54 protein-coding genes and 1 pseudogene (2 of these 55 cut by a window edge) are annotated in these 56264 nt (G+C 71.9%); 29 read left to right on the forward strand and 26 right to left on the reverse strand.

Annotated features, from left to right (window positions below; genetic code table 11):
• On the forward strand, positions 1-1404 hold the 3' portion of the coding sequence (locus tag ACFY2A_RS06700) for a GNAT family N-acetyltransferase (protein ID WP_363917278.1). Its footprint begins 1155 nt before the window's first position; the window shows 1404 of its 2559 coding nt (coding positions 1156-2559); the start codon falls outside the window, past its left edge; the stop codon is at positions 1402-1404.
• A gap of 13 nt (positions 1405-1417) precedes the next feature.
• Here ACFY2A_RS06700 and ACFY2A_RS06705 read toward each other — a convergent pair whose 3' ends face one another.
• The 4 genes from ACFY2A_RS06705 to sigB form a co-directional block, all read right to left on the reverse strand.
• Entirely contained in the window at positions 1418-1825 is a 408-nt protein-coding gene (locus tag ACFY2A_RS06705) for a VOC family protein (protein ID WP_363917280.1), read from the reverse strand.
• A complete protein-coding gene (locus tag ACFY2A_RS06710; protein WP_387169341.1) occupies positions 1822-2313 on the reverse strand; it encodes an SRPBCC family protein in 492 nt (163 codons plus the stop codon). The genes ACFY2A_RS06705 and ACFY2A_RS06710 overlap by 4 nt, the downstream gene beginning before the upstream one ends.
• Entirely contained in the window at positions 2310-2681 is a 372-nt protein-coding gene (locus tag ACFY2A_RS06715) for a metalloregulator ArsR/SmtB family transcription factor (protein WP_363917284.1), read from the reverse strand. The genes ACFY2A_RS06710 and ACFY2A_RS06715 overlap by 4 nt, the downstream gene beginning before the upstream one ends.
• 120 nt (positions 2682-2801) lie before the next feature.
• Positions 2802-3812, reverse strand: a complete 1011-nt coding sequence (gene sigB / locus ACFY2A_RS06720) for an RNA polymerase sigma factor SigB (protein WP_387169344.1) — start codon at positions 3810-3812, stop codon at positions 2802-2804.
• Between the two features lie 254 nt (positions 3813-4066).
• Between sigB and ACFY2A_RS06725 the strand changes: the two genes are divergently transcribed.
• On the forward strand, positions 4067-4855 hold the full coding sequence (locus ACFY2A_RS06725; protein WP_363917288.1) for a sporulation protein: 789 nt from the start codon (positions 4067-4069) through the stop codon (positions 4853-4855).
• A gap of 21 nt (positions 4856-4876) precedes the next feature.
• On the opposite strand, the gene ACFY2A_RS06730 is transcribed toward ACFY2A_RS06725, so the two are convergent.
• Both ACFY2A_RS06730 and ACFY2A_RS06735 read right to left on the reverse strand, forming a co-directional pair.
• Positions 4877-5860 (reverse strand): transcriptional regulator TrmB, encoded by a 984-nt coding sequence (locus ACFY2A_RS06730; RefSeq protein ID WP_387169347.1) that lies wholly within the window; start codon positions 5858-5860, stop codon positions 4877-4879.
• 137 nt (positions 5861-5997) lie between these two features.
• A complete protein-coding gene (locus ACFY2A_RS06735) occupies positions 5998-9693 on the reverse strand; it encodes a S8 family serine peptidase (protein ID WP_387169350.1) in 3696 nt (1231 codons plus the stop codon).
• Between the two features lie 126 nt (positions 9694-9819).
• On the opposite strand from ACFY2A_RS06735, the pseudogene ACFY2A_RS06740 reads away from it, so the two are divergent.
• Positions 9820-10116 (forward strand): annotated as a pseudogene (locus ACFY2A_RS06740) (sporulation protein); the annotation flags it as partial.
• 23 nt (positions 10117-10139) lie between these two features.
• On the opposite strand, the gene ACFY2A_RS06745 reads toward ACFY2A_RS06740, so the two are convergent.
• The 5 genes from ACFY2A_RS06745 to ACFY2A_RS06765 all read right to left on the reverse strand — a co-directional run bounded on the left by ACFY2A_RS06745 (position 10140) and on the right by ACFY2A_RS06765 (position 13445).
• Complete coding sequence (locus ACFY2A_RS06745) at positions 10140-10580, reverse strand: SRPBCC domain-containing protein (protein WP_387169353.1); 441 nt, start codon at positions 10578-10580, stop codon at positions 10140-10142.
• An 87-nt stretch (positions 10581-10667) separates the two neighbouring features.
• Positions 10668-11006 (reverse strand): ArsR/SmtB family transcription factor, encoded by a 339-nt coding sequence (locus tag ACFY2A_RS06750; RefSeq protein WP_387169356.1) that lies wholly within the window; start codon positions 11004-11006, stop codon positions 10668-10670.
• Positions 11003-11461, reverse strand: coding sequence for an SRPBCC family protein (locus ACFY2A_RS06755; RefSeq protein ID WP_387169359.1), 459 nt, complete (start codon positions 11459-11461; stop codon positions 11003-11005). The genes ACFY2A_RS06750 and ACFY2A_RS06755 overlap by 4 nt, the downstream gene beginning before the upstream one ends.
• A 77-nt stretch (positions 11462-11538) precedes the next feature.
• Positions 11539-11961 carry a D-aminoacyl-tRNA deacylase gene (dtd, locus tag ACFY2A_RS06760; protein WP_387169362.1) on the reverse strand — a complete coding sequence of 141 codons (423 nt, stop codon included), beginning with the start codon at positions 11959-11961 and terminating at the stop codon, positions 11539-11541.
• A complete protein-coding gene (locus tag ACFY2A_RS06765; RefSeq protein WP_387169366.1) occupies positions 11961-13445 on the reverse strand; it encodes a methyltransferase in 1485 nt (494 codons plus the stop codon). Before ACFY2A_RS06765 ends, dtd begins: the two co-directional genes overlap by 1 nt.
• A 176-nt stretch (positions 13446-13621) precedes the next feature.
• On the opposite strand from ACFY2A_RS06765, the gene ACFY2A_RS06770 reads away from it, so the two are divergent.
• Positions 13622-14842: a S8 family peptidase gene (locus ACFY2A_RS06770; protein ID WP_387169369.1), complete on the forward strand. Its 1221-nt coding sequence runs from the start codon at positions 13622-13624 to the stop codon at positions 14840-14842.
• A 100-nt stretch (positions 14843-14942) separates the two neighbouring features.
• Here the strand turns inward: ACFY2A_RS06770 and ACFY2A_RS06775 are convergent, their stop codons facing one another.
• From ACFY2A_RS06775 to ACFY2A_RS06785, 3 genes are all read right to left on the reverse strand, one after another.
• Complete coding sequence (locus ACFY2A_RS06775) at positions 14943-16016, reverse strand: ABC transporter ATP-binding protein (protein WP_387169372.1); 1074 nt, start codon at positions 16014-16016, stop codon at positions 14943-14945.
• Positions 16017-16092: 76 nt separating this feature from the next.
• Entirely contained in the window at positions 16093-17628 is a 1536-nt protein-coding gene (locus ACFY2A_RS06780) for an ABC transporter permease (protein ID WP_387169505.1), read from the reverse strand.
• Between the two features lie 65 nt (positions 17629-17693).
• The gene (locus ACFY2A_RS06785; RefSeq protein WP_387169375.1) at positions 17694-18749 is read right to left on the reverse strand and encodes an iron ABC transporter substrate-binding protein; all 1056 of its coding nucleotides are present in this window, start codon (positions 18747-18749) and stop codon (positions 17694-17696) included.
• A 118-nt stretch (positions 18750-18867) separates the two neighbouring features.
• Between ACFY2A_RS06785 and ACFY2A_RS06790 the strand changes: the two genes are divergently transcribed.
• Positions 18868-19449 carry an HhH-GPD-type base excision DNA repair protein gene (locus ACFY2A_RS06790; protein WP_387169378.1) on the forward strand — a complete coding sequence of 194 codons (582 nt, stop codon included), beginning with the start codon at positions 18868-18870 and terminating at the stop codon, positions 19447-19449.
• 35 nt (positions 19450-19484) lie between these two features.
• A complete protein-coding gene (locus ACFY2A_RS06795) occupies positions 19485-20711 on the forward strand; it encodes a low temperature requirement protein A (RefSeq protein WP_387169380.1) in 1227 nt (408 codons plus the stop codon).
• 56 nt (positions 20712-20767) lie between these two features.
• Here the strand turns inward: ACFY2A_RS06795 and ACFY2A_RS06800 are convergent, their stop codons facing one another.
• Together ACFY2A_RS06800 and ACFY2A_RS06805 are read right to left on the reverse strand one after the other, a co-directional pair.
• Positions 20768-21079, reverse strand: a complete 312-nt coding sequence (locus ACFY2A_RS06800) for a hypothetical protein (RefSeq protein WP_363917697.1) — start codon at positions 21077-21079, stop codon at positions 20768-20770.
• Positions 21080-21081: 2 nt separating this feature from the next.
• On the reverse strand, positions 21082-21381 hold the full coding sequence (locus ACFY2A_RS06805; protein ID WP_232511440.1) for a hypothetical protein: 300 nt from the start codon (positions 21379-21381) through the stop codon (positions 21082-21084).
• A 111-nt stretch (positions 21382-21492) separates the two neighbouring features.
• Between ACFY2A_RS06805 and ACFY2A_RS06810 the strand changes: the two genes are divergently transcribed.
• The gene (locus tag ACFY2A_RS06810) at positions 21493-21855 is read left to right on the forward strand and encodes a DUF3099 domain-containing protein (protein ID WP_363917314.1); all 363 of its coding nucleotides are present in this window, start codon (positions 21493-21495) and stop codon (positions 21853-21855) included.
• 16 nt (positions 21856-21871) lie between these two features.
• On the opposite strand, the gene ACFY2A_RS06815 is transcribed toward ACFY2A_RS06810, so the two are convergent.
• Together ACFY2A_RS06815 and ACFY2A_RS06820 are read right to left on the reverse strand one after the other, a co-directional pair.
• Positions 21872-22807: a carbohydrate kinase family protein gene (locus ACFY2A_RS06815; RefSeq protein WP_387169383.1), complete on the reverse strand. Its 936-nt coding sequence runs from the start codon at positions 22805-22807 to the stop codon at positions 21872-21874.
• On the reverse strand, positions 22804-23739 hold the full coding sequence (locus ACFY2A_RS06820) for a pseudouridine-5'-phosphate glycosidase (protein WP_387169386.1): 936 nt from the start codon (positions 23737-23739) through the stop codon (positions 22804-22806). The genes ACFY2A_RS06815 and ACFY2A_RS06820 overlap by 4 nt, the downstream gene beginning before the upstream one ends.
• 88 nt (positions 23740-23827) lie before the next feature.
• Between ACFY2A_RS06820 and ACFY2A_RS06825 the strand changes: the two genes are divergently transcribed.
• From ACFY2A_RS06825 to ACFY2A_RS06835, 3 genes are all read left to right on the forward strand, one after another.
• Positions 23828-24046: a DUF3039 domain-containing protein gene (locus ACFY2A_RS06825; RefSeq protein WP_099847002.1), complete on the forward strand. Its 219-nt coding sequence runs from the start codon at positions 23828-23830 to the stop codon at positions 24044-24046.
• A gap of 39 nt (positions 24047-24085) precedes the next feature.
• Positions 24086-24739, forward strand: a complete 654-nt coding sequence (locus ACFY2A_RS06830; protein ID WP_387169389.1) for a trimeric intracellular cation channel family protein — start codon at positions 24086-24088, stop codon at positions 24737-24739.
• 192 nt (positions 24740-24931) lie between these two features.
• Positions 24932-26662 carry a DEAD/DEAH box helicase gene (locus tag ACFY2A_RS06835; protein ID WP_387169392.1) on the forward strand — a complete coding sequence of 577 codons (1731 nt, stop codon included), beginning with the start codon at positions 24932-24934 and terminating at the stop codon, positions 26660-26662.
• Between the two features lie 202 nt (positions 26663-26864).
• Here ACFY2A_RS06835 and ACFY2A_RS06840 read toward each other — a convergent pair whose 3' ends face one another.
• The gene (locus ACFY2A_RS06840) at positions 26865-27098 is read right to left on the reverse strand and encodes a hypothetical protein (RefSeq protein WP_099846999.1); all 234 of its coding nucleotides are present in this window, start codon (positions 27096-27098) and stop codon (positions 26865-26867) included.
• 244 nt (positions 27099-27342) lie between these two features.
• Complete coding sequence (locus ACFY2A_RS06845; RefSeq protein ID WP_387169395.1) at positions 27343-28944, reverse strand: RNA polymerase sigma factor; 1602 nt, start codon at positions 28942-28944, stop codon at positions 27343-27345.
• 287 nt (positions 28945-29231) lie between these two features.
• Between ACFY2A_RS06845 and ACFY2A_RS06850 the strand changes: the two genes are divergently transcribed.
• Entirely contained in the window at positions 29232-30053 is an 822-nt protein-coding gene (locus tag ACFY2A_RS06850) for an inositol monophosphatase family protein (RefSeq protein WP_387169398.1), read from the forward strand.
• Between the two features lie 178 nt (positions 30054-30231).
• Here the strand turns inward: ACFY2A_RS06850 and ACFY2A_RS06855 are convergent, their stop codons facing one another.
• The gene (locus ACFY2A_RS06855) at positions 30232-30747 is read right to left on the reverse strand and encodes a LytR C-terminal domain-containing protein (protein ID WP_363917699.1); all 516 of its coding nucleotides are present in this window, start codon (positions 30745-30747) and stop codon (positions 30232-30234) included.
• 429 nt (positions 30748-31176) lie between these two features.
• Here ACFY2A_RS06855 and ACFY2A_RS06860 point away from each other — a divergent pair, with 429 nt between their 5' ends.
• Positions 31177-31473 (forward strand): DUF4193 domain-containing protein, encoded by a 297-nt coding sequence (locus tag ACFY2A_RS06860; protein ID WP_007075406.1) that lies wholly within the window; start codon positions 31177-31179, stop codon positions 31471-31473.
• Between the two features lie 143 nt (positions 31474-31616).
• Complete coding sequence (locus ACFY2A_RS06865; protein WP_387169400.1) at positions 31617-32411, forward strand: hypothetical protein; 795 nt, start codon at positions 31617-31619, stop codon at positions 32409-32411.
• Between the two features lie 73 nt (positions 32412-32484).
• On the opposite strand, the gene ACFY2A_RS06870 is transcribed toward ACFY2A_RS06865, so the two are convergent.
• Positions 32485-32985: a DUF3093 domain-containing protein gene (locus ACFY2A_RS06870; protein WP_387169507.1), complete on the reverse strand. Its 501-nt coding sequence runs from the start codon at positions 32983-32985 to the stop codon at positions 32485-32487.
• Positions 32986-33062: 77 nt separating this feature from the next.
• Between ACFY2A_RS06870 and dut the strand changes: the two genes are divergently transcribed.
• The 4 genes from dut to ACFY2A_RS06890 all read left to right on the forward strand — a co-directional run bounded on the left by dut (position 33063) and on the right by ACFY2A_RS06890 (position 35575).
• Complete coding sequence (gene dut, locus ACFY2A_RS06875) at positions 33063-33593, forward strand: dUTP diphosphatase (RefSeq protein WP_363917332.1); 531 nt, start codon at positions 33063-33065, stop codon at positions 33591-33593.
• Positions 33590-34267 carry a DUF3710 domain-containing protein gene (locus ACFY2A_RS06880; RefSeq protein ID WP_387169403.1) on the forward strand — a complete coding sequence of 226 codons (678 nt, stop codon included), beginning with the start codon at positions 33590-33592 and terminating at the stop codon, positions 34265-34267. Before dut ends, ACFY2A_RS06880 begins: the two co-directional genes overlap by 4 nt.
• Positions 34268-34440: 173 nt before the next feature.
• Entirely contained in the window at positions 34441-34821 is a 381-nt protein-coding gene (locus tag ACFY2A_RS06885) for an OB-fold nucleic acid binding domain-containing protein (RefSeq protein ID WP_363917336.1), read from the forward strand.
• A gap of 31 nt (positions 34822-34852) precedes the next feature.
• A complete protein-coding gene (locus tag ACFY2A_RS06890) occupies positions 34853-35575 on the forward strand; it encodes a DUF3159 domain-containing protein (protein WP_387169406.1) in 723 nt (240 codons plus the stop codon).
• A 24-nt stretch (positions 35576-35599) separates the two neighbouring features.
• On the opposite strand, the gene ACFY2A_RS06895 is transcribed toward ACFY2A_RS06890, so the two are convergent.
• Both ACFY2A_RS06895 and ACFY2A_RS06900 read right to left on the reverse strand, forming a co-directional pair.
• Positions 35600-36289 carry a TrkA family potassium uptake protein gene (locus ACFY2A_RS06895; RefSeq protein ID WP_363917340.1) on the reverse strand — a complete coding sequence of 230 codons (690 nt, stop codon included), beginning with the start codon at positions 36287-36289 and terminating at the stop codon, positions 35600-35602.
• 2 nt (positions 36290-36291) lie between these two features.
• Positions 36292-36954, reverse strand: coding sequence for a TrkA family potassium uptake protein (locus tag ACFY2A_RS06900; protein ID WP_363917342.1), 663 nt, complete (start codon positions 36952-36954; stop codon positions 36292-36294).
• 152 nt (positions 36955-37106) lie between these two features.
• On the opposite strand from ACFY2A_RS06900, the gene ACFY2A_RS06905 reads away from it, so the two are divergent.
• The 3 genes from ACFY2A_RS06905 to dxs all read left to right on the forward strand — a co-directional run bounded on the left by ACFY2A_RS06905 (position 37107) and on the right by dxs (position 42435).
• The gene (locus ACFY2A_RS06905) at positions 37107-39170 is read left to right on the forward strand and encodes an APC family permease (RefSeq protein ID WP_387169409.1); all 2064 of its coding nucleotides are present in this window, start codon (positions 37107-37109) and stop codon (positions 39168-39170) included.
• Positions 39167-40417, forward strand: coding sequence for a class I SAM-dependent RNA methyltransferase (locus tag ACFY2A_RS06910; RefSeq protein WP_387169412.1), 1251 nt, complete (start codon positions 39167-39169; stop codon positions 40415-40417). Before ACFY2A_RS06905 ends, ACFY2A_RS06910 begins: the two co-directional genes overlap by 4 nt.
• A gap of 71 nt (positions 40418-40488) precedes the next feature.
• Complete coding sequence (dxs, locus tag ACFY2A_RS06915; RefSeq protein ID WP_387169415.1) at positions 40489-42435, forward strand: 1-deoxy-D-xylulose-5-phosphate synthase; 1947 nt, start codon at positions 40489-40491, stop codon at positions 42433-42435.
• Positions 42436-42628: 193 nt separating this feature from the next.
• Here dxs and ACFY2A_RS06920 read toward each other — a convergent pair whose 3' ends face one another.
• Positions 42629-43831 (reverse strand): hypothetical protein, encoded by a 1203-nt coding sequence (locus tag ACFY2A_RS06920; RefSeq protein WP_387169418.1) that lies wholly within the window; start codon positions 43829-43831, stop codon positions 42629-42631.
• A gap of 580 nt (positions 43832-44411) precedes the next feature.
• Here ACFY2A_RS06920 and ACFY2A_RS06925 point away from each other — a divergent pair.
• From ACFY2A_RS06925 to ACFY2A_RS06960, 8 genes are all read left to right on the forward strand, one after another.
• Entirely contained in the window at positions 44412-46211 is a 1800-nt protein-coding gene (locus ACFY2A_RS06925; RefSeq protein ID WP_387169421.1) for a hypothetical protein, read from the forward strand.
• Positions 46211-48031 (forward strand): hypothetical protein, encoded by a 1821-nt coding sequence (locus ACFY2A_RS06930; protein ID WP_387169423.1) that lies wholly within the window; start codon positions 46211-46213, stop codon positions 48029-48031. The genes ACFY2A_RS06925 and ACFY2A_RS06930 overlap by 1 nt, the downstream gene beginning before the upstream one ends.
• Positions 48032-48075: 44 nt before the next feature.
• A complete protein-coding gene (locus ACFY2A_RS06935) occupies positions 48076-48741 on the forward strand; it encodes a GntR family transcriptional regulator (RefSeq protein WP_387169426.1) in 666 nt (221 codons plus the stop codon).
• 75 nt (positions 48742-48816) lie between these two features.
• On the forward strand, positions 48817-50622 hold the full coding sequence (atzF, locus tag ACFY2A_RS06940) for an allophanate hydrolase (protein ID WP_387169429.1): 1806 nt from the start codon (positions 48817-48819) through the stop codon (positions 50620-50622).
• A gap of 18 nt (positions 50623-50640) precedes the next feature.
• On the forward strand, positions 50641-51330 hold the full coding sequence (locus tag ACFY2A_RS06945; protein WP_363917358.1) for an isochorismatase family cysteine hydrolase: 690 nt from the start codon (positions 50641-50643) through the stop codon (positions 51328-51330).
• A gap of 8 nt (positions 51331-51338) precedes the next feature.
• The gene (locus ACFY2A_RS06950; RefSeq protein WP_387169432.1) at positions 51339-52031 is read left to right on the forward strand and encodes a cysteine hydrolase family protein; all 693 of its coding nucleotides are present in this window, start codon (positions 51339-51341) and stop codon (positions 52029-52031) included.
• Positions 52032-52043: 12 nt separating this feature from the next.
• Positions 52044-53717 carry a regulator gene (locus tag ACFY2A_RS06955; RefSeq protein ID WP_387169435.1) on the forward strand — a complete coding sequence of 558 codons (1674 nt, stop codon included), beginning with the start codon at positions 52044-52046 and terminating at the stop codon, positions 53715-53717.
• 105 nt (positions 53718-53822) lie between these two features.
• A complete protein-coding gene (locus ACFY2A_RS06960) occupies positions 53823-54212 on the forward strand; it encodes an AtzH-like domain-containing protein (protein WP_387169438.1) in 390 nt (129 codons plus the stop codon).
• A gap of 7 nt (positions 54213-54219) precedes the next feature.
• Here the strand turns inward: ACFY2A_RS06960 and ACFY2A_RS06965 are convergent, their stop codons facing one another.
• Positions 54220-56064: a hypothetical protein gene (locus ACFY2A_RS06965; protein ID WP_387169509.1), complete on the reverse strand. Its 1845-nt coding sequence runs from the start codon at positions 56062-56064 to the stop codon at positions 54220-54222.
• Between the two features lie 76 nt (positions 56065-56140).
• On the opposite strand from ACFY2A_RS06965, the gene ACFY2A_RS06970 reads away from it, so the two are divergent.
• Positions 56141-56264, forward strand: partial view of a PQQ-binding-like beta-propeller repeat protein gene (locus tag ACFY2A_RS06970; protein WP_387169441.1) — the beginning only. 1172 nt of this gene lie beyond the right edge of the window; 124 of the gene's 1296 nt are visible here — the first part of the coding sequence; it begins with the start codon at positions 56141-56143; its stop codon lies off the right edge, out of view.

Raw genomic sequence — 56264 nt, forward strand, 5'->3', positions numbered from 1 at the left:
CTGTTGCAGTACTGGCAGGACGATCCCGGCACCGACGTGATCATGTTGTACCTGGAGACCTTCGGCAACCCGCGCAAGTTCGCCCGGCTGGCCCGGCGCATCGGCCGGGACAAGCCGGTGGTGGCGTTGGCCTCACCGGCCCGCCCGCCGGGAATGGGTGACGTCGCCGGCCCGGACTCCACGGCGGTCAGCGCACTGTTCGCCCAGTCCGGGGTGATCCGGGTGGACACCGTCGGCGAGCTGCTCGACGTCGGGGTGCTGCTGGCCAATCAGCCGCTGCCCGCCGGTGACCGGGTCGGCGTGGTCGGTAACTCCTCCGCGTTGACCGGGCTCGCGGCCACCGCCTGCGCAGCCCAGGGGCTCTCCGTCGCCGACGGCTACCCGCGTGACGTCGGGCCGAGGGCCAGCGCGGCGGAGTTCGCCGAGGCGCTGGCCGGGGCCGCCGCCGACGACTCGGTCGACGCGCTGGTGGCGCTCTTCGCCCCGCCGCTGCCCGGCCAGTTCACCGGCACCGAGGCCGACCTCACCGCCGCCCTGCCCGCGGCTCTCTCCGGTGGCAAGCCGGCGGTGGCCACCTTCCTCGTCGGTCGTGCCCCGGCCGGGATGCCCTCGTACCCGAGCGTGGAGGAGGCGGTTCGGGCGCTGGGCCGGGTCACCGCGTACGCGCGATGGCTGCGCCGGCCGACCGGAACCCTGCCGGAGCTGTCCGGCGTCGACCCGGGGGCGGCGCAGGCGGCGCTGCGGGCGGACGACACCGACGTGGCGGCGTTGCTGGCCGCGTACGGTATCGACGTGGTCGAGTCGGTGCCGGCCGCCTCGGTCGACGAGGCCGTCGAGGCCGCCGCTCGGCTCGGGTTTCCGGTGGCGCTCAAGGCCGCGTCCCCGGGGCTGCGGCACCGCCTCGACCTCGGTGCGGTCCGCCTCGATCTGCCGGACGCCGCTGCCGTGCGTCGCGCCTGTTCGGAGCTGGCTGTCGCCTTCGGTGCGGACGTCCTGGTGCAGCCGATGGTGCCGCCCGGGGTGGCCTGTGTGGTGGAGTTGGTCGAGGACCCGGCGTTCGGGCCGGTGGTCGGGTTCGGGCTCGGTGGGGTCGCCACGGAACTGCTCGGCGATCGGGCGTGGCGAGCAGTGCCGCTGACCGACCGGGACGCCGCCGAGCTGGTCGACGCGCCGCGGGCGGCGCCGTTGCTCCGTGGCCATCGGGGGGCCGCGCCGGTCGATCGCGCCGCTCTGGCCGACCTGCTGTTGCGGGTCGGTCGCCTCGCCGACGACCAGCCGCGGGTCCGGGCGCTGACGCTGAACCCGGTGCTCGCCCGACCCGATGGTTTGTCGGTGCTGCACGCGAACGTCCGGATCGGCTCCGCCGCCGTGCCGCGCCCCGACACCGGCCCCCGCCGGTTGTGAGTGGGCTGGCCGGTCAGGCTCGACTGGAGATCTGCTGCACCGCCCAGGCGTTGCCGTCGGGGTCGGCGAAGAAGACGAAGCCGACATTGTCCAGCGGGTCCGGCACCGGGCGCGGGTTCTCGCCGAGCACCTGGATCTCGCTGACCTCGACGCCGCGTTCGAGCAGCTCGGCGCGCGCCTTGGCCAGGTCCGGTACGACGAGTTGCAGGCCCTTCAGCGACCCCGGTGGCATCTGCGGCACGGCGCCCTTGCCGATGACGATCGAGCAGCCCGACCCGGGTGGGGTCAACTGCACGATGCGTACGTCGTCGCCGATCACGGTGTCGTGGTCGACGGCGAAGCCGAGCTGGTCGGCGTAGAACGCCTTGGCCCGGTCCACGTCGGAGACCGGTACGACCACCACTTCCAGCGTCCAGTTCATTGCTGTCCTCCTGTTCTCGTCGCCAGCAGTTCGGCGAGTCGGGTGAAGCTTTCGGTGACTCCACGGACCATCGGGTATCGCAGGGCGATGTCGCGTCCTTCGGGGGTGGCGTAGCGCAGCGTCGTGGTGACGGTGGTCCGCCCGGCGAGCTCGGTGAACGTGTGACTGACCAGCGTGTCGCCCGGGTACGACTGGTCGTCGAAGCGTTCGGTGCAGACGAGTTCGTGCGGCGCGCTGATCGTCCGGTAGACCCCTCGCTGGACCATCCGCTGCCCGTCGGGGCCCTGCGACTCGAATTGCCAGCGCCCGCCCACCCGCAGGTCGACCTCGCAGCCGACCAGTTGCCAGCCGCGTGCGCCGTACCACCGGACGAGCAGGTCAGGGCGGGTGAAGGCGGCGAACACGAGCCGCGCCGGTGCGTCGAAGACCCGGCTCAGCACGATCTCCCGATCGCCCGGTGTGTCGACCACCAGATGGTCGTCGATCACGGTGCCGCACCGCCGTCCGGCGTGCCGGCGTCACGTTGCCCGTCCTCGGCCGAACGCAGCTCGTCGAGCAGGGCGTCGAGCCGCTGGTAGCGCTCGGCCCAGTGGTCGCGGTAGGCGGCGAGCCAGGCGGTGGCCTCCCGCAGCGGCGCGGCTTCGAGGCGGCAGGGGCGGCGCTGGGCGTCTCGTCCCCGGCTGACCAGTCCGGCCCGTTCCAACACGCGCAGGTGTTTGGAGACGGCCGGCTGACTCATCGCGAAGGGCGCGGCGAGTTCGGTGACGGTGGCCTCGCCGGCCGCCAGCCGGGCGAGGATGGCGCGCCGGGTGGGATCGGCGAGAGCGGCGAAGGTGGCGTCCAGGTCGGTGAGCACGGTGTATAACCTTCCGGTTTGATAACCAAAAGGTTTCTACCGGGTGGGACGCCCGCACGTCAAGCGGCACACACGCAACGGCCCCGGCGAACCGCCGGGGCCGTTGGTCGAACGCTCAACTCAGCAGGCGTACGCCTCCAAGCGCTGCGCCCGCTCCGGGGCACGCAGCTTGAGCAGGGTCACCTTCTCGATCTGTCGGATCCGTTCCCGGGAGAGGCCGAACTCCCGGCCCACCTCGTCCAGGGTGCGTTGCCGACCGTCGTCGAGGCCGAACCGCAATCGGATCACGGCCTGCTCGCGCTGCGAGAGGGTGGCCAGCACGATGCTCACCTCGTTGCGTAGTTCGCCGTGGGTGGCGGCGTCGCCGGGCCCGGCGGCCGGGTCGACGGCGGCGACGAAGTCACCGAGGGCGCTCTCGCCGTCCTCGCCGACAGCCTGGTCCAGACTCACCGGCTCCCGGTCGTACGAGATCAGCTCGATCACCTGGAACTCCGGCACGTCGAGCGCGCGGGCCACCTCGGCGACCGTGGGCTCCCGACCCAACGACACCGCCAACTCACGCCGGGCGCGGACCATCCGGTTCACCTGCTCGACCATGTGGACGGGGATGCGGATGGTGCGGGCCTGGTCGGCCATGGCGCGGGTGATGGCCTGTCGGATCCACCAGGTGGCGTAGGTGGAGAACTTGTAGCCCTTGGTGTAGTCGAACTTCTCGACGGCGCGGATGAGGCCGAGGTTGCCTTCCTGGATGAGGTCGAGGAAGGCCATGCCCCGGCCGGTGTACCGCTTGGCGATGCTCACCACCAGCCGCAGGTTCGCCTCCAGCAGGTGGTTCTTGGCGGCCCGGCCCTGGCGCGCGACCAGTTCCAGATCGGCGCGCAGCTCGTCGGAGACCGGTATGCAGGTGCTGAGCTTCTCCTCGGCGAACAGGCCGGCCTCGATCCGCTTCGCCAGGTCCACCTCCTGTACGGCGGTGAGTAGCTTCGTCCGACCGATTCCGTTGAGGTATGCCCGGACCAGGTCGGTGGAGACGCCGCGCTCGTCGGTGGCGTCCAGGTCGGTCAGGGTGTCGACGCCGTGCTCCGCCTCGGTGCCGGCGTGCGTCCGGTGCTCCGTCATCTGCTGGGCCATCTCAGTCTCTCCCCGTGTCCACGTCCGTGCCGTGTCCGCCGGCCAGCTGCGCCGGTGACAAACAGCTTGGCCGTCGGGGCGTAAAACGGGAGTGAGGCGATCGGGGAACCGACAGTCGCTGAGTCGGCACTCGGCGACGTGCCGGCCCGGCGGTTCGGCCGGCTCGGCTTGTCGACGCCGGTTACCGTGCCAGCGGTCGGCCGTCGGGCCGGCGTACCCGCCCGGATGCGGGCGATCGAGCGACGGAGGCAATCGTGGTGTTCAAACGGCTCATGCAGGCGATGGGAGTCGGTGGTCCGTCGGTGGAGACGGTGCTGTCGAATCCGAACTGCCGGCCGGGCGGCCACCTGGAGGGCAGCATCGCGGTCACCGGCGGCGACCACGGCGTCGACGTGTCCTACGTGGCCCTGGGGCTGCTCACCCGGGTGGAGGTGGAGAGCGGCGACAACGAGTACGCCACCAACCAGGAGTTCCAGCGGCAGCAGGTCACCGGCCCGTTCCGGCTGGAGGCGGGGCAGCGCTACGACGTCCCGTTCCGGTTCGAGGTGCCGTGGGAGACCCCGCTCACCGAGCTGTACGGGCAGCACCTGCACGGGATGACCATGGGTCTGCGTACCGAACTGGAGGTGGCCCGCGCCGTCGACAAGGGCGACCTGGACGCGGTGGCGGTGCACCCGGTGCCGGCCCAGGAGCGCCTGCTGGATGCGCTGCTGCGGCTCGGTTTCCGGTTCGCGCGAGCGGACGTGGAGCGCGGGCACATCTACGGTGTCCACCAGACGTTGCCGTTCTACCAGGAGATCGAGTTCTACCCGCCCCCGCAGTACGCGGGCGCGATGAAGCAGCTGGAGGTCACCTTCGTCACCGACCCCCGGCAGGTGCAGGTGGTGTTGGAGCTGGACAAGCGGGGTGGGTTGTTCACCGAGGGCCGCGACGTCTTCGGTCGCTTCGCCGTCGAGCACGCCTCGGCGGCCAACACCGACTTTGCCGCCCAGCTCGACGGCTGGCTGCGTCAGTCCCTCCAGCGTCGGGGCATGTTCTTCTGACCGGACCGCCGCCCGGTCGGGTCAGGCCCAGCCGTTCCGGGCGGCGTACCAGCCGAGCTGCATCCGGGTCTCCACCCCGGCGAGGTCCATCAGGTGGCGCAGTCGCCGTTGCAGGGTCCGCAGCGACAGGTCGAGCCGGGTGGCCACGACGTGGTCGGTGAGCCCGGCCAGCAGCAACGCCAGGATCTGGCGGTCCAGGTCGGTCGGGCCGTCGGCGCCGTCGAGGCCGGCGGCGTCCCCCAGCACGCCGGCGGCGGACAGGGTCAGCGGGTGGGCGTGCCGCCACACGATTTCGAACAGCGCGTCCATCGCCGCCAGCAGCCCGGTGCGGTGCAGCAGCACCGCGCCGGGCTCGCCGCCGGGGGTGGTGGTCAACGGCACCAGGGCGAGCTCCGAGTCGGCCAGGATGAGCTTGATCGGCAACGACTCGGCCACCCGTACCTGCACGCCGGTGCGCAGTGACTCGAGGGTCTCCGCGACCACCCCTGGTTCGGCGAGGGTCGGCCGGTCCACGACGACCCGGAACTGCACTCCCTGGCCCACCGCCACCGACTCGACCGCGTTGGTGCCCGGCGGCACGGCGATGAAGGGCATGGTGACGAAGCTCCGGACCTCCGTGCGCGCGGCGTGCTGCACCTGCGCGAACCGGTGCCGCACAGCGTCGACGCCGGTGACCACCTCGATCAGCTCGTCGATCGTGCGCCCCGCCACCGCGCCGCGGTACTCCTCGGCGAGGGTGACGAGCGCCAGCTCCGCGCTGCGCAGCGCGTTGCGTTGCTCGCTGATCAGCGCCCCCAGGGCGACCGCCGGCGGTGCCACCGAGAACTCGGTGTCCGGCCCGGACGTCGCCAGGCCGCAGGCGACGAGTCGCTCCAGTGCCGCGGCCACCACCGCCGCGGGCAGCCGAAGGGCGCCGGCGAGGGCGGCGACGTCGGCCCGCGCCCGCCGCACCAACAGGCCGTAGACCGCTTCGTCCTCGGGGCTCAACCCCAGCACGCCCAGCATCGGTGGCTTCCTCCCTGCGCCCATCGCGGCACGGGAAGTATGTGACATGCCCATGAGTCCTGACCAGGTCTTCGACGGAGCGGACACGCCGGTGGGGCCCCCGGACATTGCCGGCCCCGGGGCCCCCAACGGCGCGATCATCGCAGGCCGTACGCCCGGATGAGTTCCTGCCGGATGCCGAAGCCGGAGTCGGTACGAGCCTCGGCCCGTACCGACACGAAGCCGCCCGGCTTCTTCGGCAGCTTCAGCGCGCCGTCCCACCAGCCGCCGGAGTCACGGCTCAGCGCCACCTTCTGCCAGCTGGCGCCGTCGTCGTACGAGACCTCCAGCTGCACCGAGGTGACCGTGCCGGTACCGCTGCCGCCCGACTGCGGTCCCGCCTTGACGCCGATCCGCTGGCTGGTCCCGGCCTTGACGTCACCCCGCAGGTCGGTCTCCAGCGCATAGTCGAGCTGTAGCAGCGCGAACGGGACGAAGGCGTCCGTCTCGTTCGAGCTCGAGACGAAGTCCCACTCGGTGTGCGTACGAGTGGACAGCCGCCACTGGTCGGCTGGCCGCGACGCATCCAGCACCAGGCGGTACGGCAGCGTGCCGGCGGGCACCTCCGTCCACTGCAGGTCGGAGTTGAACCGGTTCTCGTCCAGCAGGGTGTCGCCCTGGTACAGCTTGAGGTTCGTCGGCACCGAGCCCCACTCCAGGTTGCCCCCGTGCTCGAGCACGTCGTCGGACGGGCTCCAGGCCTGCACGTTGACCGTCATGTAGTCGCGGTAGCGGCTGTTCTTCACCCCGAAGGCTCGGCTGAAGGCCGGCCGGACGGCAGGGGCGAACCAGTCCAGCCGGGTGGTGGTGCCCTTGGCGTACGTGTTCAGGTACGCGGTGTCGGTCCAGGTGCCCTGGCTGTGCACCTCGTGCCAGACCACGTCCGGGGTGACCCATTCGATGCGGGTGCCCGGGTGCTGCTCGGACTCCGGGAAGCCGAACGACGGGCTGAACGTCATGTCGTACCGGTAGCCGGAGCCCGGCGTGTCCTTGACGGCGTGGTAGCGGGCGTCGATCCGGGCCAGGTCGTCCCGGGTCGGGTGGTACGTGAGCGCCCGGTCGGGCACCTGGTCGGGCCAGACCTTGGTCAGGTCGTAGAGGTAGCCGGCGAACGGCACCCGGGTGGCGGTCAGCTTCGGCGCCTTGGTTCGGACCGCCTCGATCAGCTGCTCGCCGGCGTCGCGGTGCAGGGTGCCGACGGGGATCGGGGACTCGCCGACGTACTCGTTGAGGATTCCGGGGCCGTCGTTGACGACCAGGAGCAGCTTCGCTCCGGCGGCCGCCGCGGCGGCGGTGCGATCCGGTGCGGGGACCGCGTCGCTGCGGGTCACGATGGCGACCTTGCCCTCGACGTCGAGGCCGGCGTACTCGTCCGGGCTGCCGGTGCCGACGTAGACCGGCCGCAACGTCTCGGTGCCGGCGGTGAGCGCGGCGCCCGGCTGCACGGCGGCGTTGATCGGCGGCAGGCCGGGGACGGCCACGCTCAGCATGGGCTCGCCCTTGCGCCACCGGGCCGCCATGGTGAACGACCCCTGCTCGACCCGCTCGGTCGGCAGGACGTAGAGGTCGTCGTACCTGATCGGCAGCTGGTAGATCGAACGGTAGCTGTCGCCGCCGGCGTACTCGACGGTGTAATCGATCTTGCGTTGCCGGTCCTCGGTGCGTTGCGGTGCGGTGGTGTCGAGCAGGCGGGCCCGGCTGGCGTCCAGCACCACCTCGGACGGGCGGTCCAGCACCGTCTCCGGGTCGACCAGCACGGCGTGGCCCAGGGCGTCGGCCCGCTCACCCGGCACGTCCAGCGCCGTCTCCACGGTGTACGTGCCCGGCGGCAGCCGCAGGGTCTGCTCGCCGTCGACGGCGAACGACCAGGTGAACCACTCGCCGGCCCGCTTCACGGCGATGGTCGAGCTGACCGGCTCGCCGTCCCGGCCGCGCAGCTTCACGGTCAGGTCGTACCGCTCCTCCTCCTTGAGCAGGGCGAGCGCGGTGCGGGTGACCGGGGCACCGGTGGCCGCGTCGGTGCCGACGAGGTAGCCGGTGACCTGGCCGTGGGGGGCCGACCGGGGGTCGCCGGACACCGCGATCTCGGCGCTGCCGCCGGCCGGCACCGTCACCGAGGAGGCGCTGGGCGAGAACGGGCCGGTGCCGGTGACGGCGAGGTTCAGGGTGACCGCGGCGGTGCCGGAGTTGGTGAACGTCACCGGCTTGGCAACCGGGGCGTCCGTGGTCTCGTGTGGCCAGTCGAAGTTGCCGAAGAACACCGATCCGGTGGCCCGGACGGTGCCGCGCACCGCCGCCGCCACGTCGAGCCGCCCGGTGCCCACCTCGTACGGGCCGTAGCCGTCGGGGAGGGCCTCGGCGCTGCTCATCAGCGCCTCCTTGAGCTGCGGGCCGGCCCATTCCGGGTGGCGCTGGGCGAGGACCGCCGCCGCACCCGCGACGTGCGGGGCGGCCATCGAGGTGCCGTCCATGCTCTGGTACATGCCCTCGCCGGCGGACTGCTGCGAGCGGGCCGCGGAGATACCGACCCCCGGCGCGGCGATGTCCGGCTTCAGTGCCCCGGTGCGCGCCAGCGGCCCGGTGCTCGAGAACCAGGCGAGCTGGTCCTGCTTGTCCACCGCGCCGACGGTGAGGGCGCTCGCGGCGGTCCCCGGCGCGCCGATGCTCTGCGGTCCGGAGTTGCCGGCGGCGACCACGAAGAGGGTGCCGTGCTGCGCGGAGAGGGTGTCCACCGCCAGGGCCATCGGGTCGGTGCCGTCGGTGCGCGACGCGTCGCCGAGGCTCATGTTGACGACGTCGGCACCGGACTCGGCCGCCCACTGCATGCCGGCGATGATCCAGGAGTCCTGGCCGTACCCGTCGTTGCCCAGGACCTTGCCGACGATCAGGTCCGCACCCGGCGCGACGCCCTTGTGGTCGCCGCCGGAGGCGGCGCCGGTGCCGGCGATGGTCGAGGCGACGTGGGTGCCGTGGCCGTGCACGTCCGACGTGTCCTCGCCCGGTACGAAGCTGACCTTCTCGTCGATCTGGCTGGCCAGGTCGGGGTGGGTCGCGTCGACCCCGGTGTCCAGCACCGCGACCGTCACGCCGGTGCCGTCGTAGCCGGCGGCCCACGCCTCGGGCGCGCCGACCTGCGGCACGCTCTCGGTCAGGTTGACCTTCACCCGGCCGTCCAGCCAGAGCTTGGTCACGCCGGCGCCGAGAGCCGTGCCGGACGGGGCGGCGGGCGCGACGGCCGACCAGAGCGCCCGGGCCTGCTTCTTGTCGGCGGCGAGCGCCCGGCCGCTGATGCCGGGCAGGTCCCGGACGAGCTTCGTGCCGCGCGGCGCGGCCGGCCGGGCGGCGCGGGCGGCGGCCTTCGGGTACGTGGCGATCAGCGGCAGTTCGGCCGCCCGGGCGTCGTCGTAGCCCATCTCGATGAGGTCGGTGACGTTGAACAGGCGCCGGTCGAGCCGCTCGGCGGTCAGCAGCGGCGCCGCCTCGTCGGGTAGGACGTACAGGTCGCCGCCGCTCTGCTGGATGCGGACACCGCCGGTGGCGTCGTCCGGGCGGTCGACCTCGGCGGCGGATTTGCCATCGGCGAAGGTCGTCACGGTGACCACGTCACCGGTGACCAGGGTAACGGTGTGGGTGTCCCGTGCCGTGGCGGTGGCGGGGGGTGGGGTCGGTCCGGCCGCCGCGGCGGGCGGACGGATCGCGGCGGCGCCGGCGGCCACCAGGCCGGCGGCCGCTGCGGCGGCGATCAGTCGCCGTCGCGTCCGGCCCGAGGTGAAGGGCGTTGTGGGTGAAGGCATGGCACGGTTCTACCGCCGCCGTCGGGCCCGGTGAACAAAGTTGGATGGCGGGGTCACGCCACGGCGCGATCCCGCCATCCGGTCGATGGAAGGCGGCGACCACCCCGCTGGTCTGGGGTGCCACGTTCGCGCGGGCACATGTACGGCGTGCACCAGACGCTGCCGTTCTACCAGGAGATCGAGTTCTACCCGCCGCCGCAGTACGCCGGCGCGATGAAGCAGTTGGAAGTCACCTTCGTCACCGACCCCCGGCAGGTGCAGGTGGTGTTGGAGCTGGACAAGCGGGGTGGGTTGTTCACCGAGGGCCGCGACGTCTTCGGTCGCTTCGCCGTCGAGCACGCCTCGGCGGCCAACACCGACTTTGCCGCCCAGCTCGACGGCTGGCTGCGTCAGTCGCTGCAACGCCGCGGCCTCTTCGGCTGAACTCCGCGATCCCGCGCAGTAACTCAGTGCCAGTTGCTGATCTGCACGTCGTGCGGCGCGGGCTCGCCCTTACCAGTTTCGACCAGCCGCTTGAGACTCATCAGGTAGATCGCCCACTTGGTGCTGCAGTGGTACATGAACTCCACCGGCTCCCGCCAACCCTCGTGGCGGAACAACACGATCGTGAAGTCGTCCTCCCGCTTCAGCTCGAAGCGGACCCTGGTGCCGATCCACTCCTCGGGGCCGTCGACGACCTCCCAGAGCACCAGCTCGGCCGGCCGGCTCTCCAGGACCTTCATGTCGAAGCCACCGGGTATGAACCGGAACCGGAGCACTCCGCCGACATCTCCGTCGCCGTCCGTGTCCTCCGTCCACCAGTTCGCGAGCCCGTCGACGGTGGTCAGGGCCGCGTAGACGTCCTCGGGAGCCGACGTGACGCCGACCCGGTGCAGGATGTCCAGCATCGTGATACCTCGTTTCTGGGTGAACGCCCGAATGCGGGCAGGGTGAGTCACGCCGCCACGGACATGGCGACGAACGTTCGGGTGGGTTCAGCTCTGCTGGCCGCGCTGGATCGCCTCGGCGATCCGCTTGATCCGCCGCAACCGCGCGTCCCAGGTGGCACCGACCGACGACAGCTGCGCGACCGCGCGGGCGAGCTGTGCCTCGTCGACCTCGTAGCGGCGTTCGCGGCCGGACGGCGTGCCGTGGACCAGTCCGACCCGGCCGAGTACGCCGAGGTGTTTGGCGACCGCCTGCCGGGTGACCGGCAACTGCTCGCTCAGCGTGGTCGCCGTACCGCCGCCGTCGGCCAGCAGCAGGTCGAGCATCCGCCGCCGGGTCGGGTCCCCGACGGCGGACCAGAGGTCATCGTCGACGACGAGGCTCATCGAGTCGACACCAGTCGTGCCACGTACTGGACGAGGCGGGGCAGGAAGTGGTCCCAGCCGGTGACGTGGTCGCGGTAGTGCTCTTCGAGTACGGCGGCCTCCCAGCCCCGCTCCCGGAACCCGGTCTCGGTGAGCCGCAGCAGCGTCCCCGTGCCCGACGGGATCAGTTCGAAGGTCACCAGGAGTGAGTTGGTCGACGTCGCGACGGCGAGATCGTCGTACACCCACCGGAACGAGAAGCGCCGGGGCGGATCGGCCGTAACCACGGTCAATGGCAGGACCTCGGTGTTCGGCGGGTCGCCGAAGGAGATCGTCCCGGTGGCACCGGCGACCGGCTCGAGATCCGCGTCGTCCGGCCACCACTGCCGGATGTGTTCGGGTGCCGTGACGACCTCGTAGACCACTTCGGGTGTGGCGTCGACGTGGATCTCGCGTTCGATACTGCCGTACTCCATGCGCTCCTCCAGATTCGCAACCAGTGGTTGCGTCTGACTCTAGGACTCGCCGTCGAGATGTGCAACCACTAGTTGCGCTATAGGTCGAGGAGGATGGTGCGTGGACCGACGTTGACGCTCTCCACAAGCATGTGCGCGCGGAAGCGGCCGGTCTCGACCGTCGCGCCGCGCTGGCGCAGCGCCCGGACCGCCTCATCGACGAGCGGTTCCGCCACCTCGGCCGGGGCGGCCGCGGTCCAGGTCGGCCGGCGGCCCTTGCGGGCGTCGCCGTAGAGGGTGAACTGGCTGACCACGAGGATCCTCGCGCCGACCTCCGCCGCCGACCGCTCGTCGTCCAGGATGCGCAGCTCGTGCACCTTACGGGCCATCGTCCGGGCGGTCTCCGGGGTGTCGGTGTGGGTCACCCCGAGCAGCACCAGCAGCCCGTCGTCGATCGCGCCGACCACCTCGCCGTCGACGGTCACGCTGGCCCGACCGACCGTCTGCACCACCGCCCGCATCAGGCGACCACCGGCGCGATGAAGCCGCGCTCCACCAGGTGCGCCACGATCGGCCCGGCCGCCTCGGCCAGCTCCTCGGCGGCAACGTCGTGGGCGACGGCGAGCAGCGCGAGCTGGTCCCGCAGCGGCAACCGCCCGTCGGCCCCGCCCACCAGGGCCAGCACCAGCGGATCGATCTCCTCGGTCCAGCGCAGCCCGTCGGGCAGGGCGAGGACCTGCCGGTCCACCCCCCAACCGTCGGAGCCCATCGTCGCCTCCTGGCGCAGTTGGAGCCCGTCTGCGGCGCGGTAGCGCGCGGCCAGCAGACCGTCGGTGTCGCGTACGCGCAGCCAGTCCTGCCGGTCGAACCAGTCGACGATCCGATCACCCATCGGTGGCTGCACCCGCTGGCGCAGATCCTCCACCCGCAGCACCGGGTCGTCGTGGTCGCTGCGGCGCAGCGAGACGATGCCGAAGCCGATCGCTTCCACCTTGTGCGCGTCGAACCAGTCGAGCCAGTCGGCCATCCGCTGCGGGTCGGTGGCCTCCCCGACATCGGTCAGCCACAGGTTGACGTATGCCATCGGGTCGGCGACCTCGCGCTGGATGACCCAGGCGTCCAGGCCGGTGCCGGCGAACCAGCCGGCGACCCGTTCCCCCCAGTCCTCGCCGACCACGTGCACCCAGTTGGCGAGGTACTGCATGGTGCCGCCCTCGGTGAGCAGGCCCGGGGCGGCGGCGGCCAGTTCGGCGCCGATCGCATCGCCGACCCGACCGGAGTCGCGGTAGACGTGAGTGGTGGTGCCGGGCCCGACCACGAAGGGCGGGTTGCTCACCACGAGGTCGAACCGTCGGCCGGCGACCGGGGCCACCAGGTCGCCGTGCAACAGCTCCCAGTCCTGGCCGTTGAGGGCGGCGGTGGTGGCGGCGAAGCGCAGCGCCCGCCGGGACACGTCGGTGGCGGTGACCCGCCGGGCGTGGGTGCCCAGGTGCAGCGCCTGCACGCCCGAGCCGGTGCCCAGGTCCAGCGCGCTGTCCACCGGCCGGCGCGCCGCCGCGCCGATCATCGTCTGCGTCGCCCCGCCGATGCCGAGCACGTGTTCGGCGTGCAGCGGGCGACCGGGGCGGGCGCTGGCCGGCACGTCCGCGAGGACCCACCATTCGTCGCCGTACGGCTCCAGGTCTATTCCCATCCGCAGCCCGTCGCCGTGCCGTTCGACGAGTCCCGCGTCGAGGGCGTCGGTGAGCGGCAGCGGAGCCAGCGCGGCGGCGACCGCGGCTTCCGGCTCGGTCTGCTCGCAGATGAACACCCGGATCAGGGTGGCGAGGGGGTCCCGGTCGGCGGTGGCGCGCAGCGCGGCCCGGAAGTCGTTGCGGGCGACCCCGCCGGTCGCCTGTGGGCCGAGCCGCGCGGCGATGCCGTTGGCGGTGAAGGCGGCCCGGGTCAACGCGGTCCGCAGCGCTTCGACGCCGGCGGGGGAGAGCAGCATGTCGTTTCCGTCCACACCGTCATCCTGCCTGGTGGCGTCGGGTCTGGAGACCACCGCCCGTGACATGGCGAATCAATCGATGAACATCCCTGTCATATCTGTCGATCTAACGCTAGCATCTCTCCAACTCAGTCCAGGGTGCGGACCGCCCGGCCAGAAGCCCGGTCGGCCGCCCAGGTAAGGGAGGCACGATGTCCTCAGGGTCCACCGCGCGACGGCAGCTCATCCGGGCGCTCGCCGTCGTCGCCACCGCGGCGGCCGTTTCGGCGGCCGGCACCACCGCGGCGGTCGCCGCACCCACCGGCGAGATCCGTGGCGCCGGCGCGTCGAACGCGGTCAGTGGCAGCTACCTGGTCGTCCTGCGCACCGACGCCGTCGGTGCCGCCGGTTCGTCGACGGCTCGTGCCGCCGTTCCGGACCGGGCCAGCGCCCTGGTCAAGCGGTACGGGGGCAGCGTCTCCGACACCTACAGCGCCGCGCTGACCGGCTTCGCGGCCAAGATGACCGCGTCCCAGGCGGCCCGGCTCGCCGCCAACCCGGCGGTGGCCTACGTGGAGCAGGACCAGGTGGTCACGATCCAGGCGACCCAGACCAACGCGACCTGGGGCCTGGACCGCATCGACCAGCGGAACCGGCCGCTGAGCACCACGTACACCTACCCGAACACGGCCTCGAACGTGCGGGCGTACATCATCGACACCGGCATCCGGACCAGCCACAACCAGTTCGGCGGCCGGGCCACCTGGGGCACCAACACGGTGGACAGCAACAACACCGACTGCAACGGCCACGGCACCCACGTCGCCGGCACCGTCGGCGGTTCGACCCACGGTGTGGCCAAGGGTGTCCGCCTGGTCGCGGTGAAGGTGCTCAACTGCTCCGGCGGCGGCACCACCACCAGCGTGGTCAACGGGGTGAACTGGGTGACCGCCAACGCGGTGAAGCCGGCCGTGGCGAACATGAGCCTGGGCGGCGGCGCCAGCACCACCATCGACAACGCGGTGCGCAACTCGATCGCCTCCGGCGTCAGCTACGCGGTCGCGGCGGGCAACTCCAACGCCAACGCCTGCAACTACTCGCCGGCCCGGACCTCGACCGCGATCACCGTCGGCTCGACCACCAGCACCGACGCCCGTTCGTCCTTCTCGAACTACGGCTCCTGCGTGCACATCTTCGCGCCGGGTTCGAGCATCACGTCGACCTGGCACACCAGCAACACCGCAACCAACACCATCAGCGGCACCTCGATGGCCTCGCCGCACGTGGCCGGCGCCGCCGCTCTCGTGCTCGGTGCCAACCCGTCCTACTCCCCGGCCCAGGTCAAGAGCTACCTGGTCAACAACGCCACCACCGGCGTGGTGACCAGCCCGGGCAGCGGCTCCCCGAACCGTCTCCTGTTCGTGGTCAACTGACCCTGACGCAAACCGGCGTCAACTGACCCTGACGTGAACCGGCCCGGCGGACCGACATCGATCCGCCGGGCCGCGTCGCGTCGTCGGGGTGTGCGTGGTCTCAGCCGGCCAGCCGCACCGGGGTGGGCGCCGGCCGGCCGGCCGACGCGTCGGCGGGGAAGGCCCGGGCCGCGCCGTCCACGCGTACCGTCACCTCGCCGCCCGGGGCCACGGCGGCGTCCCCGTCGAGGACCCGGGCGGTGATCCGGGTGCCGTCGGGCAGCCCGAGACCGACGAGCGCGTCATGGCCGTGGAAGTCGTGCCGCAGGACTGTGGCGGTTACCCCGTCCGCACCGGCCGTGAGGCGGACCTGTTCTGGGCGTACCAGCACGGTGACCGGCCCGTCGGACACGGCACCGGTGACCGGCACGAGGCCCAGCGCGGTCCGCGCGGCACCCTGCTCGACAACCGCCGGCAGCAGCACCGCGTCGCCGACGAACTCGGCCACCCAGGGGTTGGCCGGCTCGCGGTACACCGTGGTCGGCGCACCGGCCTGCACCACCCACCCGTCGCGCAGCACCACCACCTGGTCGGCCACCGACAGCGCCTCGCCCTGATCGTGGGTGACAAGTACACCTGTCGCGCCGTCGGTCCGCAGCGCGTCGCGTACGTCGTGGCGCAGCCCGGCGCGCAGCCCCGCGTCGAGGGCACTGAACGGCTCGTCCAGCAGCACCACCGACGGTCTGGGAGCCAGGGCGCGGGCCACCGCCACCCGCTGCTGCTGCCCACCGGAGAGTTGATGCGGCATGCGGCCGCCGTACCCGGCGAGCCCGACCAGGGCCAGTACCTCCTCGACTCGGTCGGAACGGCGGGTGACCCGGTCAAGGCCGTAGCCGACGTTGTCCGCCACGCTCAGGTGTGGGAAGAGGGCACCCTCCTGAGGCACCACCGCGATGTTGCGCCGATGCGTCGGCAGGTGCCGGCCCCCGCCGGCCACCAGGGCACCGTCGATGCGGATCTCCCCGGCGTCCAACCGCTCGAAGCCGGCCAGGCAGCGCAGCAGGGTGGTCTTACCGCAGCCCGACGGGCCGAGGACGGCAGTCAGCTCTCCCGACGGTACGCGGAGGTCCACCCCGGCCAGGGCGGTCACCCGTCCGTACCGCTTGATCACGCCACTGACCACGACCTCGCTCATGCCGGCTCTCCGCTCCGCTGCGTACCGGCCCGCAGCACCGGCGCGCTGTGTCGATGATTCGCTCGCTGAGGCTCGTTCATGCCCGCTTCTCCTTGTCGAGCAGCCCGCTGCGGGCGACCAGCAGCCAGGTGGGCACGGCCGAGATCACCACAAGCAACACGGCGTAGGGCGCCGCCGCGGCGTATGCGCCGACCGCTGTGCTGGTCCACAACTCGGTCGCCAGGGTGTCCGTGCCGGTGGGCCGCAGCAGCAGGGTGGCGGGTAGCTCCTTCATGCCGGTCAGGAAAACCAGCGCGGCACCGGCACCGATGCCCGGCAGGATCAGCGGCAGGGTCACCGTCCGCAGGACCGTCCACGGCCCACGACCGAGGGAGCGTGCCACCTCCTCCAGCCGGGCGGGGGACTGGGCGGCGGCGCTGGCCACCGCACCGACCGCCAGCGGCAGGAACAGCGTGGCGTACGCCAGGGCCAGCATCCACCGCGTCTGATAGAGCGGGTACGCCACGTTGATGCCGAAGAAGATCAGGGAGAGCCCGATGACGACACCGGGTAGCGCGTGGCCGAGGTACGCCAACCGGTCCAATGCGGTTGTCAGCGGGCTCGGCGCACGGGCCGCGAGCAGGCCGAGGGGCAGCGCCAGCAGCATGGTCAACGCGGCACCGGCAAGCGACACGGTCAGGGAGTTCCCGGCGGCGGCGAGCACCTCGGGGAGCGCCCCCGGACGGGACGTGCCGGCGGCGAGTCGCCGCCCCAGGCTGGCCGCCGGCACACCGAGCGCCAGTACCGCGACAACTACCAGGGCTGCCATGGCCGGCCAGCGAGCCGGACCGAGCGACAGCCGGGACGCTGGACGGCGCGCGCCGGAAAGCCGCGCGTACCGGGCACCGCGACGGCGGGTGATGGTCTCGCCGCCCAGCAGCAGCACGGTCAGCGCGACGAGCACGCTGGAGAGCACAAGCGCTCCGGTGCGGTCGAAGCCCAGATCGAAGGCGACGAAGATGGCTCGGGTGAAGGTCTCCGCGCGCAGGATGGAAACCGCGCCGAAGTCGGAGAGCACGTAGAGCGCGACAAGCAACGCCCCGGCGGCGGTGGCCGGCCGGACCTGCCGCAACGTCACGGCGGTGAAGGTCCGCCATCCGCTGCGCCCCAGCGACCGGGAGACCTCCTCCTGGGCCGGGTCCGCGCCGCGCAGCGCGGCTGCCACAGGTAGCAGCACGTACGGGTAGGAGCAGAGTGTGAGCACCAGGGCCGCCGGCCAGAAGCCCTCCAGTCGGGGTGCCGTCGAGAGCCAGGCGAAGGCGGCGATGTAGGTGGGGACCGCCAGCGGCAGCGCCGCCAGCACGGCGAAGAGTCGCCGTGCGGGAAGGTCGGTGCGAGTGACCAGGAAGGCGGTGCCGACCCCGAGTAGGACGCAGGCGACGGTGACCACGCCGGCCAGGCCGAGGCTGCGCAGGGCGAGCAGGCCGACCCGCTCGGTCCAGAGTTCGGCGGCGATCCGGTCCGTGCCGGCCTCCGCGGTGCGTACCGCGAGATAGACGAGCGGGATCAGGGCGACGGCCACCGCAGCGGTGGAGGCGGCCAGCAGCGCCGGGCGGGGGGCCAGTTTCCGCAGCCGGCTGGAGACGACCGACAGGGCCGTCCCGGTGGCGGGCGGCCCTGCGGTGGTCGGCGGAGCGGTCAGGGGACCAGCCCCGAATTCTTGATCATGGTGACGGTGGCGTCCAGCGTGTCCAGGTCGTTCAGGTCGACCTCGGGCACTGACAGGTCGGCCAGCGGTGGCACGTACGCCGGCCCCGGCACGCCGCCGATCACCGGGTATTCGAACGTCTGCTCGGCGAAGTAGGTCTGCGACTCCTGGCCGAGCAGGAAGTCCACGAAACGCTGCACGTCCGGGTCGGACGCAGCGCGGTTGAGCACACCGACGCCGGCCACGTTGACAAGCGCGCCGGTGTCGCCGCCGGGGAAGAAGTGCAGCTTGGCCTTGAGCGCCTCCGGGGTGGTGCCCTGTTCCTTGGCGATTTCCCCGAGGTAGTAGTGGTTGACCAGGCCGACTGCGACAATGCCGCTGTTCACGTCCTCGACGATCTTGCCGTTGCCATCGCGGATCTGCGGGTCGTTGGCCTGGAGCCCGGCCAGGAACTCCTCGGCTCGGGCGTCACCGTGCTGCACCCGGATCGCGGTGACGAACGCCTGGAACGAGGCGTTGGTCGGGGCGAGGGCGACCTTGCCCTTCCAGGCCGGGTCGACCAGGTCGAAGACGGACTTCGGCAGCTGGTCGGCCGGGACCAGGTCCGGGTTGTAGATCAGGACCCGCGCCCGGGCGCTCACGCCGACCCACTGGTTGGTGCCGGCCCGGTAGGTCTGCGGCACCTTCGACGTGGTCGCCTCGGGCAGCGTGCTGAACATGCCGCGCTTGGCGACGGTGCCGAGGGCACCGGCGTCCTGAGCGAAGAACACGTCGGCCGGCGACCTGTCGCCCTCCTCGACCAACTGGGCGGCGAGCTGCGCGGTGCTGGCGTACCGGGGCTGCACGGCGATGCCGGTCTGCGCGGTGAACTTCTCCAGCAACGGCTTGACCAACTGCTCACTGCGCCCGCTGTAGACGGTGATCTGCTTGTCGCCCTGATCGCCGGAACCGGCTTCGTCCTCCCCACCGGATCCACAGGCGGCCAGGCCGAGGACGAGCAGGCTGGCGGTGAGTAGCGCGCTGGTGGCGTGGCGGGTGCTTGGCACGGTGAACCCCTCTTCCGGTCTGGACGACCGGAGGGAAGTTAGCACAGCCTAACCTCACTTCGACATCGGGTGGGTGGCGGATCACTGTCAACCCTCGACGGACAGGCAGGATGAGGGCATGACGCTCGCACTGCCCATTGACCCGGAGGCGAACCGGCTGCTGGCCCGCGATCCGTTGGCCCTGCTCGTCGGCATGGTGCTCGACCAGCAGGTCTCGATGGAGAAGGCGTTCTCCTCGCCGTACGTGCTGGCCCAGCGGCTCGGACACGACCTGGACGCCCGGGAGTTGGCCGACTTCGATCCGGAGGCCCTGGTGGCCATCTTCGCCGAGCCGCCCGCGCTGCACCGCTTTCCCAAGGCGATGGCGGCCCGTGTACAGGAGGTGTGCCGGGTGCTGGTCGAGCGCTACGACGGCGAAGCCGCCCGGCTCTGGGCGGACCCGGACGACGGCCGCGAGCTGCTCGGGCGGCTCACCGCCCTGCCCGGATTCGGTCGGCAGAAGGCCCAGATCTTCCTCGCGCTGCTCGGTAAGCGGTTCGGGGTCCAGCCGCCGGGTTGGCAGGAGGCGGCCGGCCACTACGGCGATCCCGAGGCCCACCGGTCCGTCGCCGATGTGACCGATGCCGAGTCACTGCGCCTGGTTCGGGAGTACAAACAGCAGATGAAGGCGGCGGCGAAGGCGAGCACGCGCGGAGACTGACCGGACCGCCTCCGACGATGGCAGGGGGGCGACCGATGGCGCAGCGGGGCGGTGCGCTGCTGCGTGGGGGAACCGGATCGTCGCGGGCCACCTTCCTGGAGCTCTTTCTCGACCTGGCCTTCGTCTTCGCGCTGACCCGGGTCTCGGTCCGATACATCGACGAAATCGAGCACGGGCTGACCGTGCTGGGCTTCCTGGAGACCCTGATCCTGTTCCTCGCCCTGTGGCACGTCTGGACGTTGATCACCTGGGTCACCAGCCGGTACGACCCGGACACCCTGACGATCCAGTTCGTCGTGGTCGCGACCATGTTCGGCGGCCTGGTGATGGCCGTCACCCTGCCCCGGGCCTTCGAGGAGCGGGCGCTGGCGTTCGTCGTGGCCTACCTGGTGACGGTGATCGGCCGCCCGCTGCTGATCGCCGCCGTGCTGGGTCGACATCCGCGCCGTACCGTGCCGTGGCGGCTGGCCGCCTGGGCGGCGGTGTCGGGGGTGTTCTGGTTGGCCGGTGCGCTCGGGCCCGCCGGCCTGCGGTTCGGGCTGTGGGTGCTGGCCATCACCATCGACCTGGCCGGTTACCTGCTGGGTTGGCCGGTGCCCGGGCTGGGGCGGGCGCCGGTCTCGGCCTGGCGGATCGCCGGCGAGCACATGGCGGAGCGCTACCAGCAGATCTTTCTCATCGCGCTGGGCGAGACGATCCTGGTCATCGGGATCACCTACAGCGGCGAGGGATTCGGTTGGCTGGCGGCGACGGCCTTCACGGTTGCCTTCCTCACCACCGCGTTGCTCTGGCGGATCTACTTCCACCGAGCCGGTCACCTGCTGGTCGAGGCGCTGCGGATGGCCCGGTCGCCCGGTCGGCTCGGCGCGTCCGCCTCCACCACGCACCTGGTCATGGTGCTCGGCGTGCTGCTCACCGGAGTGGGTTACGAGTTGGTCATCGTGAAGCCGTTCGACCGGGTCGAGCCGGCCTGGCTGATCTTCGTCGTCGGCGGGCCGGTCCTGTTTCTGCTGGGGCGGGCCCGGTTCGAGTACGAGATCTTCGCCCGGGTCTCCCGCCGACGGGTGCTGACGGTGCTGGCGTTGGTCGGGTCCGCTCCGCTGCTCCTGCTCGGAACGCCGATGCTTGCGCTGTCGGTGGTCGCCGGTGGGTTGGCCATGATGGCCCTCGTGGACGGGTTGCACGCCCGTCACCAGCCCACTGAACCGCCGGCATCGCCGTTGGACCGCGCGGACCCCGGTCAGAGCGGCTTCCCGACCTGACGCGCGTCACGGCCGCCGCGAGGGGCCCGCTCGTGGACCGCCGGACGGCGATCCCGTCAGGCGGCGCTCGGATGGGCGAGGGACGCGATGGCCCGCCGGACGTCGGCCAGCGAGACGGTCGCCGAGTCGTCCAGGTCGGCCAGGCCCGCCTCGATCCACTGCCGCATCAGCGTCGTCACGCCGATGCCCCGGGCGTCCGCGGCGGCCCGGACCCGTTCGTACGTCTCCAGCGGCAGCCGGACCGACCGGCTGACCATCGGAGTCTCGGTGTCGGGGGTGGGCAGCCCCACCGCCTGGCTCTCGTCGATCAGATCGGCGATCCGGTCGCCGCCGCCGTGGAACTGCTTGATCGCGTCGTGACGGTCCATCGTCACCGCCTCCTCGTCTCCGGAGAATTCCGTACGGCCTCGTCGTAGCGTTTGGCCTCGACGTCGCTCAACTCGCGGGCGGAGAGGACGTCCCAGTCGTTGTCGGCGCCGTCGGTCTCGGCGAGCAGCACGGCCACCCGGCGTCCGCGGGCGGTCGGGGCGTAGACCACCATCACGTCGTCGCCGAGGTGGCGGATCACCCGCCGGCCGCTGTGCAGCGCCTCCCAGACTTCCCCCGGCGTGACGTCGTAGACCCGCAGATTGGCCAGCGCCTCGTCGGTGAAGCTGAACCTGCTGCCCACGCGGCCGAGCGTACCACGCGCGTAACACGAATTTCGGAGGCGACGAACCTCGTCGCTCGCCCGGTCCGGGTGACAGGATGGAGTGCGACCCCTCCGGAGGAGGTACCACGGGTGAAGCGTCAGGCGTACCAGCCGATCCTCATCACCGACGCCTCCCGCAGCCAGGATGATCAACTGACCAGCCGGCAGCGGCGTTACGTCGTGATGATGGGTGTCCGCGTCGCCTGCGTGATCGTCGGCGCGATCCTGGTCGGCGTCCGGGCACCACTGCTCTGGCTCTGGCTGCCCCTGGTCGCGCTGGGCATGGTGCTCATCCCGTGGCTCGCGGTACTGCTGGCCAACGACCGGCCGCCCAAGGAGCGCCACCGCCTCGCCAACCGCTTCTCCTCGCGGTCGGCCACCGAGGCGGCGCCGCCCCCGATGAGCCTCGCCGCCGAGGAGCGGCCACACAAGATCATCGACGCCGAGCCCTGACCCGCCCGGGGACGGCTCAACGGGCCGGTCGGGCACCGACCTGCGCCACCGCTGCGGCACCGAGATCGGCGGCCCGGGCCAGAGCGGCATCGGGCGTCGCCCCGGCCAGCCAGGCGCCCAGCAGGCCCGCCGCGAAGGCGTCACCCGCCCCGGTCACGTCCCGCACCGCCACCCGACGCGCGGAAGAGGTGACGACGGTGTGGTCCCGGTCGACCCAGACCGCGCCGGCACCGCCGCGCTTGACCACCACCCGGCGGGCCACGGCGACCAGGGCCCGTCCCTGTGCCGCCGGTTCCACCCCACCAGCCAGCACGGTGGCCTCGTCGACGTTCACCAGCAGCAGGTCGACCTCGCGTATCCAGTCCAGAAAGGCCGCCGTCCCGGCTGCCCGCAGCGGTGCCGCGGAGGCCGCGTCGACACTTGTGGTGAGGCCGCGCTCGCGAGCGCCGGTCAGCGCCCGCAGCCCGGCCGGTCGGGAGTCCGCGTCCAGCAGGGCGTACCCGGACAGGTGCAGATGGCTGGCGTCCGGCGCACCGGCCAGCGCCGCGTCCACGTGGTCGGGACGCAGCCGTACGTTCGCTCCGCGCTCGGTGATCATCGTGCGTTCGTCGCCGGCCGTCAGCACGATCACCGTGCCGGTGGCGGCCCCGGCGATCCGCTGCACCGCGCAGTCGACCCCGGCGTCGGTCAACTCCGCCACCCGGTCGCGGCCGGCGCCATCGTCGCCGACCGCGCCCACCAGGGTCACCGGTACCCCCTGGGCGGCCAGCCAGGACGCGGTGTTGGCCGCCTGCCCGCCCCCGGTGGACCTGATCACCGCCGGGGTGTCGGAGCCGGGTGCCAACGGGCCGGAGAGCACCGCCACCACGTCCGTGACCACGTCGCCGACGACCAGGACGCGGCCGGTGTCGCCGCGACCCACCCCGCCCGACCCGCCGCTGCGCCCGGTCACGCCGACGCGTCGGCCCGGCGCTGGGCGGCGGCGACCGCGATCCGGGCGGCCAGGTCGGCGTTGCGCAGGATGATCCGGACGTTGACCGCCAGGCTGGCACCCTGCGTCGCGGAGTGGAAGTGGGCCAGCAGGTACGGCGTGACGGCCTTGCCGGTCACCCCGTCGCGCTCCAGCAGGGCGAGACCCTCGGTGAGCGTACGGTCGTGCAGGTCCGGGTCGAGCTGCTCGTCGGTGGGCAGCGGGTTGGCGACGATCAGCCCGCTGTGGTGTGCACGGTGCTGCTCGCGGGCGGCCAGCACGTCGGCGATCAGCTCGGGGGAGTCGACCGACCAGTCCAGGTCGAAGCCGCTGTCGGTGATGAAGAAACCCGGAAACCGGCGGGTCCGGTAGCCCACCACGGCCACCCCCAGGGTCTCCAGTCGCTCCAGGGTGGCGCCCACGTCGAGGATCGACTTCACCCCGGCACAGACCACCGCGATCGGCGTACGCGCCAGGGTGACCAGGTCGGCGGACTCGTCGAAGGTCTGCGCTGCCTCACGGTGCACCCCGCCCAGCCCGCCGGTGGCGAACACCCCGATGCCCGCCGCGGCCGCCACGGCACTGGTCGCGGCCACGGTGGTCGCACCGTCCGCGCCGGTTGCGGCGGCCACCGCGAGATCGCGTACGGAGAGTTTGGTCACCCCGTCGGCGGTGGCCAGCCGGGTCAGCTCGGCGTCGTCGAGTCCGACCACGAGTTCGCCGGCGATCATGCCGATGGTGGCCGGCACCGCTCCGGCGTCCCGGACGGCCTGTTCGATCTGCCGGGCCACCCGGAGATTGTCCGGCCGGGGCAGGCCGTGCGAGACGATGGTGCTCTCCAGAGCGACCACGGGCCCCTGCTCGCGCAGTGCCCGGGCCACCTCGGTGCCGTAGCGAAGATGAAAGTCGGTCACAATCGCTCACCGTACGCCCGCCACACCGGTCACCTCAGGTGGACCGGGTGAGGGTGACCTGCCAGACTTGTCGGTTGGAGGTGCAGACGTGAATACACAGGTCCTCGAACGTCCCGAGCTCAAGGACGCCGACACCGGTCCGGAAATGTTCCACTACGTCCGGAAGGAAAAGATCGCCGAAAGTGCCGTCATGGGCACCTTTGTCGTGGCGCTGTGCGGGGAAAAATTTCCGGTGACGAAGACGCCCAAACCGGGTTCGCCGGTCTGCCCGAAGTGCAAGGAGATCTACGACTCGTACCGCGAGTGACGCCCTCGGCCCGCGCGGCGGGCCGCGTAACCTGCGGCGGTGACCACCTCCACCGCCCTGCTCCTGGCTGACCTGGCCGGAGTCGCGGTCTTCGCCGCCTCGGGCGCCTCCGCGGCGGTGGCCAAACGGCTCGACCTCTTCGGCGTGGTCTTCGTCGGCTTCGTCGCCTCCCTCGGCGGCGGAATCGTGCGGGACCTGGTCATCGACGAGGTCCCACCGCTGGCCTTCGCCGACTGGCGCTACGCGGGCACCGCCGCCGTCACCGCCGGGTCGATCTTCTGGCTGCATCCGCAGTTCGCCCGGCTGCGCACCACCGTCCTGGTGCTGGACGCGGCCGGGCTCGGCCTGTTCACCGTCGCCGGCACCCTCAAGGCCCTCGACGCCCAGGTCCCGGCGGTCGGCGCCTGCCTGATCGGCATGATCACCGCGATCGGTGGCGGACTCGTCCGCGACCTGCTGACCGGCGAGATCCCGGTGGTACTGCGGCGGGAGATCTACGCCGTCGCGTCGCTCGTCGGTTCGATCGTGGTGGTGCTCCTGTACGGCCTCGGCCACACCGGGCCGATCCCGCTCACCGCCGCCGTCGTGCTGGTCTTCGGCGTACGCCTGGTGGCCCTGCGTCGGCGCTGGTCGGCGCCGGTGGCGACGTTGCGACCGCCGCGCACCGGCCTGCCGGGGCCGCCAACGGAGTGAGCACTCAGTGGCGCACGGCACCCGGTGACCGGTGTGGCGTCGCATGGGCAGCCCGGCGGCTGCTGGTTATGCTGAGTCGGCCTTCGCGGCTCGGCTGCGCGGAGGCATTTTCGTGGGGCGACCGCCGTGCCCCTCGGCCCGGGTCCGCCGGCCTGCGGCCGGGACATCCTGTGGCCGGAGAGGAGCGAACGCGTGGCAGTCCGGACGCCGGCGCTCGAGACGTTCCCGCCCCTGCGCGCCTGGCAGCGCAAGGCTCTGGTGGAGTACCTGCGCCGTCGGGCTGAGGACTTCACCGCGGTCGCCACCCCGGGGGCCGGAAAGACCACCTTCGCCCTGCGGATCGCCGCCGAACTGCTCGCCGACGGCAGCGTCGAGGCGGTCACCGTGGTCGCGCCGACCGAGCACCTGAAGACGCAGTGGGCGGAGGCGGCGGCCCGGGTGGGCATCCAACTCGACGCCGCGTTCCGCAACGCCGACCTGCACTCCTCGGCGGACTTCCACGGCGCCGTGGTCACCTACGCACAGGTCGGGATGGCACCACAGGTGCACCGGCGGCGCACCATGACCCGACGGACCCTGGTGATCCTCGACGAGATCCACCACGCCGGTGACTCGCGTACCTGGGGTGACGGGGTGAAGGCGGCCTTCGAGCCCGCGGTGCGCCGACTGATGCTGACCGGTACCCCGTTCCGGTCCGACGACAACCCCATCCCGTTCGTCGGCTACGAGCGGGGCGGCGACGGCCTGCTACGCTCCCGGGCCGACTCGGTTTACGGCTACAGCGACGCACTGCGCGACGGCGTGGTGCGGCCGGTGCTGTTCCTGGCGTACTCGGGGGAGACCCGGTGGCGGACCAACGCCGGTGAGGAACTGGCGGCCCGGCTGGGCGAGCCGATGACGCAGGATCTCATCGCCCAGGCGTGGCGTACCGCCCTGGACCCGGCCGGTGACTGGATGCCCCAGGTGCTGCGGGCGGCCGATGCCCGGCTGACCGTGCTGCGGGAGGCGGGCATGCCCGATGCGGGGGGCCTCGTCATCGCCAGCGACCAGCAGGCCGCCCGCTCGTACGCCAAGCTCATCGAGCAGGTCACCGGGGAGCGGGCGGCCGTCGTACTCTCCGACGACGTGGGCGCTTCGGCGCGGATCGCGACGTTCGCGGCGTCCGAACAACGGTGGCTGGTCGCGGTGCGAATGGTGTCCGAAGGCGTCGACATCCCTCGGCTGGCCGTCGGCGTGTACGCGACAAGTGCCAGCACCCCGCTGTACTTCGCGCAGGCGATCGGACGTTTCGTCCGGGCCCGGCGCCCGGGGGAGACCGCGTCGGTCTTCCTGCCCAGCGTGCCGCACCTGCTCGGGCTGGCCAGCGAGATGGAGGCCGAGCGGGACCACGTGCTCGGCAAACCCAAGGACCGCGAGGGCTTCGACGACGAACTGCTGGACCGGGCCCAGCGCGATGAGCAGGCCAGCGGTGAACTGGAAAAGCGTTTCGCCGCGCTGTCCGCCACCGCCGAGCTCGATCAGGTGATCTTCGACGGCGCCTCGTTCGGCACGGCGGCCCAGGCCGGCACCCCCGAGGAGGAGGAGTACCTGGGCCTGCCCGGGCTGCTCACCTCGGATCAGGTGGCGTCGTTGCTCGCCAAGCGGCAGGCCGATCAGCTCGCCGCCCAGCGACGTCGGGCGACCGAGCGGAGGACGGAATCCGCGGCGCCCGCGTCCGCTCCGCCGGCACCGATGAGCGCCGCCCAGCGTCGGGTGGCACTGCGTCGCCAGCTCAACGCCCTGGTCGCGGCCCAGCACCACCGCACCGGCCAGCCCCACGGCAAGATCCACGCCGAGCTGCGCCGCATCTGCGGCGGCCCACCCAGCGCCCAGGCCACCATCGAGCAACTCGAAGAACGCATAGCCACCGTCCAAACCCTCTAACCCACCCCACCCACCCACCCCACCCACCCCGGGGGTTGATCAAGAAGTTTTGGTCACCGCCGCGCGTTTTCTCGACGCAAACTTCTTGATCAACGCGGGTGGGTGGGGGTTGGTGGGGTGGGGGTGGTGCGGGTGTGCGAAAAGCCGGCCGGAGACATCCTGTGGATGTCTCCGGCCGGCTTATGTCGGGTTTGCTGAGCCCTCAGTTGGCCATCAGGTCAGCGCCGCGCCAGGTGAACTCCGGGTCCGTCGCGTACCGTACGGTGATCTTGACGAGATCCTCGGCGTACTTGTTGGCGTGGTGCCCACAGAACACCAGCTCGCTGCCACCCGACAGGGTGATCCGGAGCTTGCCAGCAGCATTGCAGCGGTCGCACCGTTCATCGGCGGCCGGGGGGCTCACCGTCTCGGGCGGCGGCGTGAGGGTCGGGGTCATCGCCTTCCTCCTCTGGTCGTCACCGATGAACACTCTCTTCGGTCTTGGTCACCTATCGTGCAACATCCTTGCCGGGCCTCGCCTTCCCTGTGTGCCCGCGGGGGACCGAGGTCACACCTGGCACGGACAGTGTGCCGTGCACCCAGGGTGCCACGTCAACGATCACATTCGTGCAACCACCTGATCACCATCCGACGTTGTACGCCAAGTGGTCAAAACGGCACGATCGGTTGACTGATGCTGATCAGTCGAGGTAGTCGCGGAGAACCTGGGAACGGGAAGGGTGCCGAAGCTTGGACATCGTCTTGGACTCGATCTGCCGGATCCGCTCGCGGGTCACTCCGTAGACCTGACCGATCTCGTCCAGGGTACGCGGCTGGCCGTCGGTGAGCCCGAACCGGAGACGCACCACACCCGCCTCACGCTCGGACAACGTCTGCAGCACCTGCTGGAGTTGGTCCTGAAGCAGAGAGAACGAGACCGCGTCGACGGCGACCACCGCCTCCGAGTCCTCGATGAAGTCACCGAGCTGACTGTCGCCCTCGTCACCGATGGTCTGGTCGAGCGAGATGGGCTCCCGGGCGTACTGCTGGATCTCCAGCACCTTCTCCGGTGTGATGTCCATCTCCTTGGCCAACTCCTCCGGCGTGGGCTCGCGGCCCAGATCCTGGAGCAGCTCGCGCTGGATCCGACCCAGCTTGTTGATCACCTCGACCATGTGGACGGGGATGCGGATGGTGCGGGCCTGGTCGGCCATGGCGCGGGTGATGGCCTGTCGGATCCACCAGGTGGCGTAGGTGGAGAACTTGTAGCCCTTGGTGTAGTCGAACTTCTCGACGGCGCGGATGAGGCCGAGGTTGCCTTCCTGGATGAGGTCGAGGAAGGCCATGCCCCGGCCGGTGTACCGCTTGGCCAGCGAAACGACCAGGCGGAGGTTCGCCTCCAGCAGGTGGTTCTTGGCCCGCTCGCCGTCCCGGGAGATCCACAGCAGGTCGCGCTGCATGTCCCGGACGAGCTTCTCCTCGCCGTCGTCGGCGGCCCGCAGACGCTCCGCGGCGTAGAGCCCGGCCTCGATCCGCTTGGCCAGCTCCACCTCCTGCTCGGCGTTCAGCAGCGGAACCTTGCCGATCTGCTTGAGGTACGCCCGGACCGAGTCCGCCGAGGCGGTCAGCTCGGCGTCCCGACGCGCCTGCTTGAGCGCCTCGGACTCCTCGTCGTCCCACTCGAAGTCGTTGTCGGTGGCGGAGTTCGCCGCGTCGGTCGCGGCGGCCTGGGCCAGCTCCGCCGGCTCCTCGACCACGACGTCCTCGATCTCGGCGGCGAGTTCCTCGGGATTGACCTCGCCCTCGGCGGCCTCGCCCTCGGCGCCCTTGGCCGGTTTCGCCGCGCCCGCCGCAGCGGCCACGGTGGCCTTGGTGGCCCGGGTGGACTTCTTGGCCGGCGCGGCGGCCTTGGCGGCCACTCCCGCGGTGGTGCCGGCGGCCTTGCGCGAGGTCGCCTTCCGCGGTGCCGGCGCCGGTGCCTCCTCGGCCGCAGGTGCCTGCTTCGGGGCGGGCGCGGCCGCCTTCTTGGTGGTCTTGGCGGTGGTGGCTCGGGACGCGGGGGTGGCGGACCGGGCGGCGGCGACCCGTCGGCGGGTGCTGGCCGAGCCGTCGACCACGACGGTCACCCCGGCCTCGGAGAGCGCCCGCAGGATCTTCTTGGCCTGGGCCGGAGTCACCTCGGCGGACTCGACGGTGCGCGCGAGCTGGGCCGACGTGAGCTGGCCGCCAGCGCTCTGCGCGTGGGCGATCAAGGTGTCGGTGAGCGAGCGAACGTCGGCGCCGGTCTGGCGGGGTTCTGTCACGAATGACCTTCCGGAGGCGAAGAGCGAGCACGGCCGGGTTCGTCCGACGCAGCGTGGGGCACCGCGCCGGGCGATGTGGTTGAGGAACCCCCGTGTCCCGGGCCGGCCGGTTGTCGGGCGGTCCGTGGCGCGTGGGCAGGGGTGAATTGTAACGCCGTCTGCGGCGATCATCCTGCGCCGCACGGCTGATCGGCGGTCGGGACCGCCGATTCGGTGCGCTTTTGGACTTTGTAAGGATGATACCCGCGCGGAAGCCGGATACCTGGCCGTGCGGGAAGGGGACGGACATGGAGCGCTCGGCGCCACCGCCACCGCAGCTGCTGGAGATCGCGATCGAGGTGGCCCGGGGCGCGGCGGCCACCGCGTACCGGATGCGCACCGAGGGCGTCTCGGTCGCGGCGACCAAGAGCACCGTCACCGACGTGGTGACCGCGGCCGACCGGGCCGTGGAGCGCCAGATCACCGCCGAGCTGCGCCGGCTGCGGCCGGACGACGCCGTGCTGGGCGAGGAGTACGGCGCCGCGATGCGTGGCGACGGCCCCCGGCCCCGGGTGCGGTGGATCGTCGACCCGATCGACGGCACCGTCAACTACCTGTACGGCCTGACGCACTGTGGCGTGTCGATCGCCGCGGAGGTGGACGGCGAGGTAGTGGCGGGTGTGGTGCGCAACATCCACACCGGCGAGGAGTGGACCGCTACCGTCGGCGGGGGAGCCTGGCGCGAGGGTCGACGGTTGCACTGCTCCACCGAGACCGATCTCGGTCAGGCGCTGGTGGTCACCGGCTTCGGCTACGACGCCGCCCGCCGGGTCCACCAGGCCCGGGTGCTGGCCGAACTGATCCCGCACGTACGCGACATCCGCCGCCTCGGCGCCGCCGCCGTCGATCTCTGCCTGGTCGCCGAGGGGCGGGCCGATGCCTTCTATGAGAAGGGCCTGGCCGTCTGGGACCAGGCCGCCGGTGCGCTGGTGGCCACCGAGGCCGGCCTGCGCGTCGGCGGGCTCAAGGGGCTGGCCCCCGGGCCGGAGATGGTCATCGCCGCGCCGCCGACACTGTTCGACGCGCTGCACGAGCACCTGGCCGCGTTGGACGCCTCCGGCGGCCCCTGACGCCGCCTGGTGCCCGGTCAGCAGCCGGAGCGGGAGGGGCGCGACGCTGGCTACCGTCGTTGGCCGTCAGGCGCCGCAGCGGCGCGCTGGCTGCCGTCGACGGACGCCGCCGGCGTCTGTCCGGAGCCGCAGCATCGGTGCCCCGGAGGTCCACTGCCGGCCGACAGCGGGCCGACGGTCAGTTGTCGACCGGCATCGGGCAGGAACCGGGCGGGGCGACCGGGGCGCCGAGGTCGCCAAGCGACTGGTTGACCTCGGTGATGGTGGCCAACTGCTGGAAGTTGGCGCCCAGGACCACGTCGACGATGTCGTCCTCGCGCTTGGGGTTGTACTCCAGCTCGGCGTCGCCGAGGAAGTACGCCCGCAGCAGGTGCGCCGAGCCGACCCCCTTCGGGCCGTAACGCAGGACCGCCACGTCGTCGATCTTCTTCTTCTGGGTGGCTTCCTTCTGCACCTGGAAGTCGCGGTTGCGGAAGTCGCCCCCGACGTCGGCGGCCAGGCCGGGGCGATCCGTGCCGTTGAGCACGTTGATCTTGACATCCTTGTGGTCGCGCAGGGTGACGTCGGCGCGTGGCCAGTCGTCCGGACAGCCCTCGCCGGCACCGGCGTTACTCTGGGTGTCCCTGACCAGGGCCACGACCACGAAGACCAGGGCGACCACCGCCAGCATGCCGACGACAACGAGTGCTCGCACTCGCGCAAAGCTCATCAGGGCACTCCCGGGCATCGGTGGGTGGCAGCGGCCGGCGATCGGGCCGTTCCGTCGGCCGTCGGGTACGCCGCTGAGGTTAACGGGTGTCCGACCGTCGCGTGGAAACAGTCCGACATGCCGGCGCGCCACCGGAGAACGGGGTAGTACTACCCCTATCTTCGTGTCGCCTGAGTCACATTGGGAACAACTTCCCGTGCAGGGGCGTACATCTCAGCCACGAGGGCGGTATACATGCCTCGCCCAAAGGGGGGGTAGGGTTCCGCGCTCGCCGGGGAGATCCTCTGGCGGTCTGGTCCGAGCGGTCGTCGGGTCAGGTGGCCGACACTAGCGGTGGCCGGCCAGCGGAACCGAAACAGCGTCGTCCGGCGTTACAACCGGAAGCGACAACATCGAAATGGGAGAGTGAAACCGATGGCCACCGACTACGACGCCCCGCGCCGCGACGAGGTCGATCTCGGCGAGGACAGCCTGGAAGAGCTCAAGGCCCGGCGCGTCGACTCGCAGTCGGGCGCCGTGGACGTCGACGAGGCAGAAGTGGCTGAGAGCTTCGAGTTGCCCGGCGCCGACCTTGCCGACGAGGAACTGACGGTCAAGGTGCTACCGATGCAGCAGGACGAGTTCCGCTGCGCCCGTTGCTTCCTGGTGCACCACCGTAGCCAGCTGGCGGTGGAACGCAACGGCGAGCTGATCTGCCGAGAGTGCGTCTGACCGCAGGGCGACGACCACGACCACGGCGGCGACTCCCGAGTGGAGTCGCCGCCGCCCGGCTCGGCGAGCGCCACGCCACACAACCTGGTTGACTCGGTAGCCATGAGCGAGCGAATCGGCCGGCTCGGCGCCTTGGTGCGGTCATGAGCGAGCACACCGGGCGTGCCGAGGATCCGGACGAGCTGGGGAAGACCGTCGCGGCGCTGACCGCCGACGACATCGAGCCGGCGAAACGACGTCAGCTGCTCACCCGGCTGGTCGGGCAGGCTCGGGCCCGGGGGATCGGCGAGCTGTTCAAGCCGAGGGCCGCGCTGCGCTGGATGGTGGACACGGTCGCGGAGATCGCCCCACACGTGCCGATCCGGGATCTGGCCACCCTGCGTCGGCACTTTCCCGGGCTGACCGACGAGGAACTGGCCGACCGGCTGGTCCGCAACGCGTCCCGGGCGACGGCGGGGGTCGGCGCTGCCGGCGGCGGAGCCTCGGCGGTGCAGTGGACGGTGACCCCGACCCTGCTGTCCGCCCCGGTACTGCTCGCCGCCGAGACGGTCGCGGTGGTGGCGGTGGAACTGAAGCTGACCGGCGAGCTGCACGAGGTCTACGGCGTACCGCTGCCGGCCGGCGGCACCGAACGGACGATCGCGTTGGTGCAGTCCTGGGCCAGCCAGCGCGGTGTCAACCCGATGGTGCCCGGCGTCGGCGTGGGCGCCGTGCTGGGCACGGCCGCCCGGAACGAGCTGCGGGACACCCTGCTCAAGCGGTTCGGCCGCAACCTCACCACGCTGGGCCCCTTCCTGACCGGAGCCGCGGTGGCGAGCTACCTGAACCGGCGGGCCACCCGGACGTTGGCCGACCAGCTCCGCGCCGACCTCCGCCGGCAGCGCCGCAGCCTGCCCGGCGTGCCGCCCGCTCCACCCGCCCTGCCCGGCCCGTCCTGACCGCCGGCCGGGGCGCTGGCAGCGGGGGCCCGGCGGTGAACGCCGCAGCGCCGATGACCGGCGACGGATCGGATCAGCGTGCCGCGTCCCGCGCGGCCAGCAGGGCTTCGGCCAGCTCGACCGGGTGTCGGGAACTGACCACCCAGAACGGCGTGGGGTCGGCCGGATCGTCCAGGACAACCTGGACGGCACCGGGGATCCACGGGCGCTGGACGACGAACGCCAACGGATCGGCGCCGACACCGAGCACCTCACGCCGACCCTCGGCGTCCAGCGCGATGGCGTCGGCGACGAACCGGACGGGCAGCCGGGCGTCGTCGACCCGCAGCTCTCCGTCGACCACCGCGACCCGGATCCTTCCCAGCCACGCCAGCCCGGCGACGACGGCCGGCAGCAGCACCGCGAACGGCACCCAGGCGCGTGCACCGCCCGCCCCCATCCACACCTCCACGGCGAGCAGGGCGGCGGCCGCGAGCCCGGCGAGCCACAACCACCAGGGCAGCCGCAGGCGCTCGGCGTACGCCGGGGGCGCCGAGACGGACGAAGGTGACGGTGACTGACTCACTCGTGCCAGGGTACGGCGCGGCGACCCCCGGGTACCGGGCAGGATGACAGGGTCACCCCCAGCGGAACGGACGAAAGAGGGACATCGTGACCGACGTGGTGCCCGTGCCGGTCCGGCGGCTCGATCCCGAGCTGCCGATGCCGGCGTACGCCCATCCCGGTGACGCCGGTGCCGACCTGGTGGCGGCCGCCGACGTGGAGCTGCCCCCCGGCGGTCGGGCGCTGGTGCCGACCGGCGTGGCGATCGCCCTGCCCGAGGGATACGTGGGCCTGGTCCATCCCCGATCGGGGCTCGCCGCCAGACTCGGCGTGACGGTGCTCAACGCGCCCGGTACGGTCGACGCCGGCTACCGGGGTGAGATCCTGGTCAACCTGATCAACCATGATCGGGCGGCGTCGGTGAAGATCTCCCGGGGCGACCGGATCGCGCAGCTGGTTGTGCAGCGGGTGGAACGGGCGATCTTCCAGCCGGTGGCCGAGCTACCCGCGTCCGGACGCGGGACCGGTGGACACGGCTCCACCGGCGGGCACGCCGGGCTGGTACCGCCGCCGGCCACGGACGGCGCGAACGGAATAGATGGCACCGTGAGTGCGAACAGCGGAGGTTGGACGCAGTGATCTTCTCCCGAAAGCGGGCCGCGGGACGGCACGCCCTTGACGAGCGGGCCACCAACGTGCCCGAGACCGCCGAGGACGCCCCGGCGGAGCCGGCGCGCGGGCCGTACGACGTCACCGAGGCGCCGGACGGGGTGCAGCGGCTCGATCTGGGCAGCCTGCAGATCCCGGCGGTGCCCGAGGTCGAGGTGCGGGTGCAGGCCGACCAGCAGGGGGTGGTCCAGCAGGTCGTGCTGGTGTACGGCCAGAGCGCCCTGCAACTCGGTGTCTTCGCCGCCCCGCGGTCCGAGGGGATCTGGGACGAGGTTCGTGAGGAGATCCGCCAGTCGCTGTTCGCCGACGGCGCCGCCGCGCAGGAGGTCATCGGTGAGTACGGCACGGAGCTGCACGCCCGGGTACGCACCGAGGACGGCCTGACCGATCTGCGCTTCGTCGGCGTCGACGGACCGCGCTGGATGGTCCGCGCCGTCTACCAGGGCGCTGCGGCCACCGATCCGGCCGCCGCCGGTCCGCTGGCCAGTTGTTTGGACGGGCTGGTCGTCGACCGGGGGGTGGAGGCCAAACCGGTACGTGAGCCGCTGCCGCTGCGGTTGCCACGCGAGGCGGGTGAGCAGGCCGCGGCGGCGGACGCCGCCACCGGGCCGGCCGACGCCGCGTCGGCGCCCGGAGGCCGCTGAGCGCTTCTCGGCGGCCCGGTGTCTCCGGGGCCGCCCGGGCACGGCCGGACGCGCTTCCGGTGCGCCGGCAGGGTCCGGTCCGGCGTACGCTGGCGGGTGCCGTTCCGGCAGTCGTCCGGCGACGGTGGCTTCCGGTGCCAGCCGGCCTGCGTGGAGAGGGTGACGCGGAACTCATGACCACCGACGAGGGTCGGGGTTCGCTGCGGCGGATGTTGCGACGGCTGACCGCGAGCGAGGCCGAGATCGAGGCGCAGCAGTTGCAGCGGGAGAGTGCCCGCTGTGGCGCGGTACCGGTGTTGCAGTGCGGACGGGGGCAGGTGGTCTCGGTCAGCGGCCGGCTGCGTACCGTCGTCTACACCCCTCGGACGAACCTGCCGGCGCTGGAAGCAGATCTCTACGACGGCAGTGACGTCGTGACCCTGGTCTGGCTCGGGCGGCGGCACATTGTCGGCATCGAGCCGGGACGGCACCTGACCGCCCGGGGGCGGATGGCGGTGCGCGACGACCGCAAGGTGATCTACAACCCGTACTACGAGCTGGAGCCGTCAAAGTGAACCTGCGGGCGTTGCGGATGGACAGCGGGCGATGACAACCGGACAGCACCCGGCGACCCAGCCGGAGACCGGGCCGGCGGACGAGGAGCGGCTGCCCACCGTCGCCGAGCAGATGGCCGACCAGCTCGGCGGCTGGCGAGGGTTGGCCGAGTCCAGCATCCCGGTGGTGGTCTTCGTGATCGCCAACATCGTCACCGACCTGCGGCCGGCCGTGATCGCCTCGGTGGCGGTGGCGGTGCTGATCGGTGGGCTGCGGCTGGCTCAGCGCCGGCCGGTGCGGCACGCGGTCAACGGACTGTTCGGCATCGGGATCGGCGCCGCCATCGCCTGGCGTACCGGCGATGCCCGCGACTTCTACCTGCCCGGGATCCTCTACGGCATCGGCTACGGCCTGGCCCTGCTGCTGTCGGCGGTGATCCGGCAACCGCTGGTCGGCTGGATCTGGTCGGTGCTGGTGGCCAAGGGCAGTTCGCAGTGGCGCGACGATCCCCTGCTGGTCCGCACCTTCACCCGGCTGACCGTGCTGTGGGGAGTGGTGTGGCTGGCCAAGGTGGGCGTGCAGGCCGGCATCTACCTGGCCGCCCGCCGGTTCGACCAGCTCGGCGACGAGGTCGCCGCCGCGGACATGGAGACCGCCCTCGGGGTGGCGCGGCTGGCCCTGGGCTACCCGCCGTACGTGCTGCTGTTGCTGATCACGGTCTGGACGGTGCGCCGGGTGACCCGTGCGCGCCAACCGGAGCCGCTGACGAGCTGAGCCGCTGCGGTCGAAGCTGCGGCACTAGCGTGATTCGCGGGTGCGTTCGACGCTGTCCGGGCCGAGCACCACGGCCCGTACGGCATCCTCCACCTCGGCGGTGCAGACGAAGACCAGCTCGTCGCCGGCTTCGAGCGGGTCGTCCGGGCTGGGCACCAGGACGCGCTTGCCGCGCAGGATCGCCACCAGCGCGGAGTCCCGGGGCAGCGGCACCTCGCGCAGCGGGCGCCCGACATAGGGCGCGGTCGGCGGCAAGGTGATCTCGACCAGGTTCGCCTCGCCCTGCCGGAACGTCATCAGGCGGACCAGGTCACCGACGGTCACCGCCTCCTCAACCAGCGCGGCCATCACCCGTGGCTTGCTGACCGCCACGTCCACGCCCCACTGCTCGGTGAACAGCCACTCGTTCTCGGCCCGGTTGACCCGGGCAACCACCCGGGGCACCGCGAACTCGGTCTTTGCCAGCAGCGAGACCACGAGGTTGACCTTGTCGTCGCCGGTGGCCGCGACCACCACGTCGCAGCCGGCCAGTTCGGCCTCCTCCAGGCTGGCCAGCTCGCAGGCGTCGGCCAGCACCCACTCCGCGTCCGGCACCCGGGCCGGACGCAGCATCCGGGGCTGCCGCTCGATGAGCATCACCTGGTGGCCGTTCTCGATCAGCTCCTGCGCGATGGAGCGGCCCACGTTCCCGGCACCGGCGATGGCGACCCGCATGATCACTGCCCCCCTTCCGGCGTCGCCGCCACGGATGTGACCGCCGCCACCATGTCGTCGGTGACCAGCATGAAGACCTGGTCACCCTCCTGCACGACGCTGGACGCGGTGGGCAGCGTGCCGATGCCGAAACGGATCAGGTACGCCACCCGAGCACCGGTCGCCTCCTCCAGGGCCCGCACCGGGCGGCCGATCCAGTCCTTGTGCACCGGCACCTCGATGATCGAGACGGTGCTTGTCGGATCGCGGAAGATCTCCACGTTGCCCTCGGGCAGCAGGTGCCGCAGCATCCGGTCGGCCGTCCACCGGACCGTGGCCACGGTGGGGATGCCCAGCCGTTCGTAGACCTGTGCGCGACGCTGGTCGTAGATGCGGGCCGCGACCCGCACCACGCCGAAGGTCTCGCGGGCCAACCGAGCCGAGATGATGTTGGAGTTGTCGCCGCTGGAGACGGCGGCGAACGCGTCGGCCCGCTCGATGCCCGCCTGGCGCAGCACGTCGCCGTCGAAGCCGGCGCCGGTGACCGTGACACCGGCGAAGTCGGGCCGCAGCCGGCGGAAGGCGTCCGCGTCCTGGTCGATGACCGCCACCGAGTGCCCCCGGGCCTCCAGGTTGTGAGCCAGGGTCGAGCCGACCCGGCCACAACCCATGATCACGACATGCACGCTGCCTCCCACGGTGCGTACCGCTGCGCCTCGTCGCCTGCGAGCCTGCCACGTCGGGGCCGCGGACGGGGACCGACGGTACTCCCGCGCCAGATACGCCCGTACCCGGCCACCCCACGTGCCCGTCGTCGGTGGTCGTACGCTTGGCCGTTGTGGCCCGATCCACCTCCCTGCTGAAGCGGCTGCTCGTCGGCCGGCCGTTCCGGTCCGACCGGCTCAAGCACACCCTCCTGCCGAAGCGCATCGCCCTGCCCGTCTTCGCCTCGGACGCGCTGTCGAGCGTGGCGTACGCGCCGGACGAGATCCTGTTGATGCTCTCCATCGCGGGTGCCTCGGCGTTCGTCTTCTCACCGTGGGTCGCCCTCGGCGTGGTCGTGGTCATGCTGACCGTGGTGGCCAGCTACCGGCAGAACGTGCACGCCTACCCCTCGGGCGGCGGCGACTACGAGGTGGCCACGGTGAACCTCGGCCCGCGCGCCGGGGTGGGGGTGGCCAGCGCGCTACTTGTCGACTACGTGCTCACCGTCGCGGTGTCGGTCTCCTCCGGGGTGGCCAACCTCGGCTCGGTGATTCCCTTCGTGGCGACCCACAAGGTGCTCATCGCGGTCTCCGCCGTGGTGCTGCTGACCGCGGTCAACCTGCGCGGGCTCAAGGAGGCGGGCAGCGCGTTCGCCATCCCGACGTACGGCTTCATGATCGTAATCATCGGCATGCTCCTCACCGGGCTGGTCCGGATCGTCGTGCTCGGCGAGGACCTGCGCGCCCCCAGCGCCGACCTGGTCATTGCCGCCGAGTGGCACGACACCACCGGCTGGGCGATGGCGTTCCTGCTGTTGCGCAGCTTCTCCTCGGGCTGCGCCGCGCTTACCGGTGTGGAAGCGATCTCCAACGGGGTACCGGCGTTCAAGGCGCCGAAAAGCCGCAACGCCGCCACCACCCTGCTGATGCTCGGCCTGGTCGCGGTGACCATGCTGGTCGGCATCGTGTGGCTGGCCCGGCTCACCGGGCTGCAGTTCGTCGAGAACCCCGCCCTACAGATCGTCTCCGGCCCCGAGGGGTACGTGCAGAAGACGGTCACCGCGCAGCTCGGTGAGACGATCTTCGGACCGGGTTCGGTGCTGCTGTTCCTGGTCGTCGGAGTCACCGCCACGATCCTGTTCGTGGCCGCCAACACCGCCTTCAGCGGCTTCCCGGTGCTCGGCTCGATCCTCGCCCAGGACCGCTACCTGCCCCGGCAACTGCACACCCGGGGTGACCGGCTCGCCTTCTCCAACGGGATCCTCTTCCTGGCCGGTTTCGCGATCCTGCTGATCGTCGGCTTTCAGGCGGAGGTGACCAAGCTCATCCAGCTCTACATCGTGGGTGTCTTCGTCTCGTTCACGCTCTCCCAGGCGGGGATGATCCGGCACTGGAACCGGCTGCTGCGCAACGAGCGGGACCCGCAGGTGCGACGTCGGATGCTCCGGTCCCGGGCGATCAACACCTTCGGCATGGCGATGACCGCCGCGGTGCTGGTGATCGTGCTGATCACCAAGTTCCTGCTCGGCGCCTGGATCGCCATCGTCGCGATGGGTCTGATCTACGTGCTGATGCTGGCCATCCGCCGGCACTACGACCGGGTGGCCGTCGAACTGGCCCCGGACGACGGACGGCCGGTGCTGCCGGCCCGCAACCACGCGATCGTGCTGGTCAGCAAGTTGCACCAACCCACCCTGCGGGCGGTCGCGTACGCGCAGGCCACCCGGCCGGACACCCTCACCGCGGTGACCGTCAACGTCGACGACCACGACACCCGGCAGTTGCAGGCCGACTGGGACCGGCGGGGAGTGCCGATCCCGCTGACCGTGATCGACTCGCCGTACCGGGAGATCACCCGCCCGATCCTGAACTACGTGGCCGGGGTCCGCCGGGAGTCGCCGCGCGACGTGGTCACGGTCTTCATCCCCGAGTACGTCGTGGGCCGCTGGTGGGAGAACCTGTTGCACAACCAGAGCGCGCTGCGGCTCAAGGGCCGGCTGCTGTTCGAGCCGGGGGTGATGGTGACAAGCGTGCCGTGGCAGCTCGCCTCGACGGCCGGCAAGGACCTGGACCGGATGGACGCCACGCTCGGCCGTGGGCCGGTCCGTGGCCCCCGGGTGGCACCGCGCGCCACCCTGCCGCCGGACGCTCCGCCGCCGGCCCCGGAGCGCGAACCGTCGGACGGGGAACCGCGATGAGCGAGCGGGTCGTCGGGCTCGGCGCGACGAGCGGGCTGGAGGAGGCGGAGCGGGTCGAGCTGACCGTGGCGGCGGTCGCCCCCGGGGGACACTGCGTGGCCCGGGTGGATGGCCAGGTGGTCTTCGTCCGGCACGCCCTGCCGGGTGAGCGGGTGCTGGCCGAGGTGACCGAGGTGCACCGGGGTTTCGTCCGGGCCGACGCGGTCACCGTGCTGGAGGCGTCACCGGACCGGGTCAGCCCACCCTGCCCGTACGCCAGACCGGGTCGCTGCGGCGGCTGCGACCTGCAACATGTCGCCCCCGACGCCCAGCTGCGCTGGAAGGAGGCGGTGGTGCGCGAGCAGCTCATCCGCCTCGGCGGGTTGGACGAGGCCGGCTGTGACGCGCTGGACCTGCGGGTGACGGCGCTGCCGGGTGGTCCGCTCGGTTGGCGGTCCCGGGTCCGCTACGCGGTCGACGCGGCGGGTCGGGCCGGGCTGCTCAAGCACCGTTCTCACGAGGTGGTGCCGGTCGACCGCTGCCTGATCGCCCATCCGGCCATCCAGGAGCTGCCGGTGCTCACCGCTGCCGGGGTGAGCTGGCCGGACGCCGAGGCGGTGGAGACCGTCGCCACCACCGGCGGGGACGTGGCGGTGACCGCCGTCGCGGCCGGGGCCAGTCGCCGGGTCAGCGGCCCGGAACGGGTCCGGGAGCGGGCCGCCGGCCGGGAGTGGGTGCTGCCCGCCTCGTCGTTCTGGCAGGTGCATCCCGACGCCGCGGACACCCTGGTCGACGCGGTGCTGGAGCTGACCGACCCCCGGACGGGGGAGCGGGCCTGGGACCTCTACGGTGGCGCCGGCCTGTTCGCTGCCGCGCTGGCTTCTCGGGTGGGCGAGACCGGGCGGGTCACCCTGGTCGAGGCGGCCGGCGACGGCGTCGCGGCGGCCCGGGAGAACCTGCGCGACCTGCCCAACGTCGAGATGGTGGCGGCCCGGGTGGAGACCGCCCTGGCCCGTCGCCGGGTCACCGGCCCGGTCGACGTGGTGGTACTCGACCCGCCCCGGACGGGGGCCGGCGCGCGGGTGGTACGTGACGTGGTGGCTGCCGGGCCGCGCGCGGTGACGTACGTCGCCTGTGACCCGGCGGCTTTCGCCCGGGACCTGCGGGTCTTCGCGGAGCTGGGTTGGCGGCTGGCGGCGTTGCGCGGGTACGACCTGTTTCCGATGACCCAGCACGTGGAGCTGGTCGGGCTGCTGGTGCCGGCCTGACCGGGTGCTCAGTCCCGGTGGTCGCCGCGCCCGGGCTGCGAGGTGCGCGAGGGCCGATAGACTCTGCGGTCATGAGTGTTGAAGAGGACACGGCCAACCACGGCCGGCTGCTGGCCACGGTGCACGGTCCCCAGGACGTCAAGCGGATGTCCGCCACCGAACTGGACATCCTCGCCGCCGAGATCCGCGACTTCCTGATCGCCAAGGTGTCGCGTACCGGTGGGCACATCGGGCCCAACCTGGGCGTGGTGGAACTCACCCTGGCCCTGCACCGGGTCTTCGACTCTCCCCGGGACCGGCTGCTGTTCGACACCGGCCACCAGGCGTACGTTCACAAGATCGTCACCGGCCGGCAGGGCGGGTTCGACCAGCTACGCCAGCGTGGCGGGCTCTCCGGCTACCCCAGCCAGGCCGAGAGCGAGCACGACCTCATCGAGAACTCGCACGCCTCGACCGCCCTGTCGTACGCCGACGGGCTGGCCAAGGCGTACGCGCTGCGCGGCGAGTCGCGCACCGTCGTCGCCGTGGTGGGCGACGGGGCGCTGACCGGCGGCATGTGCTGGGAGGCGTTGAACAACATCGCCGCCACCGACAACCCGCTGGTGATCGTGGTCAACGACAACGGCCGTTCGTACGCGCCGACGATCGGCGGTCTCGCCCACCACCTCTCGACGCTGCGGCTCAACCCCGGCTACGAGAAGGTCCTGGACGCCGTCAAGGACGCCCTCGGCTCGACCCCGCTGGTCGGCAAGCCGATGTACGAGGTGCTGCACGCGGTCAAGAAGGGCATCAAGGACGCGGTCGCGCCGCAGGCGATGTTCGAGGACCTCGGCATCAAGTACGTCGGCCCGGTCGACGGGCACGACCTCGCCGCCGTCGAGACGGCCCTGCGGGCGGCGAAGAACTTCGGCGGCCCGGTGATCGTGCACGCGGTGACCCGCAAGGGCTACGGCTACCGCCCCGCCGAGGAGGACGAGGCGGACTGCTTCCACAGCCCCGGTGCCTTCGACGTCACCGACGGCAAGGCGACCGCCGCACCGTCGGTGAAGTGGACCCACGTCTTCGCCGACGAGCTGGTCGCGATCGCGGACGAGCGGCCCGACGTGGTGGGCATCACCGCGGCGATGGCCGAGCCGACCGGCATCGCGAAGCTGGCCCGCAAGTACCCGGAGCGCACCTACGACGTCGGCATCGCCGAGCAGCACGCCGCCACCTCGGCGGCCGGCCTGGCGCTCGGTGGGCTGCACCCGGTGGTGGCGGTGTACGCGACCTTCCTCAACCGGGCGTTCGACCAGGTCCTGCTGGACGTGGCGATGCACAAGCTGCCGGTCACCTTCGTGCTGGACCGGGCCGGGATCACCGGCCCCGACGGGCCGAGCCACTACGGCATCTGGGACATGTCGGTCTTCGGGGTGGTGCCGGGCCTGCGGATCGCGGCGCCCCGTGACGCCGCCACCCTGCGCGAGGAGCTGCGCGAGGCGGTCGCCGTCGACGACGGCCCGACCGTGGTCCGCTTCCCGACCGGCGCGGTCGCCGCCGATCTGCCCGCCGTGCGGCGGGTCGGGCCGGTCGACGTGCTGGCGGAGTCGGCGCGTACCGACGTGCTGCTGGTGGCGGTGGGTGCCTTCGGCCAGCTCGGGGTGGAGGTCGCCGCCCGGGTCGCCGAGCAGGGCTACGGGGTGACCGTGGTGGACCCCCGCTGGGTCCGTCCGATCCCGGCGGAACTGGTCGAGCTGACCTCCGAGCACCGGCTGGTGGTCACCGTCGAGGACGGCGTCCGGTCCGGCGGGGTGGGCGACGCACTCGCCCGGGCCATGCGCGACGCCGGCATCCGGGTGCCGCTGCGTGATCTGGGCGTACCTGCCGGCTGGTATCCGCACGGCTCCCGCAACCAGCTCCTGACCGACCTCGGCCTGACCGCCCAGGACGTGGCGCGCGACGTCACCGGCTGGATCTCCCGCCTCGACACCGAGCCGGTCGACCCACCCCGCCTCACTCCCGGCATTACCCGCAACTAGTCAACCTCCCCACCCCGCCCCTCCCGAGCCCGGCCCGCCCCGCGCCCGCCCCGCGCCCGCTGCGCCGATCTTGCGATTGTGGTCGCCGATCCACCCCTTTCACGGCTTTTGCCGGGACGGAAAGTGCAAGATCGGCGGGGGAGGGTGGGGTGGCGGGGTCGGCGGGGGAGGGTGGGGTGGGGTGGGTGGTGGGTCAGCGGGGGTGGGGGGAGCCGGCGGAGCGGTAGTGGGTTTTCTCGTCGGCGGCGAGGCTGAAGGTCTCGCGGCGCTCGGGCAGCGGAGCCACCACCAGGCCGGGGCGGTCGACCAGGCGGGTCGTGTTCGGCGGCACCGACAGCGTGGTGTCCTTGGTGGCGCGCCAGCTCAGCACGACCAGCGGCTGATCCGGGACCGGCAGCTCGTAGACCTGCAACGGGTTCGTCCGGTCGGCGGGGGAGAGCATCACCGGGCCATCGTCGGCGGGTCGGTACACCACCGCACTCATCGTGCCCTCGGCGCTCTCCCAGGTGAGCTGCTCCAGCTCGGCCGGCTCGCCGCCGTCGAGCGACAGCTCGCCGAGCGTACGCACGGCGAGTTTCGCCATCGGCCAGGACGCCGGCACCGACTGCGGGACGTCCCGGTCGCCGACCCGCCGGGAGATGCTGCCGAACGGGCCGTCCTCGCCGGCCAGCAGGCAGGTGTCGAGGCCGGTCAGGGCTCGCCGGCCGGAGCCGCTCTCGTCGCGCACCAGCGGGTAGCGGGGTGCGGCGGTGCCGGTGCCGAGGTCGAGCAGCCGGTCGGTGGCCCGGCCCCGGGGCAGCGACTCGGTGGAGCGCAGGGTGGCGGTGACGGTCACCGCCCGGCACCGGGGCACCTCGACGGGGCCGGTCAGGCCGTCCCGGTCGGACAGGATGCGGCCGTTCGGTCCGACCAGCCGCCGGACCCGTTCGGAGGTCAGGTAGCGCCGGCCGTCGGCCGACTGGACCGGCAACACGTCGGAGTAGACCAGGTAGCCGGGGTCGGTGTACTCGGTGGCGTGACTGACCGTGTACCGATCGCCGTCGCCGGTGAGCTGAAGCAGCCAGGACGCGGCCTCACCGGGTACCGACGCGGCGACCAGGGCCAGTGGCCGCCCGTCGACCTCACCGGAGAAGAGGATCCCGGATGAGGGTACGTGCACCCGGTCGTCCACGGGCGAGCGCCAGTCGCGTACCGCTTCGGTGACGGCGGCGGTCGCCGCGGTGTCCTCGGCGAGTGAGCCGCGTGGCGGCCACACCGTCAAGGAACCGTCCATGCTGTCGTAGCCGACCCGCAGGTCCCGTGCCTGACGCTCGGCGACCGGCCCGCAGGCGGTGACGGCGATCAGCAGGGTGGACAGGCCGGTGGCGGTCAAGCCGCGCCAACGGGCTGGAGCCACCTGTCACGCCCCCGATCGGATCGCGTCGTCGTGTCGGAGGGCAATAGTACGAGATGTCCCGCCGATGCTTCGGGTCGCCATACGCTGCGTCGCGCGGTCACCACACCGGCCATAGGGGACACCGCGTTGACTTGGGGCATTTTCCCCACTCCGGTAGACTCCGCCGACTGTGACGCCTGCCGAGACCCGCGCCGCCGCGCTGCCGAGATCCGCCGACGTCGCCGACTCTCCGTCCGAAGTCGTCACCCTGGGTGACAAGGCGGGCGACGCCCCCGGCACGAACGCCGCGTCCCCGGCACCCGTCACGGAAGCCACTGCGCCAGCCACGCAATCACCGGCATCCGCCGGGGAAGCCCCTGCTCCCACCACGGACACTCCGGCACCCGCGTCCGAAGCCTCGGCGTCCGACATCGACGCCCCGGCACCTGCCACGGAAGCTTCGGCACCTGCTACGGAAACCCCGGCACCCGCGTCCGAAGCCTCGGCGCCCGCCACGGAAACTCCGGCGCCTGGGACGGAAGCCCGGACGGCCGCGCCCGGGGCCGGAACGGCCCGGCGGCTGACGGGGACCGGACCTGCGGTGCCCGGCGGTACGCGGGGTGCCGATGCCGCCGATGCCGCTCCGGAACGCCGCCGCCGGTTCCGTTGGACGCCCCGGCGACGGGACCTCGCGGTCTTCGGTGGTTTTCTGCTGACCGCGCTCTGGGTGACCAGCCAGATCTGGATGGACCCGGCCGGGCGGGTGGCCTCGCTCTACAGCAGTGACCCGGCCCAGGTGCAGTTCTTCCTCGCCCACTCGGTGCGGGTGGTGCTGCACGGCGAGTTCCCCTTCTTCACCGAGCAGTTCAACTACCCCGACGGGGTAAACCTGATGGCCAACACGGCCATCCTCGCGCTGGGTATCCCGATGGTGCCGGTGACCCTGCTGTTCGGACCGGCCGTGACGTTCGTGCTGCTGGTGACCCTCGGTCTCGCCGGGACCGCCTCGGCCTGGTATTTCGTGCTGTCCCGGCACGTGGTGAGCAACCGGCTCGCCGCGGTGGTGGGCGGCTGGTTCTGCGGCTTCTCACCGGCGATGTTGTCGCACGCCAGCTGGCACCCGAACATCATCAGCCAGTTCCTGCTGCCGTTCATCGTGTGGCGGGTTCTGGTGATCACCCGATCGACCCGGCCGTACCGGGACGGTGCGCTGCTGGCCCTGCTGGTCACCGCGCAGGCGTTCATCAACGAGGAGATCCTGCTCTTCACCGCGATGGGCTGCGGAATCTTCCTGATCGCGGTGGTTGTCCAGCGGCCGGGGCTCTGGTCGGCGGCCTGGCGGCCGTTGGCCAAGGCGCTGGCCACCTGCACGGTGATCGCCGGCTCGCTCTTGGCGTACCCGCTGTACATCCAGTTCGCCGGCCCGATGGCGTACCACGGGCTCAGCGATGCGGTCCGTGACTACGGCAACGACATCGCCGCGTACTTCGCACCCGGCTCGCCCACCATCGGCGGCAACCAGCGGGCGAACGTCAACCTCGCGCCGAACTACTCGGAGGAGAATGCCTTCTTCGGGTGGAGTCTGGCGCTGATCGCGGTCGGCATCGTGCTCTGGCTCCGGCGGGAGGTGCTGGTCCGGGCGCTCGCCGCGACCGCCGCCTTCTACACCATCCTCTCCCTCGGCGAGCGGATCACCTGGTGGGACCGGGAACTGATCGTCGGACCGTGGGAGTGGCTGGTCCGGCTGCCGCTGCTCGACGCGGTGGTGCCGACCCGGTTCGGCATGATCACCAGCGTGGTGGTGGCGGTCCTGCTGGCCCTGGCCATCGAGCGGACCAGCACCCTGTCCATGGACCGGCGGATCGTGCGTACGCTCACTGCCGCCGGTCTGGTGCTCGCGTTGCTGCCGATCACTCCCATGCCGTTGCCGATGACCTCCCGCCCGCCGGTGCCAAACTTCATCACCTCCGACCGGTGGCGCGCCTACGTCGGGCCGGACCAGACCCTGGTGCCGATCCCGGTGCCGAGCATGGGCAACACCCACGGCATGCGCTGGGCCGCCGCCACCAATCTCGACTTCAAGATTCCCGGCGGCTACTTCCTCGCCCCACGCAACGGAAACACCGGCGACCCGGGTCGCTTCGGTGGTCGGCCGAGCGGTATCGGGAAGCTGCTGGAGGAGGTCGCCACCACCGGCCGGACGCCTCAGCTGGACGACCGCCAGCGGCGTCGGTCCCTGGACGAGTTGCGGTACTGGCGGGCGGCGATCCTGGTGCTGCCGGTGCGGCAGCCGCACTCGGAGTCGCTGCGGCAGACCGTCGAGCAACTGGTCGGACCGGCCCGGCTCGAGCAGGACGTCTGGGTGTGGGACGTACGGTCACTCACCGACCCACGGGTCTGATGTCGGTCGGTACGGTCGAGCGGGAAGTCGAGGTCCGCACCGGTTGCCGTTGGCGGCTGCACCCGCGTACGCCTGACCTGGCGGTGGTGGCCGGCTACCTGGCGCTGGCCACCTGGCTGACCAGCCGGCAGTGGGGTCGGCCGGACCGGCTCTTCCATCAGGCCGGCGACCAGATCCTCTTCGAGTGGATGCTGGCCCACGCCGCCCGTGCCGTGGCCGGCCTGGAAAATCCGCTGTGGAGCGACGCCCTGAACGCACCCGGCGGGGTGAACCTGATGGCCAACACCTCGGTGCTGGGCCTGGGCGTTCCGTTGGCCCCGGTCACGCTGCTGTTCGGCTCGCAGGTGGCCTTCGCGGTGGCGGTGGTGGGGTGTCTGGCCGGGACGGCCGCCGCCTGGTACGTGCTGCTGCGCCGCCGCCTGGTCGAGTCCCGGCTGGCCGCCGCGCTCGGCGGGCTGGTCTGCGGCTTCGCCCCCGGCATGGTCGCTCAGGCCGGATCGCACCTGCACATGGCCGCCCAGTTCCTGGTACCGGTGATCCTGGCACTGGTCTTCATGCCCCACCCCTCCGATCCGGCGGAGTCACCGGGTGCCTGGTCACGGGTGTGGCGGCCCGGCCTGCTGCTCGGTCTGGTCGTGACGTACCAGGTCTTCCTCGGTGAGGAGGTGCTGCTCTTTGTGGCGCTCGCCGCGGGCGTGTTCGTCCTCGGCTACGCGTTGGCCGACCGGGCCACCGCACGCCGGCTGGCGCCGGTCACGGCCGGCCGGATCGCGGTCGGTGCGGTGGTGGCGGCGGTCCTGCTGGCCTATCCGCTGTGGTTCCAGTTCTTCGGCCCCGGGCACTACCGGGGGATGCCGTTCCACGCGTACGGCTTTCAACTGGACGCGGCCTCGTTCACCGCCACCGCCCGGCAGACCGTCTTCGGCGACCATCGCCTGCCCGCCCTGCTGGCCCCCAACGCCACCGAGGAGAACTCCTTCTTCGGGCCAGGTCTGCTGGTGCTGGCCGTGGTCGTGACGGTGTGGCTGTGGCGTCGCCCGCTGGTCCGGGCTCTCGCCGCCTGCGGGGTGGTGTTCGCCCTGCTCTCCCTCGGCCCGCGGGTACGCCTCGACGGATCGTCGACGGAGTTGCCCGGCCCGTACCTGCTGATCGCCGAGCTGCCCCTGCTCGACCATGTGGTGCCGGCCCGGTTCTCGCTGGTCTGCGTACCGGTGCTGGGCATCCTGCTGGCGCTCTCGGTGGACCGGGTACGGCGGCAACCGGCCACCGCCGGCGCAGGACCGGATTCGGTGCCGGTGCGGCTGCTCTGGGCCGGCGCGGTGGCCGCCGCGCTGCTGCCGCTGGCGCCGACCCCGATCCGTACCGTCCCGACCTGGCAGGTTCCGGCGTTCGTGGCGGAGGGGATTTGGCGGGCGTACGTCCCGGCGGGGCGGACGGTGGTGCCGGTGCCGCCGGTGACAAACGCGGGCCAGAGCCCGGCGATGCTCTGGTCCGCCCGGACCGGGCTGGCCTTCACCGCCCCGGGTGGCTTCTTCATCGGTCCCCGTTCCCCGGACGATCCGGCGGCCCGCTGGGGCGCTCCGGACCGGCCCACGTCGTTGCTGCTGCGCCGGGTGGCCGACACCGGCGAGGTGCCGCCGATCAGCGAGACCGATCGCCGGCAGGCGGTGGCCGACCTGCGGCACTGGCGGGCGGCCGTGGTGGTCCAGGGCGGGCTGCACCATGGTGACCCGGTACGCCGGACGGTCGAGGCCCTGCTCGGTCCGGCCCGGGAGATCGGTGGAGCACTCGTCTGGGATGTCCGGCCCCTGGTGGGTTGACGCGTCCGACGGGGGCTCCGGCGGCAGGTGGCACACTCGTCGGGGTGAGCGACGTGGCCGCATCGCCGACGGAGGGCGAGCTGGAGAGTGTCAGTCTGGTGGAGCTCGCCGTCTCCCGGCTGACCCGGGAGATCCTCAGCGGCCGGAGTGATTCCGGTGAACGGTTGGTGGAGGAGCAGCTGACCCGGCGACTCGGCATCAGCCGGGCGCCGCTGCGCGAGGCGCTGCGGCTGCTGGCGCAGCGGGGGCTGGTGGAGCACGTCCCGCGCCGGGGGGTCCGGGTCGCCACCCTGTCGGATCGCGACGTGCGCGAGCTGTACGAACTGCGCGACGTGCTGGAACGATTCGCGGTCCGGTCGGCGATCCCGGTGCCGCGGGAGAGCGACCTGGCCGGGCTGCGGGCGGCGTTGGACCAGATGCGGGAGGCGACCCGGGACGGTGATCGGCTGGCGGTCGCCGAGTCGCATCGGACTTTCCATGTCGCGCTGGTGGCCCTGGCCGGCAACCGGCAGCTTTCCGCGGTGTACGACTCGATTTTGGTGAAGTTGCAGCTCTACATGGCGATCAACCTGCGTCGCGAAGCCGAGGTGGCGCAACCGCACGACGGCGTTCACCGGCACGAGCGGCTCTTCGAGGCGGTCGCCGTCGGTGACCCGGAGGTGGTCCTGGCGGTGCTGTCCGAGCACGGAGCCCGGTCGTATCTCGGGTAGCTCCACCCGCCGCCCGTCATGGTGTCGTTACGTGTCGCGCCGTTCGTCGTAACACAACTGTCGACAATCGACTGTATGCCAGAGCGGATCGGATCGATCTCGGAGTTGCGGTCGGCGTACCGTCACGGCGGCCTGACCCCCACCGACCTGGCGGAACACGTCCTGTCCGGGCTGTCCGGAGCGGACGGCGGGCCGGTCTGGATCAGCACGGTGCCGGCCGGGCAACTCCGCGCCCGTGCCGAGCGGCTGACCGCCACCGCCGACCCCGCGAGCCTGCCGCTGTACGGGATCCCGTTCGCGGTCAAGGACAACATCGACGTCGCCGGCATGATCACCACGGCCGGCTGCCCCGACTTCGGGTACGTCGCGGCCGAGGACCCGCCCGTGGTGCGCCGGCTGCTCGACGCCGGTGCCCTGCTCGTCGGGAAGACCAACCTCGACCAGTTCGCCACCGGCCTGACCGGGGCGCGGTCCCCGTACGGCAGCTGCGAGAGCGTCTTCGGCGGTGGGCTGATCTCCGGCGGTTCCAGCTCCGGCTCGGCCGTCGCGGTCGCCGCCGGCCAGGTCAGCTTCGCCCTGGGTACGGACACCGCCGGCTCCGGCCGGGTGCCGGCGGCGCTGAACGGTATCGTCGGCCTCAAACCCACCCGGGGCCTGCTCAGCACCGGCGGCGTGGTGCCGGCCTGCCGTTCGCTCGACTGCGTCTCGGTCTTCGCCACCGACGTCGCGGACGCGGTGGACGTGCTGCACGCCGCGCGCGGCGTCTCGGCGATCGACCCGTGGGGGCGTCCGCTGCCGGCGGAGCGGGTGGTGGCCCGCATGCCGGGCACGCTACGACTCGGCGTGCCCCGAACAGAAGACCTGGAGTTCTTCGGCGACGCGGGACAGGCGGTCCGGTTCGCCGCGGGCGTGCAGGCGCTGCGAGGTCTGGCGGGCCAGGTCGGATCGGTGCCGTTGCAGAGTTTCCTTGAGGCGGGCGAGCTGCTCTACCAGGGACCGTGGGTGGCCGAGCGGCTCGCCGGGCTGGACGGCTTCCTGCGCGAACATCCCGAGGCCGTCCTGGCGGTCACCCGCAGCGTGCTGGAGACCGGCCGGCGCTACGACGCGATCGACGTCTTCCGGGGCCGACACCGGTTGCGCGAGTTGCGGGCCCGGGTCGACCAGCTGTGGAGCGAGGTCGACGTGCTGGTGGTGCCCACCGTCGGTACGACCTTCACGCTCGACGAGATCGCCGAGGACCCGATCGGCCGCAACACGATGCTCGGCCGCTACACCCAGTTCGCAAACCTGCTCGACCTGGCGGCGGTTACCGTGCCCAACGGGTTCACCGCAGCGGGCCGGCCGGCGAGCCTGACCCTGCTCGGTCCCGCGTTCAGCGACACGACCCTGGCCCAACTCGCCGCCGCCTTCACCGCCGCCACCCGGGCCGCGCCCGAAGCTGTGGCCACCGTCTCGACGCCCGGGCCGGCGCAGGTGCTGATCGCCGTCGTCGGGCGGCACCTGGCCGGCGAGTCCCGCAACGCGGAGCTGACCGAACGGGGTGCCACCCTCGCCGGTGCCGCGCGTACCGCCCCGCGCTACCGGCTCTACCGCCTGGAGACAGCCGACGGTGAAGGGCTGCCCGGCCTGGTCCGGGTCGCCCACACCGACCCGGACGGACACCCGATCGAGGTCGAGCTGTGGCGGCTGCCGGTGACCGCCGTCGGAGAGCTGCTCGCCGGGGTGCCGGCCCCGCTGTCGCTGGGCTGGGTTCGGCTGGACGACGGGCGGGACGTGCTCGGCTTCCTCTGCGAGGCCTACGCCGTCGATTCGGGGGCCGAGGACATCAGCGCCGCCGGTGGGTGGCGGGCCTACCGCCGCGCCGCGGCGCACCGGAGTTGACCAACGGAGGAGGAGAGGATGGGCAGGATCGGGCCGGTAACGGCGAACCCCTACCCGTGGCCGTACGACGGCTCGGCCGACACCGCGCGTACCGCACTGCTCTGCATCGACTGGCAGACCGACTTCTGCGGCCCGGGCGGCTACGTCGACGCCATGGGTTACGACATCGGCCTCACCCGGGCCGGCCTGCCGGCCACCGCCCGGCTACTGGACCACGTCCGGTCGCTCGGCATGCTGGTCGTGCACACCCGGGAGGGCCACGACCCCGACCTGTCCGACCTGCCGGCCAACAAACGCTGGCGGTCGGCGCAGATCGGCGCCGAGATCGGCGGGGCGGGACCGTGCGGGCGGATCCTGGTCAAGGGCGAGCCCGGCTGGGAGATCGTGCCCGAGGTCGCCCCGGTGCCCGGCGAGGTCATCGTCGACAAACCCGGCAAGGGTGCCTTCTACGCCACCAATCTCGACCTGGTGCTGCGCACCCGGGGCATCACCCACCTGATCCTCACCGGCATCACCACCGACGTCTGCGTGCACACCACGATGCGCGAGGCGAACGACCGGGGCTATGAGTGTCTGATCCTCGCCGACTGTACCGGGGCCACCGACAAGGACAACCACGACGCCGCGCTGCACATGGTGACCATGCAGGGCGGCGTCTTCGGCTGCGTCGCCACCTCCGACGCCGTCATCGCCGCCACGACCAGGTGAGGTGAGCCATGTTGACAGTTGCCGCAGCGCGACCCTTCCCGTACACCTTCGACCTCGCGACCACGGCGCTGCTCGTCATCGACATGCAGCGTGACTTCCTGGAGCCCGGCGGCTTCGGCGAGAGCCTGGGCAACGACGTCGGCCAGCTGCGGCGGACCATCGCGCCGCTGACGGCGCTGCTGGCCGCCGCCCGTGCCGCCGGCCTGACGGTCGTGCACACCCGGGAGGGGCACCTGCCCGACCTTTCCGACTGCCCACCGGCCAAGCTCAACCGGGGCCTGCCGAGCAAACGCATCGGCGACCCCGGACCCAAGGGCCGGATCCTCGTCCGGGGCGAGTACGGCCACGACATCGTCGACGAGCTGGCACCACTGCCCGGCGAACCGGTCGTCGACAAGCCGGGCAAGGGTGCCTTCCACGCCACCGGGCTGGACACCCTGCTCGCCGAGCGGAACATCCAGAGCCTCCTGGTCACCGGGGTCACCACCGAGGTGTGCGTGCACACCACGGTCCGGGAGGCCAACGACCGTGGGTACGAGTGCCTCGTGCTCGCCGACTGCGTCGGGTCCTACTTCCCGGAGTTCCACCGGGTGGGCCTCGACATGATCGCCGCCCAGGGCGGCATCTTCGGGTGGGTCGCCGACTCGACGGACGTGCTCGCCGTGCTGCCCACCACCCCCGTGTTGCAACCCTCCTCCTGACCGGGAGCAGCCATGGTCCCCACCAGACCCTCCGTCGTGCCGCTGCCGTACTGGGTGCGCGGCGACACAAACGCGTTCTTCGGCTTCGGCGTCAACGTCCTGGTCAACGTACTCACCCTGACCGGGCTCTGCCTCTTCGTGGTGAACCTGCCGGAGCGGGAGGTGTTCGGCACGATCCTGCCAGCCCTCGGTATCGCCCTGGTCGCGGGGAACATCTACTACACGCATCTGGCTCGCCGGCTGGCCCGGCGGGAGAACCGCTCCGACGTGACCGCCCTGCCGTACGGGCCGAGCGTGCCGCACATGTTCATCGTCATCTTCGTCATCATGCTGCCCATCTACCTCAGCACCGGCGACGCGGTTCGCGCCTGGGAGGCGGGGCTGGCCTGGGCCTTCATCATCGGCGTGATCGTGCTGATCGGCGCGTTCGTCGGCCCGTACATCCGTCGCTACACGCCGCGCGCGGCGCTGCTCGGCACCCTCGCCGGCATCTCCATCACCTTCATCTCGATGAACCCGGCGGGCCAGATGTGGCGGCTGGCCTGGATCGCCCTGCCGGTCCTGGCGCTGCTGCTGATCGGCCTGCTGACCGACGTGAAGCTGCCGTTCAACTTCCCGATCGGGCTGGCCGCCCTGCTGCTCGGCACGGCGATCGGCTGGCTCGGCGGGGCGATGTCGGTGCCGGACGTCACCGCGGCGGCCCGGGACATCGCGTTCGCCTTCCCCACCTTCCAACTCGACCTGCTGCTGCGCGGCCTCTCCGACATGGCCCCGCTGCTGGCGACCGCGATCCCGCTGGGTGTCTACAACTTCACCGAGGCGATGACCAACGTGGAGAGCGCGGCCACCGCCGGGGACAACTACAACCTGCGCAGTGTGCTGCTCGCCGATGGGGCCGGCGCGGTCATCGGCTCCGCCCTCGGTTCGCCGTTCCCACCTGCGGTCTACGTCGGCCACCCGGGCTGGAAGGCCGCCGGTGGGCGTACCGGCTACTCGATGGCGACCGGGATCGTCATCGCACTGCTCTGCTTCCTCGGGATGTTCTCCCTGCTCGGGGCGATCTTCCCGACCGCGGCGATCGTGCCGATCCTGCTCTACATCGGGCTGCTGATCGGTGCCCAGGCGTTCCAGGCGACGCCCCGGGCGCACGCCGCGGCGGTGGTGGCGGCCCTGATACCCAACATCGCGGCGTGGGCGACCGGGCAGATGAACAACGCCCTGGCGGCGGCCGGCACCACCGCCGCCGAGGTCGGCGACGAGGCCCTGGCCGGCGCCGGGGTGGTCTACGACGGCCTGCGGATCCTCGGTGAGGGTGCCATCCTCGCCGGTCTGGTGCTCGGCGCGATCGTCGCCTTCATCATCGACAAACGCTTCGTCCAGGCGGCCGTCTTCGCCGCCTCGGGCGCGGTGCTCGCCTTCATCGGCCTGATCCACGGCGAGGAGGTCCAGTGGAACGCCAACGGCCAGGTGGCGCTCGGCTACCTCTTCGTGGCGGTGATCTGCGCGATCTTCGCCCTCGGCAAGTACCCACCCCGGGTGCCCGAGCCGGAGGAGGCCGAACTGGACCGCCTGCACGCTGGCAACTCCGCGACGCCCCCGGTCGCCGCCGAACCCGCCGCGACGGCACCGGCCGCCACCGGTGAGCCGGCCGGTGGTGAGAAGCGTGAGCCGGCGGTGAACACCTGAGCTGACGCCGTCCGGCCGGGCGGCGGTGCGGCCGCACCAGCCCGCCGCCGCCCGGCCGGGTGCGCCCACCTGCCGTCCCGCCCGCCCAGAAAGGACTCTCGCCGGATGGACATCGACCGGACCGACGTGGTCGCTGAGGTGACGGCGGCCTTCGTCGGGTACGAGCAGGCACTGGTGGTTGGGGACGCCGAACGGATCTGCGGATACTTCTGGGACTCCGAGGCCACGGTGCGCTTCGGCCTCGCCGACCACCAGTACGGGCTCGACGAGCAGCGCAAGTGGCGGGCCGTGCAACCACCGCTGCCGCCCGGCCGCCGGCTCGTCGACACCGTCGTCACCGCGTTCGGCTCGGACCTCGCGGTCGTCACGACCCGGTTCGGCTACGCCGACGGCGCCACCACAGGTCGGCAGACCCAGACCTGGGTACGCCTACCGGAGGGCTGGCGCATCGTGACCGCCCATGTCTCCGAGCCGCAGTCTCCCGACGTTGGATGACGGCGCGTCACACCCGGTCGCGTACGTCCCAGAGCCAGACGTCGTCGACGCGCTGCGGCTCGCCGAGCAGCGCGGTGAGCAGTTCCCGCAGCACCGGCTCGCGGGGATGCGCGCCGAGCACCACCACCGACGCCCGCCAGAAGCGCAGGTCCTCCACCGCCTGCCGACGGTTCTCGTCGGTGAGTTCAGGCAGTTCACCCGCGTCCATGGTCTGGTAGATGAGGGTGCTGGTGGGCCGGTTCGGGGCGCCGAAAACGCCCTCGCCGTCGAGGTTCGGGCCGATGAAGTAGCCCGCCGGGATCGGGAACTCGTGCCCGGTCAGCGCGCTCCACCGCAGCGTGGACAGGCCGTGCACGTTGCTGGGGATGGGCACCGGCACCAGCGTGCGGCCGTCCGGCACGTACGGCTGCCAGGCACCGGAGGTGATGAAGGCCGGCGGCGGGTCGACCGGCTCGGCCGGTAGCGGACGGGGCAGCAGCGGAAGTAGGGCGAGGGCGATCGCGGCGTACCCGACGACGTGCTGCCAGCGGAGTCGCCGCCGGTCGGTGGCCGTGGCCTCCGGAGCGCGGGGAGCCGGCACCGGCGGTCGGTGGCTGCCGACCACCGCGTCCCAGGCCAGCGCCAGCAGTACGCCGAGCGCGGCGGTGGTCACCAGGGTCAGCCGGGTCGGCATCATCATCTCGACAAGCGGCAGATCCGCCGGGATGTACGACCACGGGCCGGCGATGCCGGTCAGTTCGCCGTTGAACCGGATCTCCGGGCCGAGCGCGGCGACCGAGAAGAGCAGCACCAGCACGGCGAGGATCCGGGCCACCAGCGAGCGGCGGACCAGCAGGGCCAGGGCAACCACTGACAGCAGCACCAGCGGCCAGCCGAACCAGGTGTTCTGTTCGGTCATGCCGATTGTCGCCTCCACCGCCTCGTCACCGGCGATTGTGTCGCGGGGGAAGGTGACGAAGGCGGCGATGTCCTCGCCCCAACTGTGGAACACCCCGCCCTGGAGCCCCCGGTAGGACTGCGGGCCGTTGAACTGGAACCAGATCGGGTAGGCGGTCAACAGCAGCGCCACCCCACCGCCGAGGCCCAGGCCGGCCGCGAACGTGCCCGCCCGGGCCCACGCCGCGCGCGGACGCATCGCCGCGTACGCGATCACGACGACCAGGCAGGCCATCGCCGTGAGCAGCAGCATCTCCTCGTTTATGAAGATCTGGTACGCCACCAGCAGCCCCAGCACCAGCCCGTTGCGCCGCCACCGGCCCGGCTCGACCAGCCGGAACACCCGCACCACGATAAGTGGCAGCAGGAAGTTGGAGACGAAGTTGGGCTGGCCGTTGGCATGGTGCACGATGCCGGGGGCGAAACCGAGGAACGCGCCGCCGACGAAGGCCGCCGCCCGGGAGCGCACCAGGTGCCGTGACAGCATCCAGTACGAGGTGCCCGCCGTCGCGGCCAGCGCCCCGCCCAGGTATAGCGCGTACACCACCTGGGGGCCGAGCAGCAGGGTGAGCGGCGCCAGCGGCAGGGTCACCCCGAGCAGCGAGGTGTTGGCCATCATGTTCACCCCGTCCGGCGCGTTCTGCCGGGCGGTGAAGAGCGGGTTCTCCAGGTGCTGCACCGAGTACGCACCGTGCGCGAAGAGCCACTCGAACCAACTGTGGTCGGTGGGCAGGTGGGACGAGACCCGGTTGTTCACGTCGGCCCAGTAGTTCAGGCAGACGACGACGCCGAGCAGCACGTAGGCTCCGATGGCCAGCGCGTCGGCGCGGGTCGGCCGCCGCCGGGGACGTGTTGTCGTTGATCGCGTCTCGACGGTCTCGGAGACGGGATTCAGCGAGGGATTCACCACCGGCACAGCCACGACGGGCCATCGTACAGGCGGAACCCCGCCCGCCCGCCGCGCGTCTGGTGTGTGTCAGGGGAGGACAAGCGTGACGTTGATCGACCTCGGTGAGCTGACCGAGCTGACCGATCCGCCAGCGCAGCGCCGTCGACCCCGGCCGGGTGGCCGCCGGGTGGCGGTCGTCGTGGTGGCACTGCTCGCGCTGCTGACCT

The organism is Micromonospora sp. NPDC000442 (assembly GCF_042898635.1).
Classification (GTDB): Bacteria; Actinomycetota; Actinomycetes; order Mycobacteriales; family Micromonosporaceae; genus Micromonospora.

Bases quoted from the DNA above. Each gene is read 5' to 3' on its own strand.
- ACFY2A_RS06705 (WP_363917280.1), bottom strand. From the start codon at position 1,825: ATGAACTGGACGCTGGAAGTGGTGGTCGTACCGGTCTCCGACGTGGAC.
- sigB (WP_387169344.1), bottom strand. From the start codon at position 3,812: ATGGCCCAGCAGATGACGGAGCACCGGACGCACGCCGGCACCGAGGCG.
- ACFY2A_RS06730 (WP_387169347.1), bottom strand. From the start codon at position 5,860: ATGCTGGGCGTGCTGGGGTTGAGCCCCGAGGACGAAGCGGTCTACGGC.
- ACFY2A_RS06735 (WP_387169350.1), bottom strand. From the start codon at position 9,693: ATGCCTTCACCCACAACGCCCTTCACCTCGGGCCGGACGCGACGGCGA.
- ACFY2A_RS06745 (WP_387169353.1), bottom strand. From the start codon at position 10,580: ATGCTGGACATCCTGCACCGGGTCGGCGTCACGTCGGCTCCCGAGGAC.
- ACFY2A_RS06750 (WP_387169356.1), bottom strand. From the start codon at position 11,006: ATGAGCCTCGTCGTCGACGATGACCTCTGGTCCGCCGTCGGGGACCCG.
- ACFY2A_RS06755 (WP_387169359.1), bottom strand. From the start codon at position 11,461: ATGGAGTACGGCAGTATCGAACGCGAGATCCACGTCGACGCCACACCC.
- dtd (WP_387169362.1), bottom strand. From the start codon at position 11,961: ATGCGGGCGGTGGTGCAGACGGTCGGTCGGGCCAGCGTGACCGTCGAC.
- ACFY2A_RS06770 (WP_387169369.1), top strand. From the start codon at position 13,622: ATGTCCTCAGGGTCCACCGCGCGACGGCAGCTCATCCGGGCGCTCGCC.
- ACFY2A_RS06775 (WP_387169372.1), bottom strand. From the start codon at position 16,016: ATGAGCGAGGTCGTGGTCAGTGGCGTGATCAAGCGGTACGGACGGGTG.
- ACFY2A_RS06790 (WP_387169378.1), top strand. From the start codon at position 18,868: ATGACGCTCGCACTGCCCATTGACCCGGAGGCGAACCGGCTGCTGGCC.
- ACFY2A_RS06795 (WP_387169380.1), top strand. From the start codon at position 19,485: ATGGCGCAGCGGGGCGGTGCGCTGCTGCGTGGGGGAACCGGATCGTCG.
- ACFY2A_RS06800 (WP_363917697.1), bottom strand. From the start codon at position 21,079: ATGGACCGTCACGACGCGATCAAGCAGTTCCACGGCGGCGGCGACCGG.
- ACFY2A_RS06840 (WP_099846999.1), bottom strand. From the start codon at position 27,098: ATGACCCCGACCCTCACGCCGCCGCCCGAGACGGTGAGCCCCCCGGCC.
- ACFY2A_RS06850 (WP_387169398.1), top strand. From the start codon at position 29,232: ATGGAGCGCTCGGCGCCACCGCCACCGCAGCTGCTGGAGATCGCGATC.
- ACFY2A_RS06860 (WP_007075406.1), top strand. From the start codon at position 31,177: ATGGCCACCGACTACGACGCCCCGCGCCGCGACGAGGTCGATCTCGGC.
- ACFY2A_RS06865 (WP_387169400.1), top strand. From the start codon at position 31,617: ATGAGCGAGCACACCGGGCGTGCCGAGGATCCGGACGAGCTGGGGAAG.
- ACFY2A_RS06885 (WP_363917336.1), top strand. From the start codon at position 34,441: ATGACCACCGACGAGGGTCGGGGTTCGCTGCGGCGGATGTTGCGACGG.
- ACFY2A_RS06890 (WP_387169406.1), top strand. From the start codon at position 34,853: ATGACAACCGGACAGCACCCGGCGACCCAGCCGGAGACCGGGCCGGCG.
- ACFY2A_RS06895 (WP_363917340.1), bottom strand. From the start codon at position 36,289: ATGCGGGTCGCCATCGCCGGTGCCGGGAACGTGGGCCGCTCCATCGCG.
- ACFY2A_RS06910 (WP_387169412.1), top strand. From the start codon at position 39,167: ATGAGCGAGCGGGTCGTCGGGCTCGGCGCGACGAGCGGGCTGGAGGAG.
- dxs (WP_387169415.1), top strand. From the start codon at position 40,489: ATGAGTGTTGAAGAGGACACGGCCAACCACGGCCGGCTGCTGGCCACG.
- ACFY2A_RS06930 (WP_387169423.1), top strand. From the start codon at position 46,211: ATGTCGGTCGGTACGGTCGAGCGGGAAGTCGAGGTCCGCACCGGTTGC.
- atzF (WP_387169429.1), top strand. From the start codon at position 48,817: ATGCCAGAGCGGATCGGATCGATCTCGGAGTTGCGGTCGGCGTACCGT.
- ACFY2A_RS06945 (WP_363917358.1), top strand. From the start codon at position 50,641: ATGGGCAGGATCGGGCCGGTAACGGCGAACCCCTACCCGTGGCCGTAC.
- ACFY2A_RS06950 (WP_387169432.1), top strand. From the start codon at position 51,339: ATGTTGACAGTTGCCGCAGCGCGACCCTTCCCGTACACCTTCGACCTC.
- ACFY2A_RS06955 (WP_387169435.1), top strand. From the start codon at position 52,044: ATGGTCCCCACCAGACCCTCCGTCGTGCCGCTGCCGTACTGGGTGCGC.
- ACFY2A_RS06960 (WP_387169438.1), top strand. From the start codon at position 53,823: ATGGACATCGACCGGACCGACGTGGTCGCTGAGGTGACGGCGGCCTTC.